Origin of the sequence: Sphingomonas paucimobilis NBRC 13935, from assembly GCF_000739895.2 — a bacterium.
Classification (GTDB): Bacteria; Pseudomonadota; Alphaproteobacteria; order Sphingomonadales; family Sphingomonadaceae; genus Sphingomonas; species Sphingomonas paucimobilis.
Genome location: NZ_BBJS01000010.1, coordinates 1 through 53,006, shown reverse-complemented (window position 1 = coordinate 53,006; position 53,006 = coordinate 1). Strand labels below are relative to the sequence as shown.

General features: G+C 65.6%; 68 protein-coding genes and 1 tRNA gene. 44 read left to right on the top strand and 25 right to left on the bottom strand.

Annotation, left to right across the window (positions count from 1 at the left end; genetic code table 11):
- Positions 1-182 precede the first annotated feature (182 nt).
- The 4 genes from SP6_RS02855 to SP6_RS02840 form a co-directional block, all read right to left on the bottom strand.
- Positions 183-467 (bottom strand): hypothetical protein, encoded by a 285-nt coding sequence (locus SP6_RS02855; RefSeq protein WP_042468490.1) that lies wholly within the window; start codon positions 465-467, stop codon positions 183-185.
- Positions 467-694 (bottom strand): hypothetical protein, encoded by a 228-nt coding sequence (locus SP6_RS02850; protein WP_053003274.1) that lies wholly within the window; start codon positions 692-694, stop codon positions 467-469. Before SP6_RS02850 ends, SP6_RS02855 begins: the two co-directional genes overlap by 1 nt.
- 106 nt (positions 695-800) lie before the next feature.
- Positions 801-1,721 carry a phage portal protein gene (locus SP6_RS02845; protein ID WP_227876653.1) on the bottom strand — a complete coding sequence of 307 codons (921 nt, stop codon included), beginning with the start codon at positions 1,719-1,721 and terminating at the stop codon, positions 801-803.
- The gene (locus SP6_RS02840) at positions 1,630-3,711 is read right to left on the bottom strand and encodes a terminase large subunit domain-containing protein (protein ID WP_227876654.1); all 2,082 of its coding nucleotides are present in this window, start codon (positions 3,709-3,711) and stop codon (positions 1,630-1,632) included. Before SP6_RS02840 ends, SP6_RS02845 begins: the two co-directional genes overlap by 92 nt.
- A 159-nt stretch (positions 3,712-3,870) precedes the next feature.
- Between SP6_RS02840 and SP6_RS02835 the strand changes: the two genes are divergently transcribed.
- From SP6_RS02835 to SP6_RS02695, 29 genes are all read left to right on the top strand, one after another.
- On the top strand, positions 3,871-4,698 hold the full coding sequence (locus SP6_RS02835; protein ID WP_042468485.1) for a GPO family capsid scaffolding protein: 828 nt from the start codon (positions 3,871-3,873) through the stop codon (positions 4,696-4,698).
- A gap of 47 nt (positions 4,699-4,745) precedes the next feature.
- The gene (locus SP6_RS02830) at positions 4,746-5,849 is read left to right on the top strand and encodes a phage major capsid protein, P2 family (RefSeq protein ID WP_042468483.1); all 1,104 of its coding nucleotides are present in this window, start codon (positions 4,746-4,748) and stop codon (positions 5,847-5,849) included.
- Positions 5,850-5,895: 46 nt separating this feature from the next.
- Positions 5,896-6,792: a phage terminase small subunit gene (gene gpM, locus SP6_RS02825; protein ID WP_082052407.1), complete on the top strand. Its 897-nt coding sequence runs from the start codon at positions 5,896-5,898 to the stop codon at positions 6,790-6,792.
- A gap of 1 nt (position 6,793) precedes the next feature.
- Positions 6,794-7,174: a hypothetical protein gene (locus tag SP6_RS02820; RefSeq protein WP_045078031.1), complete on the top strand. Its 381-nt coding sequence runs from the start codon at positions 6,794-6,796 to the stop codon at positions 7,172-7,174.
- 110 nt (positions 7,175-7,284) lie between these two features.
- Positions 7,285-7,521, top strand: coding sequence for a hypothetical protein (locus SP6_RS02815; protein WP_042468479.1), 237 nt, complete (start codon positions 7,285-7,287; stop codon positions 7,519-7,521).
- Positions 7,518-8,009 carry a head completion/stabilization protein gene (locus SP6_RS02810; RefSeq protein ID WP_053003270.1) on the top strand — a complete coding sequence of 164 codons (492 nt, stop codon included), beginning with the start codon at positions 7,518-7,520 and terminating at the stop codon, positions 8,007-8,009. Before SP6_RS02815 ends, SP6_RS02810 begins: the two co-directional genes overlap by 4 nt.
- A complete protein-coding gene (locus SP6_RS02805) occupies positions 8,009-8,218 on the top strand; it encodes a tail protein X (RefSeq protein ID WP_042468476.1) in 210 nt (69 codons plus the stop codon). The genes SP6_RS02810 and SP6_RS02805 overlap by 1 nt, the downstream gene beginning before the upstream one ends.
- Positions 8,219-8,223: 5 nt before the next feature.
- Entirely contained in the window at positions 8,224-8,565 is a 342-nt protein-coding gene (locus SP6_RS02800) for a hypothetical protein (protein ID WP_042468474.1), read from the top strand.
- Positions 8,562-9,080: a glycoside hydrolase family protein gene (locus tag SP6_RS02795; RefSeq protein ID WP_042468472.1), complete on the top strand. Its 519-nt coding sequence runs from the start codon at positions 8,562-8,564 to the stop codon at positions 9,078-9,080. Before SP6_RS02800 ends, SP6_RS02795 begins: the two co-directional genes overlap by 4 nt.
- The gene (locus SP6_RS02790; protein WP_042468471.1) at positions 9,077-9,550 is read left to right on the top strand and encodes a hypothetical protein; all 474 of its coding nucleotides are present in this window, start codon (positions 9,077-9,079) and stop codon (positions 9,548-9,550) included. The genes SP6_RS02795 and SP6_RS02790 overlap by 4 nt, the downstream gene beginning before the upstream one ends.
- Positions 9,486-9,794, top strand: coding sequence for a hypothetical protein (locus SP6_RS02785; protein ID WP_227876655.1), 309 nt, complete (start codon positions 9,486-9,488; stop codon positions 9,792-9,794). The genes SP6_RS02790 and SP6_RS02785 overlap by 65 nt, the downstream gene beginning before the upstream one ends.
- The gene (locus SP6_RS02780) at positions 9,791-10,126 is read left to right on the top strand and encodes a hypothetical protein (protein WP_053003269.1); all 336 of its coding nucleotides are present in this window, start codon (positions 9,791-9,793) and stop codon (positions 10,124-10,126) included. Before SP6_RS02785 ends, SP6_RS02780 begins: the two co-directional genes overlap by 4 nt.
- Positions 10,119-11,513: a polysaccharide deacetylase family protein gene (locus SP6_RS02775; protein WP_042468467.1), complete on the top strand. Its 1,395-nt coding sequence runs from the start codon at positions 10,119-10,121 to the stop codon at positions 11,511-11,513. The genes SP6_RS02780 and SP6_RS02775 overlap by 8 nt, the downstream gene beginning before the upstream one ends.
- Positions 11,510-11,998, top strand: coding sequence for a phage tail protein (locus SP6_RS02770; protein ID WP_042468466.1), 489 nt, complete (start codon positions 11,510-11,512; stop codon positions 11,996-11,998). The genes SP6_RS02775 and SP6_RS02770 overlap by 4 nt, the downstream gene beginning before the upstream one ends.
- Entirely contained in the window at positions 11,995-12,660 is a 666-nt protein-coding gene (locus tag SP6_RS02765; protein WP_042468464.1) for a phage virion morphogenesis protein, read from the top strand. The genes SP6_RS02770 and SP6_RS02765 overlap by 4 nt, the downstream gene beginning before the upstream one ends.
- Positions 12,661-12,730: 70 nt before the next feature.
- The gene (locus tag SP6_RS02760) at positions 12,731-13,627 is read left to right on the top strand and encodes a baseplate assembly protein (RefSeq protein WP_042468463.1); all 897 of its coding nucleotides are present in this window, start codon (positions 12,731-12,733) and stop codon (positions 13,625-13,627) included.
- Complete coding sequence (locus SP6_RS02755; RefSeq protein WP_042468461.1) at positions 13,617-14,276, top strand: phage tail protein I; 660 nt, start codon at positions 13,617-13,619, stop codon at positions 14,274-14,276. Before SP6_RS02760 ends, SP6_RS02755 begins: the two co-directional genes overlap by 11 nt.
- Entirely contained in the window at positions 14,273-15,289 is a 1,017-nt protein-coding gene (locus tag SP6_RS19950; protein ID WP_053003268.1) for a gp53-like domain-containing protein, read from the top strand. Before SP6_RS02755 ends, SP6_RS19950 begins: the two co-directional genes overlap by 4 nt.
- A 9-nt stretch (positions 15,290-15,298) precedes the next feature.
- Positions 15,299-17,146 carry an SGNH/GDSL hydrolase family protein gene (locus SP6_RS02745; RefSeq protein WP_042468459.1) on the top strand — a complete coding sequence of 616 codons (1,848 nt, stop codon included), beginning with the start codon at positions 15,299-15,301 and terminating at the stop codon, positions 17,144-17,146.
- A gap of 9 nt (positions 17,147-17,155) precedes the next feature.
- Positions 17,156-18,013 (top strand): hypothetical protein, encoded by an 858-nt coding sequence (locus tag SP6_RS02740; protein WP_042468457.1) that lies wholly within the window; start codon positions 17,156-17,158, stop codon positions 18,011-18,013.
- Positions 18,014-18,080: 67 nt separating this feature from the next.
- The gene (locus SP6_RS02735) at positions 18,081-18,647 is read left to right on the top strand and encodes a phage baseplate assembly protein V (protein ID WP_227876657.1); all 567 of its coding nucleotides are present in this window, start codon (positions 18,081-18,083) and stop codon (positions 18,645-18,647) included.
- Positions 18,648-18,652: 5 nt separating this feature from the next.
- Positions 18,653-19,021: a GPW/gp25 family protein gene (locus SP6_RS02730; protein WP_045078029.1), complete on the top strand. Its 369-nt coding sequence runs from the start codon at positions 18,653-18,655 to the stop codon at positions 19,019-19,021.
- Positions 19,018-20,190, top strand: a complete 1,173-nt coding sequence (locus tag SP6_RS02725; protein ID WP_042468456.1) for a phage tail sheath subtilisin-like domain-containing protein — start codon at positions 19,018-19,020, stop codon at positions 20,188-20,190. Before SP6_RS02730 ends, SP6_RS02725 begins: the two co-directional genes overlap by 4 nt.
- Before the next feature lie 32 nt (positions 20,191-20,222).
- The gene (locus SP6_RS02720) at positions 20,223-20,738 is read left to right on the top strand and encodes a phage major tail tube protein (protein WP_042468454.1); all 516 of its coding nucleotides are present in this window, start codon (positions 20,223-20,225) and stop codon (positions 20,736-20,738) included.
- A 65-nt stretch (positions 20,739-20,803) separates the two neighbouring features.
- Positions 20,804-21,124 (top strand): phage tail assembly protein, encoded by a 321-nt coding sequence (locus tag SP6_RS02715; RefSeq protein ID WP_042468451.1) that lies wholly within the window; start codon positions 20,804-20,806, stop codon positions 21,122-21,124.
- 8 nt (positions 21,125-21,132) lie between these two features.
- Positions 21,133-21,258 (top strand): GpE family phage tail protein, encoded by a 126-nt coding sequence (locus tag SP6_RS02710; protein WP_042468449.1) that lies wholly within the window; start codon positions 21,133-21,135, stop codon positions 21,256-21,258.
- Positions 21,248-23,659: a phage tail tape measure protein gene (locus SP6_RS02705; RefSeq protein ID WP_042468447.1), complete on the top strand. Its 2,412-nt coding sequence runs from the start codon at positions 21,248-21,250 to the stop codon at positions 23,657-23,659. Before SP6_RS02710 ends, SP6_RS02705 begins: the two co-directional genes overlap by 11 nt.
- A 6-nt stretch (positions 23,660-23,665) precedes the next feature.
- A complete protein-coding gene (locus tag SP6_RS02700; RefSeq protein ID WP_042468446.1) occupies positions 23,666-24,052 on the top strand; it encodes a phage tail protein in 387 nt (128 codons plus the stop codon).
- Positions 24,049-25,077 (top strand): contractile injection system protein, VgrG/Pvc8 family, encoded by a 1,029-nt coding sequence (locus tag SP6_RS02695; RefSeq protein WP_042468440.1) that lies wholly within the window; start codon positions 24,049-24,051, stop codon positions 25,075-25,077. The genes SP6_RS02700 and SP6_RS02695 overlap by 4 nt, the downstream gene beginning before the upstream one ends.
- A 9-nt stretch (positions 25,078-25,086) precedes the next feature.
- Here SP6_RS02695 and SP6_RS20750 read toward each other — a convergent pair whose 3' ends face one another.
- The 10 genes from SP6_RS20750 to SP6_RS20740 all read right to left on the bottom strand — a co-directional run bounded on the left by SP6_RS20750 (position 25,087) and on the right by SP6_RS20740 (position 29,910).
- Positions 25,087-25,422, bottom strand: a complete 336-nt coding sequence (locus SP6_RS20750) for a hypothetical protein (RefSeq protein ID WP_128130628.1) — start codon at positions 25,420-25,422, stop codon at positions 25,087-25,089.
- Complete coding sequence (locus SP6_RS20745; protein ID WP_128130629.1) at positions 25,412-25,780, bottom strand: hypothetical protein; 369 nt, start codon at positions 25,778-25,780, stop codon at positions 25,412-25,414. Before SP6_RS20745 ends, SP6_RS20750 begins: the two co-directional genes overlap by 11 nt.
- 66 nt (positions 25,781-25,846) lie before the next feature.
- Entirely contained in the window at positions 25,847-26,209 is a 363-nt protein-coding gene (locus tag SP6_RS02685; protein WP_128130630.1) for a hypothetical protein, read from the bottom strand.
- Entirely contained in the window at positions 26,206-26,724 is a 519-nt protein-coding gene (locus SP6_RS02680) for a hypothetical protein (RefSeq protein WP_042468434.1), read from the bottom strand. Before SP6_RS02680 ends, SP6_RS02685 begins: the two co-directional genes overlap by 4 nt.
- A 40-nt stretch (positions 26,725-26,764) precedes the next feature.
- Positions 26,765-27,376, bottom strand: a complete 612-nt coding sequence (locus SP6_RS02675; RefSeq protein ID WP_128130631.1) for a hypothetical protein — start codon at positions 27,374-27,376, stop codon at positions 26,765-26,767.
- Between the two features lie 191 nt (positions 27,377-27,567).
- Positions 27,568-27,924 (bottom strand): hypothetical protein, encoded by a 357-nt coding sequence (locus SP6_RS02670; RefSeq protein ID WP_128130632.1) that lies wholly within the window; start codon positions 27,922-27,924, stop codon positions 27,568-27,570.
- A gap of 13 nt (positions 27,925-27,937) precedes the next feature.
- Complete coding sequence (locus tag SP6_RS02665; protein WP_042468430.1) at positions 27,938-28,402, bottom strand: hypothetical protein; 465 nt, start codon at positions 28,400-28,402, stop codon at positions 27,938-27,940.
- A 47-nt stretch (positions 28,403-28,449) separates the two neighbouring features.
- Positions 28,450-28,827, bottom strand: coding sequence for a hypothetical protein (locus tag SP6_RS02660; protein WP_042468429.1), 378 nt, complete (start codon positions 28,825-28,827; stop codon positions 28,450-28,452).
- Between the two features lie 32 nt (positions 28,828-28,859).
- Complete coding sequence (locus SP6_RS02655) at positions 28,860-29,375, bottom strand: helix-turn-helix domain-containing protein (RefSeq protein WP_042468426.1); 516 nt, start codon at positions 29,373-29,375, stop codon at positions 28,860-28,862.
- An 88-nt stretch (positions 29,376-29,463) separates the two neighbouring features.
- The gene (locus SP6_RS20740; RefSeq protein ID WP_042468423.1) at positions 29,464-29,910 is read right to left on the bottom strand and encodes a helix-turn-helix domain-containing protein; all 447 of its coding nucleotides are present in this window, start codon (positions 29,908-29,910) and stop codon (positions 29,464-29,466) included.
- Between the two features lie 125 nt (positions 29,911-30,035).
- Here SP6_RS20740 and SP6_RS20225 point away from each other — a divergent pair, with 125 nt between their 5' ends.
- From SP6_RS20225 to SP6_RS02585, 12 genes are all read left to right on the top strand, one after another.
- A complete protein-coding gene (locus tag SP6_RS20225; protein ID WP_165384322.1) occupies positions 30,036-30,338 on the top strand; it encodes a YdaS family helix-turn-helix protein in 303 nt (100 codons plus the stop codon).
- A 196-nt stretch (positions 30,339-30,534) separates the two neighbouring features.
- Positions 30,535-31,029, top strand: coding sequence for a hypothetical protein (locus tag SP6_RS02635; protein ID WP_042468417.1), 495 nt, complete (start codon positions 30,535-30,537; stop codon positions 31,027-31,029).
- Positions 31,026-31,334 (top strand): Ogr/Delta-like zinc finger protein, encoded by a 309-nt coding sequence (locus tag SP6_RS02630; protein ID WP_113668063.1) that lies wholly within the window; start codon positions 31,026-31,028, stop codon positions 31,332-31,334. The genes SP6_RS02635 and SP6_RS02630 overlap by 4 nt, the downstream gene beginning before the upstream one ends.
- Positions 31,335-31,446: 112 nt before the next feature.
- Positions 31,447-31,854: a hypothetical protein gene (locus tag SP6_RS02625; protein ID WP_053003266.1), complete on the top strand. Its 408-nt coding sequence runs from the start codon at positions 31,447-31,449 to the stop codon at positions 31,852-31,854.
- Positions 31,855-31,974: 120 nt separating this feature from the next.
- Positions 31,975-32,166, top strand: a complete 192-nt coding sequence (locus SP6_RS02620; RefSeq protein ID WP_042468416.1) for a hypothetical protein — start codon at positions 31,975-31,977, stop codon at positions 32,164-32,166.
- A 91-nt stretch (positions 32,167-32,257) separates the two neighbouring features.
- On the top strand, positions 32,258-32,521 hold the full coding sequence (locus SP6_RS02615) for a DUF2312 domain-containing protein (protein ID WP_042468414.1): 264 nt from the start codon (positions 32,258-32,260) through the stop codon (positions 32,519-32,521).
- Entirely contained in the window at positions 32,521-32,982 is a 462-nt protein-coding gene (locus SP6_RS02610; RefSeq protein ID WP_042468413.1) for a hypothetical protein, read from the top strand. The genes SP6_RS02615 and SP6_RS02610 overlap by 1 nt, the downstream gene beginning before the upstream one ends.
- Positions 32,982-33,221 carry a hypothetical protein gene (locus SP6_RS02605; protein WP_042468412.1) on the top strand — a complete coding sequence of 80 codons (240 nt, stop codon included), beginning with the start codon at positions 32,982-32,984 and terminating at the stop codon, positions 33,219-33,221. Before SP6_RS02610 ends, SP6_RS02605 begins: the two co-directional genes overlap by 1 nt.
- A complete protein-coding gene (locus SP6_RS02600) occupies positions 33,218-33,496 on the top strand; it encodes a hypothetical protein (protein WP_045078026.1) in 279 nt (92 codons plus the stop codon). The genes SP6_RS02605 and SP6_RS02600 overlap by 4 nt, the downstream gene beginning before the upstream one ends.
- Positions 33,496-33,729: a hypothetical protein gene (locus tag SP6_RS02595; RefSeq protein ID WP_042468408.1), complete on the top strand. Its 234-nt coding sequence runs from the start codon at positions 33,496-33,498 to the stop codon at positions 33,727-33,729. Before SP6_RS02600 ends, SP6_RS02595 begins: the two co-directional genes overlap by 1 nt.
- A complete protein-coding gene (locus tag SP6_RS02590; RefSeq protein WP_042468406.1) occupies positions 33,722-33,919 on the top strand; it encodes a hypothetical protein in 198 nt (65 codons plus the stop codon). The genes SP6_RS02595 and SP6_RS02590 overlap by 8 nt, the downstream gene beginning before the upstream one ends.
- Positions 33,909-34,988 (top strand): site-specific integrase, encoded by a 1,080-nt coding sequence (locus tag SP6_RS02585; RefSeq protein ID WP_042468404.1) that lies wholly within the window; start codon positions 33,909-33,911, stop codon positions 34,986-34,988. Before SP6_RS02590 ends, SP6_RS02585 begins: the two co-directional genes overlap by 11 nt.
- A gap of 115 nt (positions 34,989-35,103) precedes the next feature.
- On the opposite strand, the gene SP6_RS02580 is transcribed toward SP6_RS02585, so the two are convergent.
- From SP6_RS02580 to SP6_RS02570, 3 genes are all read right to left on the bottom strand, one after another.
- Positions 35,104-35,180 (bottom strand) — tRNA-Met (locus tag SP6_RS02580).
- Between the two features lie 56 nt (positions 35,181-35,236).
- Entirely contained in the window at positions 35,237-35,749 is a 513-nt protein-coding gene (locus SP6_RS02575; RefSeq protein WP_037568120.1) for a 2'-5' RNA ligase family protein, read from the bottom strand.
- Positions 35,746-37,665: a potassium transporter Kup gene (locus SP6_RS02570; RefSeq protein WP_037568034.1), complete on the bottom strand. Its 1,920-nt coding sequence runs from the start codon at positions 37,663-37,665 to the stop codon at positions 35,746-35,748. The genes SP6_RS02575 and SP6_RS02570 overlap by 4 nt, the downstream gene beginning before the upstream one ends.
- A gap of 298 nt (positions 37,666-37,963) precedes the next feature.
- On the opposite strand from SP6_RS02570, the gene SP6_RS02565 reads away from it, so the two are divergent.
- Entirely contained in the window at positions 37,964-39,241 is a 1,278-nt protein-coding gene (locus tag SP6_RS02565) for a threonine ammonia-lyase (protein ID WP_007403956.1), read from the top strand.
- 147 nt (positions 39,242-39,388) lie between these two features.
- Positions 39,389-40,186, top strand: coding sequence for an arginyltransferase (locus tag SP6_RS02560; RefSeq protein WP_007404005.1), 798 nt, complete (start codon positions 39,389-39,391; stop codon positions 40,184-40,186).
- Positions 40,187-40,249: 63 nt separating this feature from the next.
- Here the strand turns inward: SP6_RS02560 and SP6_RS02555 are convergent, their stop codons facing one another.
- From SP6_RS02555 to SP6_RS02540, 4 genes are all read right to left on the bottom strand, one after another.
- The gene (locus tag SP6_RS02555; RefSeq protein WP_007404241.1) at positions 40,250-41,020 is read right to left on the bottom strand and encodes a transglutaminase family protein; all 771 of its coding nucleotides are present in this window, start codon (positions 41,018-41,020) and stop codon (positions 40,250-40,252) included.
- Positions 41,020-41,955: an alpha-E domain-containing protein gene (locus tag SP6_RS02550; RefSeq protein WP_007404195.1), complete on the bottom strand. Its 936-nt coding sequence runs from the start codon at positions 41,953-41,955 to the stop codon at positions 41,020-41,022. The genes SP6_RS02555 and SP6_RS02550 overlap by 1 nt, the downstream gene beginning before the upstream one ends.
- Positions 41,955-43,448, bottom strand: coding sequence for a circularly permuted type 2 ATP-grasp protein (locus SP6_RS02545; protein WP_007404118.1), 1,494 nt, complete (start codon positions 43,446-43,448; stop codon positions 41,955-41,957). The genes SP6_RS02550 and SP6_RS02545 overlap by 1 nt, the downstream gene beginning before the upstream one ends.
- A gap of 208 nt (positions 43,449-43,656) precedes the next feature.
- The gene (locus tag SP6_RS02540) at positions 43,657-45,684 is read right to left on the bottom strand and encodes a protein-disulfide reductase DsbD family protein (protein WP_007405875.1); all 2,028 of its coding nucleotides are present in this window, start codon (positions 45,682-45,684) and stop codon (positions 43,657-43,659) included.
- A 67-nt stretch (positions 45,685-45,751) separates the two neighbouring features.
- Here SP6_RS02540 and SP6_RS02535 point away from each other — a divergent pair, with 67 nt between their 5' ends.
- Positions 45,752-47,458 (top strand): alkaline phosphatase family protein, encoded by a 1,707-nt coding sequence (locus SP6_RS02535; RefSeq protein WP_007405903.1) that lies wholly within the window; start codon positions 45,752-45,754, stop codon positions 47,456-47,458.
- A gap of 111 nt (positions 47,459-47,569) precedes the next feature.
- On the opposite strand, the gene SP6_RS02530 is transcribed toward SP6_RS02535, so the two are convergent.
- The 4 genes from SP6_RS02530 to metH all read right to left on the bottom strand — a co-directional run bounded on the left by SP6_RS02530 (position 47,570) and on the right by metH (position 52,976).
- On the bottom strand, positions 47,570-48,187 hold the full coding sequence (locus tag SP6_RS02530) for a DUF1989 domain-containing protein (protein ID WP_007405898.1): 618 nt from the start codon (positions 48,185-48,187) through the stop codon (positions 47,570-47,572).
- Positions 48,184-48,903 (bottom strand): guanitoxin biosynthesis heme-dependent pre-guanitoxin N-hydroxylase GntA, encoded by a 720-nt coding sequence (gntA, locus tag SP6_RS02525; protein ID WP_037569280.1) that lies wholly within the window; start codon positions 48,901-48,903, stop codon positions 48,184-48,186. The genes SP6_RS02530 and gntA overlap by 4 nt, the downstream gene beginning before the upstream one ends.
- 122 nt (positions 48,904-49,025) lie before the next feature.
- Positions 49,026-50,174 (bottom strand): EAL domain-containing protein, encoded by a 1,149-nt coding sequence (locus SP6_RS02520; protein WP_007405914.1) that lies wholly within the window; start codon positions 50,172-50,174, stop codon positions 49,026-49,028.
- Positions 50,175-50,375: 201 nt separating this feature from the next.
- Positions 50,376-52,976, bottom strand: a complete 2,601-nt coding sequence (gene metH, locus SP6_RS02515; protein ID WP_007405873.1) for a methionine synthase — start codon at positions 52,974-52,976, stop codon at positions 50,376-50,378.
- Between the last annotated feature and the right edge of the window lie 30 nt (positions 52,977-53,006).

Sequence of the window (53,006 nt, the reverse complement as noted above, 5' to 3'; positions counted from 1 at the left end):
GCCCCGGAAAACCGGCCTGCATCAAAGGTCCACTTTGCATCAAAAGCGACCTAAAAAGCCTGCGGGCGAGGCGGGGGGTCTTGCGCGGAAATCGGGGTCGCGACAGATTTGACCGATTTTGTGTAACAATATTACATTAAATAAAATTTCACAAATTTTGAAAAAAATTGCGCGTAATAATGTTACAAGACGTTGGTAATCGTCCCGGCCGGCAAAGCGTCCTGCGGATGCGGCTCGTCCTCTCCCCAGCGTCCTTCGCGCTCGCCGATCTGACGGATGATCCGGCTGGGACGAAGGATCACGGCTTCGTTTTCAGGCCTGCCCATGACGCGCGTCAGGATATCCTCGACCATCTTGTTCAGGACTGTTTCGCTCTCGATACCGAACGCCTTCTTTTCGGACCGGCGATAGAGCTTGAGCGCAATGCTCAGCACGAGGCGCAAATGGTCGCGCGATACCCGCTCCATCAGAACGACATCCAATCGATCTCGGCATCATCGAGCGCCGCGAAGGCATCGCCATCGGCCCCCATGTCGCGCAGCCGCGCCCGCACCTGGTCGGGCGTCCCGTTGCGGGGAAAGCCGCGATCCGCGCGGGCGGCGGCCGCGATCGGATCAATCCAGTCCCCCCGGTCCTTCTGCGCCATCAGCCATGCGCCGAACGGCTCGCGGGCCTGTCCATATTCAGCAAGCATCGTTACCTCCATCGACTCGATAGAGGTGGAATATAGCATGTTCCTTATTTGTTCCAGAAGATGGGGCGATCCGGCCCGCCCGGCCGCGATCGGCCGGGCGATGCGATCACGCGGCCGGTAGCAGCCGCTGGGGCGTCTCCTCGATCGGCTGCCTGGTCCGCACCGCCTGGACCTGCACCGCCTCATTGATTCGGAGGAACCGGGCCAGGAGCGGCACGATCTCCAGCATCCAGAACATCCCGGTCGCGTCCTTCGGGTTTCCGAACGCCGATCCCTGCGCCGGCACGATCCCGAGCAACTGGGGCGGCACCCGGTGCGCCGCCAGGACATCGTCCCGTGTCGCGTTCTTGATGTCGAGGAACACGTCCTTGGCGCCCTGCTCGGCGACGGGGAGGATCTTCAGGCTTCCCTCCTTGCCCGCCGGCGCGTGGACGAACAGGTTGCGGAAATTGCCCGGCCCCTTCGACGCGCGCAGTGCCGCGCGCAGCTTGGTCGTGTCCTTCTCGTCGATATCGCCGGTGGCATAGAGGATGTAACCGGCGTGGCTTCCGTTGAGGTAATAGCGGCGCCGGAACAGCGTCGCCGCCTCGTTGAGCAGCGCGGCCTGGATCGCCGAGATATACTCAGGCGCGCCATAGATCTCCTGGTTGATATCCGGCTGCATGATCTGCACCACGGCACCGGCGGGATAGGCCACCTCGGGGGAGCTGCCCGGCACATACCAGAACACCCCCGGCTCAACGCCCCGCCGCATATATTTGGCGGGCAGATAGTCGAGGCGGACCAGGCCGCCGAAGCGATTGGCGATCTGGAGCAGATAGCATTCGCCAAACACCAGGAAGTCCTGGACCAGGCGCTCGAACACGGCGCTGGAAAGGTAGGGCGTCGCCACCACCTCCGACACGACGATATTGCGCTTGAGCAGGATCGCGCTGCTATGATGCGGCGATGCGTTGAACGACCGCGCCAGGCCCTCGCGCGACAGGGGCGGCTCGTACCAGCGATCGTTGCGATAGACCTGCAACATATCGAGCAGGCTCCGCCGGTCGAGGACCGATTCCGGCTCTCCGAACGTGAACGCCTCCACGCCCCCCTGATCCGCGACCGCAACCGCGTTCGTGTCGCCGGAGATAGCCATACTGGCCGCCGAACTCGTCTCCGATGCCGTCATACGCCGGATCTTGGTCTTCTTCGTCACCGATGATCTCCATCCGCGTCTTGGGTCGGGTCTGACCGTCGAGCGGCTCGTTGATGAAAATATGCATGGCGGCCCACGCCATGTCGGCATGGCCGGTCTCGTCCGCCCTGCTGGCCTTCCAGGTGATCGCCTTGCCGGAGCGGGTCAGCGCCTTCTTGATCGACAGGAAGGCCGATTGCAGGTCGGTCCACCCACCGTCGAACTCGACTCGGCCGCGCGCGATCGTGTGCTGCGCCTTCATGACCATCTGCGCCTTGGCCTCCAGCGAATACTGGATCTTGACCACGCCGCGATGCCGGTCGCGGATGAGCTGATAGACGCTGGCACCCACGCCCGACGCGTCGACGCCGATATAGGTGCAATTGTAGCGCTTGAGCCGCGACAGGATAAACTCCGCCTGTTCCTGGAAGTCCGCACCGCGAAGCTGATGCTTTTCGATCAGGCGGAACTTGCCGTTCGGACCATCGGGCGGGATCGCGATGACCAGCGCCGCATTGTCGCCGTCCTCGCTCTCCTGCGGGTCGTAACCGGCCCACACCTCCCGATCGCCCACCGGCCGATCGGACAACAGGTTGATGTCGCGCCAGTCGACATCCGCGTCGACCGTGCAGCGTTGCAGCTCGTTGAACTTGAAAGCGGACAGGCTGTCGTCGACGAACTGGCACCCATAGAGGTTCGCATATTCGTCGGGCGCGTTCTCGTCGCGCACCTCAGCCAAGTCGAACAGGTCACACCCCTGCTCCGCCGCATCCTCCAGCGTCAGCATGTGGCGCCAGATCCGATCGGCGCCGAGCTGACCGCCCTTCAGAGCGTCATAGCTGACATCGATGGCGACCTGAGCGTCCTTCTTGCGCCGGCGATTGAAGCGCGACCCGGTCCACAGTGAATAGGCCTGGTGTGCGACGGTCGACGGCGTCGACAGATAGGTCTTCCGCCAATGCTTGTGGCTGGCCATCGCCTTGGCGACCTTGTCCAGCTCCTCAAACCCATAGACCCAGAAAAATTCGTCAAAATAGAAGTTGCCAGAATAGGCCTGCGCCGTCCGGGCATTGGTGCCGAGGAAGATCAGCTCGGCGGTCGGCTTGTCCTCGGGCAGTCCCTCCGCCGATACGACGATCGGATCGCCCTTCAGTTTTACGCCAACCCGCGCCGCAAACTGAATGATGTACTTTTTAAAGACATGCGCCTGATTTTTCGATGCCGATAGGAATATCTGGTTGCCGCCACCTTTCAGCGCATCGAGCAACGCTTCCCGCGCGAAATAGAAGGTCGCGCCGATCTGACGCGACTTAAGGACCATGCGGGTGCGCTGATGGCGGTTATCCCACCACAATTCATTATATTCGAAATTCTCGGCGTGGAAGATTTCTTCCAGCCGCGCGATCTGCTCGGCAGTGAAGTAGTTGGCGGGCGCCCGTTCCTTACGCTCCCCGGCGTTGCGATTGGCGACCTTCTCGTTGAGATCGCCTTCATGACCGCCCGGTGCCTGGTATCGCCGCACTCGTGCGCCCGCCACGACCTGGCGCATCAGGAGATCGATCTCCTTGAAATCGCCGCCCGTCTTCTGCTCCTTGGCGATAAGGGTATTGAGGCGGCACTCGAGCGCGTCTTCGATCTTGGTCAGCGACGGCGCTTCGTCCCACCGGTCCCGTTGTTTCCAACTCTCGACCGTCGCGCGCTTGAGCCCCAGCTCGTCCGCGATCTGGGTAACGCCCCACCCCCGCCAATACAGGCTTCGCGCCTGGCGCTTCGCGTCGACCGGGATCGGCATCGTCGACGCGGGCAGCGGCATGTCATGATCGGGCGGGAGCTTGTCCATCGCCGGCGACGGTAACCACCGTCGATCGCCGCCCGCGCCGTCCCGCTCCTGTAGAGAGCCTCTCTACAAGAGCGCCGCGTTGCGCGCACGCGCCCCTTGCGCCCTGTTCAGCCGGTCAAATCGGCCCGTCGAGGGCGGCTATCAGGGATCGCAACAGCGATGGGCACCAAGAGCAAGTTTTTCCGCGCTTTCGTCGAAGGCAACACGATCAGCGACGGCCGGACGATCACCGCCGGCATGATCGATGAGATCGTCGCGACCTTCAATCGCGAGACGTACAGCCCGCGCATCAATGTCGAGCATATCGCCGGCTATAGCCCGGAACCGCCCTTCAACGGCTATGGCGATGTCTATGCGGTCAAGGCGCAGGACGATCAGATCACGATCGACGGAAAGCAGGAAAAGCGCCGCGCCCTCTACCTCCAGGTCGACGCCAATGACCAGCTCCTCAACCTCGCGGCGACCGACCAGAAGCCCTACCCCTCGGTCGAACTGACCCCCTCATATGCCGGATGCGGCAAGACCGGGATCGTGGGCTTGGCCTTCACCGACAACCCCGCCTCGATCGCGACCCAGCGCCTGCAATTTTCGCGCTCGGCGCCCGGCACCTTCCATGCGCACGGCGCCGAGGCGGTGACGCTGGAGTTCGACGCGCCCCCGCTGGACGCCAGCAAGGCGGACGGCGCCATCGCCAACTTCTTCAACACGCTGGCGTCGAAGTTCGGTCGCACCGAGCAGGAAAAGCCCAAGGACGAACCGAAACCGAAGCCTGCCAACGACAATTTCGACGCCGGCAATTTCGCGGTCGAGATGGGCAAGACGGTCGCGCAGTCGATCTCGGCGGCCATGGCGCCCCTCGTCCAGGCCAACACCAAGCTGACCGCCGATTTCGCGGCCCTCCAGGCCAAGCTGGAGAAGGAACCCGTCAACACCTTCTCCCGCGATCCCGCGACGGGCGGCAACACCACCGTCCTGACCGATTGCTGATCGGTCGCGCCTCTTAGCCCCGCCCGTAGAAACAGGACCCGCCCACCATGCACAACTCCACCCGCGTCGCCTTCAACGCGATGCTTGGTCAGATCGCCTCCATCAACGGCATCGAGGTCGATGTCGTTCGTGGCGAGAAGCAATTCTCGGTCGCGCCCTCGGTCGAACAGAAGCTGGAGGAGGTGATCCAGCAGTCGAGCGAATTCCTCAACCAGATCAACATCGTGCCGGTCGATGCGCAGGAAGGCGCAAAGGTGGGCCTCGGCGTCAACCGCCCGATCGCCAGCCGCACCCTCACCAACAGCGCGACCGGCGTGAAGCGCAAGCCGATCGATCCCACCGACACCGGCGATCGGGGCCGCTACTTCTGCGCACAGACCAACTCCGACACGGCGATCAGCTATGGCAAGCTGGACATGTGGGCGCACAAGCCCGAGTTCCAGACGCTCTATCGGAACGCGATCGTCGCGCAGCAGGGGCGCGACCGGATCATGATCGGCTGGAACGGCGTCTCGCGCGCTGATACCACCGACATCACCGCCTATCCGCTCCTCCAGGACGTCAATTTCGGCTGGCTGTACAAGATTCGCCAATTCGCGCCGGCGCGCCACCTGGCGGGCGGAACGCTGACCCCCGCGACCCGCGATCCCGTGACCGGCCGCGTGACGGTCGGCGGCAAGATCTACGTCGCGGCCGGCACGCCTGGCGTCGATGTCGACTATGTCAACATCGACGCGCTGGTCTATGACGCGATCGAGTTGATGGACGAATGGCATCGCGACGATACCGATATCGTCGTCATCGTCGGTCGCGACCTGGTCCAGGACCGCTTCCTCAACGTCATCAACGCCGCAGGCGATCGTGCGACCGAGATCGAGGCGCGCAACCGCATCCTGACCCTGCCGAAGCAGATCGGCGGCAAGACCGCCGTGCTGGTCCCGTTCTTCCCGCCGAACGCCATCCTGGTCACCAAGCTCGAAAACCTTTCGATCTACGTCCAGAACGGTTCGCGTCGCCGCACCATCCGCGAAGAGCCCGACTTCAACCAGGTCGCCGATTATCAGTCGGTGAACGAGAGCTATGTCGTCGAGGACTATGGCTGCGCCGCGTTCGTCGAGAACATCCAACAGAGCAAGAAGCCGGCGGCCTAACAACCGCCCCGCTCTTCCCCCGTAGCCCGCCACCCAGGACACGCAAATGAGCCTCGCTCGACAGAATCGCGACCATGTATTGTCGCTAATCGCTGCAAACGGTGCGTCCGCTCCTGGTGGCGGGCTCACCCCCGCCGATCTCCGGCCCGAGACCAATCCCTACACTCCGGCCGCCGAGGTCGCGGCAAAGCAGATCATGCTTCGCCTGACCCACGATCTGCGCCGGCTGAAGGATATAAAGTCGGTCGCCAACAAGATCGCCGCCAAGCGCGAGATGGTCCCCGAATACGCGCCCTGGATCGAAGGCGAACTCGCGGCCGGGGAAGCGATCGAGCCCGGCAAAATCGCGCCATCGCCCGCGACCGAGGTCCTGCCGACCGTCATGGTCTGGTCGATCGACATCGGGGAATGGCCGCTGGCGCTGCGCCTGGCCTCCCATGTCCTGCGCCATGACGTGCCGCTGCCCGCCCGCTACGAACGCGACGCCCCCACCCTGATCCTGGAGGAAGTCGCCGAAGCCGCTTTGCGCGCGCAGAACGCCGGCGGCGCCTTCCCGCTCGACGTCCTGCAACAGGTCGAGGAGCTGGTCGACGGCGTCGACATGCACGACCAGCCCCGCGCCAAGATGCAGAAGGCGATCGGCGCCGAACTGGTCCGCGCCTGCGAAGCGCTGCCCGACGGCTCGACCGATCGGACCAACGTCGCCGCCCGCGCGATCGAGCATTTGCGCCAGGCCTTCGCGCTGGATCCGCGCATCGGCGTCAAGACCGTCATTCAGCGGCTCGAAAAGTCGCTGCCCAAGCTCCCGACCGAGAGCCTCTCCGTCCCGGCCGGCGTCGACGGGACCGAAGCCCATCCTGCCGCCCCGGCGGTCAACGCGGACTCGGTCGTGGCCACGACCGCGAAGGATGGGAACGACGCCACCCCACCCCTGGAGAAGTAAGATGCGCCTGACCAAATTTGCCCTTTGCCTTGCCGCCCTTGCAGCGCTCCCTTTGACCGCCTGCGGACCGACCGCGCAGGAGCGATGCGCCGGCACCAAGGACACAGTGACGTGCATGGCCGTCGCCAATTCGGGCGGTGACGTGCAGGATTACCTGCTCGGCGGCCTGGCGGGCGCCGCGCTGGCATCGCAGATCTCGGGCGGTTCCTCGCGCCCGACCGTGATCCATCAGGTCCCCAGCTACGGCGATCGCCGCCCCGCCTACCACGGCCCGCTGCGCACCAAGACGGTGACCACGACCACCCGCAACAGCCTTTTCGGCGGTCGCAGCATCACGCGCACGACCACCACTTATCGACCGAGCTACCGCTCGCGTCGCTGACCCGCTCGCCCCCCGGCGCCGGGGGCGGATCGCGCGTGGCGGGAGGGGCCTTCGGGCCTGCGGGCCGCCGCGGACCCGATCCCCACCCCTGGATTGATGAAAGCCCGCTTATGCTCCCCACCGCCCTGATCCTCATCGCCGCGATTTGCCAGGGCCTGGGAGCATGGGCGGCCCTTGCCGGCGCGCTGGCGCTGGCCTGCCGGCTCGATCCCGCCAGCATCGGCTTGCCGGCGATCACCGCCCTCCCCGCCCGCTGCGGGCTATGGGCGCTGCTCTTCGCGATCGGGATCACCCTGACCATCGCCGGATCCGCGCTGGCGGTTCATGTCATCGGCGCCGGCGCATGACCGCGACCTTTATCCCCACCGTTCTGCCCGGCGATCCCGCCCCCGTCGTGACGGCGCCCGCGCCGATCGATACCGGCGGCTGGTTTCCGCAGATCGATCCCACCCTGTTCCGCGACGAACAGCGCGTCGACGCGAACGCGATCACCGACGCCCGCGTCCGCCAGGCGCTGGTCAATGCGATCATCCGCGTCGGTCGCGACCTGAAGGACTGGCGCCTGGACCAGGTCGCGGCGGGCTTCGCGACGCTCGACCTGGTTCCCGCTGACAAGGTCGACGGCGTGTCGGAGCTGACCACACTCTATCGCCGCGCCGTCTTCACCGCCGCCAAGGCGGAGATCGTCGAGCGCTTCGTCGATGTCGACCTGACTGGTCGCGGTGAACGTTCCGCCGATCAGCTCGACCCGACCGTCGCCGAGTTGCGCCGCGATTCGGTCCATGCGGTGCGCGAGATCCTCGGCGTCGGTCGCATGACCGTCGAACTGATCTGATGGACACGGTTCGCGCCCGCGCCGGCGACACGCTCGACGCGCTGATCTGGCGCGAACGCGGCCTCGGTCCCGACGATCTCCCCGCCGTGCTTCAGGCCAATCCCGGCCTGGCCAGGCTGGGGCCCGTCCTGCCGATCGGAACCCCCGTCATCCTCCCCGACACCCCGCCCGCCAACCGCGTGCGCGATGTCGTGCAACTCTGGACCTGATCCCGATGCCCAAATTTCTCCACGATCTCCTGGACGCGGTCCTCGCCTTCCTGATCGCGCTGGTCCCCGGCGCGCTCGGCGCGGCGGTCAGCCTGGTCTATGAAGAGGGGCTGACCTGGTCGCGGCGCATCACGCAAATGATGGTCGGCATCACCGTCAGCTATTTCGCGCGCAACCTGGCGCACAGCCTGACCGGCTGGGACGATTATCTCCTCCAGGCGGTCGGCTTCGTCGTTGGCATGACCGCCTTCAAGGCCACGCCCGCCCTGATCGCCGGTATCGTCGAGCGCGCGCCGCTCCTCCTGGTCCTGATCGACCGCCTGCTCGGCAAGAAGGAGGCGAAATGACCTACGACCGCGCCCGCCTGGCGCGCGAGATCGCGCGCGATGAAGGTGACAAGCTGATCGCTTACCACTGCTCGCAAGGGTTCCTGACGATCGGCAAGGGCCGCAACCTGGAAACGGTCGGCATCACGGCGGAGGAAACCGCCGCGCTCGGCATCACCGTGTCGAGCTGCATCGCGCGCGGCATCACCCAGGCGCAGTCCGACGCCCTGTTCGCCAATGACATTGTCCGCAGCGAAGCGGATCTCGATCGCCATCTCCCCTGGTGGCGCCGGCTCGACCCCGTCCGCCAGCGCGTCATGCTGAATATGTGTTTCAACATGGGGATCGGCTGGCCTCCGTCGAAAACGCGGAAGGGCAAGGGTCTGCGCGCCTTCGTCAATACGCTGCCGAAGATCCAGCGCGGCGACTGGCAGGGTGCCGTCGCCGGGATGCGGTCCTCACTCTGGCACCGCCAGGTGGGGGACCGTGCGGTCCGGCTGGAGGCGATGATGCTGACCGGAAAGGAACCCCGATGATCTGGCTCCGCAAGCTCTTTGGCGGCCTCAAAGCCGAAGCGAGCTTCATCCTGCTCTTGGCTGTCGTCTGCGTCGGGGCCTGGCAATATGTCCAGGCCCGCCATGCCGAGCGCGACCGCGACGACGCGGTCCGCCGCGCCGAGCTGGTGTGTAGCGCCGTTGGTGTCGACTGGACCGAGAAGCATATGCGCGGCCCCGGCACGGCCTGCGCGCAGCGCGCCCGCCAGCTCCGGACCGATCGCGAGGCGATCGATCGCGAAACAGCCCGCCTCCTGTCCGACGCGATCGAGAAACAGGCCGCGCGCGCCGAGGCGGACGCCCGCGCGGCGCGCGATGCCATCGCCCGCGCGCGGGCCGCTGAAACCCGAATGGAGAAAGCCAATGCGGATGCCGACGCGACCAACCATGTTGGTCCTGACTGGATCGCTGCTCTTAACGATCTTGCCGGCCTGCGCCGCCCGGCACACTGACCTGGTCCCACCGGCGCCGGTCGCGGTCGCCGTCGAACCGCCCCGCCCGTCCGCCGATCTGCTCGCCTGCGCCGAACGCCCCACCGCCCTTGTCGAGGATCCCGCGCTGCTCGCGACCATCCCCGCCCCCTGGCGCCGGGGCCTGATCGGTTTGGCGCGCGCGGCCGGCGTCAATGCTGACCGGCTCGACCGCCTGGCCAACTGGGTCGCGCCGGGGTCCTGCCCGGCAAAGGAGAAACCATGACCGCGTCCACCATCGAACGACGCCGCGCGATCTTCGACGCGACCGGCGATCGTCGCCAGGAGCAGTTCGCGCTGGCCAGCAACAACGTTGCCAGTGCCCCCGTCACGCTCTTCGGCGGCAATTATGTGCTGGCGCAGGCCTGCGCCAGCTATGGCCAGATCGCACTGCGCTACCGCGATCCCGCCGGTAACATGATCCAGCTCCTCACCAAGGGCGGTGCCGATGCGGGCGGCGGTACGTCCCTCCAATTCGCGGCCGGAACGTTGGTCGATGTCGTCCTCACCAACACCACCGGCGCCAATGTCATTTTGTCGAGGGTCCCCAATGCGTAAGGTGATCGCCGCGCTGACCGCGCTCCTGATGGCCGTCCCGGCCGATGCTCAGATCATCGTCCCGCCCCCCGCGCCCGGCGCCGCGCTGCCGAGCCCCGAATGGCCAGGCCAGCCGGCGGACGGCGACAAGGGCCCCGCCGTGGGCGGTCGGGCCTATCAGCGCTACCGCGTCGCGGCCCCGATCGCGGTGCTGGCGTCGTTCGACCAGGTCGCGCGGCTCAACGGCGCACCGTCCGAAGCCAGCGATGTGGCAGCGGATCCGCTCTATGGCGATACACGGCTGACCATTACCCTCGCATCGTTCAACGCACGCCAGCTCCGCCCGATCGCGACGCTCGCTAACCCGGTAATCGCGACGGGGCAGAATGTCCGCATCTGGACGAAGCCGATCGCGTCCGTCGACCCTCGCCTCGATAGCTACAAGGTCCGCCTCTATTCGGAGGGGAACCCGTCTTCCCCTGGCGCCAATTACCACGAGTACAACTTCTCCGGCCTGATCCGAGAGGGGCAGAAGGACAAGGAACAGCGCTGGGGCTCCTTCACCGTCCCGGTCAGCCAGTTCGTGGCGGTCGGCAACGGCGCCAACCTGTCCGCCGTCACCTGGGCGATGGTGACGATGCAGGCCAACACATCCTCTCCCATCACGATCGCGGTCGGCAATATCGAGCTGGTCGCCAATACGCTCAACAAAGCCAAGTTCATTATCGGCTTCGACGATCAGTATCCGGCGACGATCAACTACGCGTCGCGCGCCATGGCGCGTTATGGTTTCCGGGGCGTCCTTTACCTGTCGCCAGCGATCGACGCCAACCGCACCGGCAAGCTGCCTACCTCGCAGATCAAGACGCTGCACGACAATCTTGGGTGGCAGATCGCCAGCCAGGCCTACAGCACGGAAAATAACACCGGGCCCGGCGGCCTGGAGCTGATGAGTGCCGATCAGCGAACCGCCGAGACCGCCAAGCTGCGCAACTGGCAAAATGGCCTGGGGCTCAGCGGCGGGTCGCATGGCTCCTATTTCGGCAATGTTGGCGCGACCAACATGCTGACCTATCCGATGTTTCGCAATTACCGGTCGGTCCGCGCCTATTATTTCGGTGAATTCTCCATCATCGAAACCTATCCCTGGGGCGATCCGATGCGGATCCGTGCCATGGGAGCCGGGGAATTCCAATGGGGCAATAGCGCCGCGATCTATACCACCTATTGGAAAAACCATGTCGATCGCGCGATGGCGCAAAAGGGCGTCGGCTTCCTGGTGTTCCACGACGGACTGAGCGGTTCCATGTCGAACTGGCGCCCCGCCTTCGACCAGCTCCTCGCCTATCTCGACGCGAACCGCAGCGCGATCGATGTCGTCACTGTCGACGATCTGGAGGTCCCATGAGGAAGGTCGACTCGCTGCGCGATCTGCTCGTCCGCGCCGTGCCGGCGCTGGCGGCGGATCCGTCCAAGCTCGCGATCTTCGTCGATCGCGGGCAGATCATCGCCCGCGCCGGTAATCTCTCCTTCGAATATCGCTGCTCGGTCAACCTGGTGGTCGAGGACTATGCCGGCGACCAGGACGAGGTGATCGTCCCCATCCTGGCCTGGATCGCGGACAACCAGCCCGAGCTGCTCCAGCGCCAGGACAGCCAGCCCTTCGCCTTCGAAAGCGAATGGCTGGCCAAGGATCTCCACGACCTGTCGATCACGATCGAGCTGACCGAGCGCGTCAAGGTCGAACGGGTCGAGGGCGGCGTCACCACCGAACATCTCGCGGATCTGCTCCCGCCCGACATCTTTGCCGGCGCCGAGGGCGCCCGGCTATGGGAAGGACTGGCGGAGGACCTGGTCGCCGGCACGACGACGATCGCCGCCTCCCGCCCATGAGCGACGATTTCGCGCCGATCGAACAACTGGCGGGTAATCTCCTGCGCAGCCTGTCGAGCGCCGAACGTCGCTCGCTCCTGCGCAAGATGGCCCGCGCCCTGCGCGCGACTCAGTCGGAGCGGATCGGCCGTCAGGAGAACCCCGACGGATCGCGCTACACGCCCCGCCGTCCGCGCCGCGAACAGCGTCCCGGCAATTATGCGGTGAAGTTTCTCTATCCCAAGGGGGACGCCAATCCCCGCCTGGTCTTCATGAAATCATGGGTCCGCCAGGGCCCCCTCATCACCGGTTTCGATGCCGAGGCCGGCGCGATCCGCTCCTTTTTCTGGGACAAGGTGGATCGCTGGCTCCCCGTCGAACCCGAGGATCAGAACAAGGGCGCCGGCAAATTCCGCCGGCGCGGCAATATCCGCCGCCAGGCGATGTTCCGCAAGCTGCGCTCGGGCCGCTTCCTGCGCGCCGATGCGACCGATAGCGAGGCATGGATCGGTTTCACCGGCCGCGCCTCGCTGGTCGCCGAGGTTCACCAGCTCGGCAAGATGGATGCACCGAAACAGGGGGGACGCCAGATCCGCTACGCACAGCGCGGGCTCGTCGGACTGACCGAACGCGAACGCGCGATGGCGATCGACATGCTGCTCGATCACGTCGCGGGCGGCTGATCTTGTAGAGAGGGTCTCTACAAGAGCGCGGGCTCGCCACCCCATGGCGGCGCACCCGACATGGGCGGCGATGGCCGCCAACTCCTCCACCACCGTCGATCTGTCGCGCCTGGACCGCCCGATCATCATCGCGCCCGTCGACTATGACACGATCCTCGCCAGGATGATCGCGCGTGTCCAGGCGATCCTGCCCAGCTTCGACGCGACCGTGGACAGCGACCCGGCGGTCAAGGTCCTTCAGGTCGCCGCCTATGTCCAGATGCTCGACCAACAGGATTTCAACGAACGCCTGGTCGCACGCCTGGTCGCCTATGCGACCGGTGCGACGCTCGATCATATCGGCGCGGCGATCGGCGTGGCGCGTCTGACGTTGATCGCCGCCAACGACGCAACCGGTGCCCCCGCCGTCATGGAAGCCGACGATGATCTGCGCGCCCGCATCGTTCTGGGTCCGGAGAAGTTCGCGGCGGCCGGGCCCGAACTGGCTTACGTCGCGCACGCCAAGGATGCGAGCGCGCAGGTGCTGGACGCCAGCGCGACTTCCCCGGCGCCGGGGGAAGTGCTGATCTCCATTCTTTCTCGTGACGGCGACGGCTCCGCCTCGGCGGATCTCCTGGCGGCCGTTCGCGCGATCGTCACGGATCCGCAGATCCGGCCGCTTGGTGACCTGGTCACCGTCGCCAGCGCCGGCTTGGTCCCCTTCGTCGTGACGGCCCGGATCTGGACCTTTGCGGGCCCCGATGCGGCACTGGTCCTCGCTACCGCCCTGGCCAGCCTGAATGCCTATCTGTCGCGCTCGCGAAAGCTGGGGCGCAACATCACCCTATCGGGTCTGTCCGCCGCGCTGACGGTGGAGGGCGTGCAACGGGTCGTGCTCGACGCGCCCATTGCCGAAATCGTGTGCGGTCCGACCCAGGCCGCGCGCTGCACCGCCATCTCCGTGACCCATGCCGGCTATGACGAATAGCCTCCTACCTCCGAACGCGACGCCGCTGGAGCGGGCGTTGGAGGCGGGCGTTACGATGCCACCTCCGGTCGATGCGGCCGCACTGGCGGACGCCGTCGCCGATCCGATGACCGCGCCGGCATTCCTGCTCCCATGGCTCGCTTACGGAGAATCGGTCGACGCCTGGGATGCCGACTGGTCGGAGGCGGACAAGCGGACGGCCATAGCCGGATCGATCGCCATGCATCGTAAAAAGGGGACCCGTGCCTCGGTCGAAGATGTTCTGTCCCGCTTCGACCAGCTCGCGCGCCTGATCGAATGGCATCAGGCCAATCCGCGGCGCCCGGCCCATACCTTTGACGTGATCGTGCCGATGGTGTTGCCCGATGGCACCGCCCCCGGCGGGCGCCGCACATCGGCGGCCTTCGCGGATGCGATCATTCGGGAGATCGCGCGCGTGAAGCCGCTGCGCGAACATATGCGGCTGGTCCAGGAGATCCGAACGTCCGGCGCGATCGGGATCACCGGCGTCGCCCGTGCCGTCGCTTACACCCGCAACGATGCCGACCTGGTGATCGACCAGTCGCCCGACTGGATCGCCTATCTTCAGACCGAGGATGGCGAACCGCTCCAGTCCAACGACGGCACCTTTCTGGACACCCGCCTATGACCGCGCTCAAACTCACCATGACCACGGCCGGGCTCGGTCGCTTCACCGCCGCGCAAGCGAGCGACGATATCGATCTGACCATCGCCCGCGTCGGGCTGACCGCGACCAACTTCGTCGCCGCCCCGACGCTCACCGCACTGCCCGGTGAATTCAAGCGGCTGGCGACCGTGTCGGGCTCGGTCGAGGCGCAGAACATCGTTCACATGACCGTCACCGATGATGAGGCGGTGACCTATTCGGTGCGCGGGTTCGGGCTGTTCCTGGCGGACGGGACCCTGTTTGCGGTCTATGCGCAGCCGACGCCGATCGCGGAGAAGTCGGTCGGCTCGATGCTGGCGCTGGCGATCGATATCGCGTTCCCGGTCGCCGGCGTCGAAAACATTACCTTCGGCTCGACCAACTTCCTCAACCCGCCGGGCACCGAGGCACGGAAAGGCGTCGTCGAGCTGGCCACGCTGGCGGAAGCCGACGCCGGCGATACGACCCGCGTGACCACTGGCGCGGTGGTCAAGGCGATGATCACCGCCGCGATCGACGCCGTTAGCCAGGCGCTGGCAGGACTCACCGCGCGAACCATCTATGGTTCCGGCCTGGTCAAGGGCGGTGGCGACCTGACCGCCAATCGCACCTTGACGGTCGACGCCGCCAGCGGTGCCGAGGTGCGGGCGGGAACGCGCGGCGATGTCGCGATCACCCCGGCCGGGCTGGCGGCGCTGGCGGGGACGATCGCGACCAATGGCGAATTCCAGATGACGCCCGGCGTCTTCGTCAAGACCGGCGTGACCCAGGGGCCGCACGGGGAAGGCTCCGTCGCCATCAATTTCGCGACCCCATTTCCCAATGCTTGCCTGATCGCGGTCGGGATCGCGATCAACACCAGTGGCCGGATTGAGTGCGACAGCTACGTCCAGGAGCGCGCCCTCTCCGCCGCCACCTTCACCGCCTTCGTTCAGAAACAGGCGAGCGACAGCGCCAATATCGACGCGATCCGCTGGATCGCGGTCGGTCGATAAGGATCCGCGATGGCCAAGATCTCCGAACTCCCCCAACTCGCCAACCCCGCAGGGACCGAACTCGTCCCGGTGGTCGGGGCCGATGGCGCGACCAAGGCGGCCCGCATCGGGGGCTTGGTCGATGGCGCCGTGGCGCGCCTGGTGGTGGCGATCGGCATCGAACCGGTTCGTGCCGGCTGGCAGGAAGTGGTGGTCGACAGCAACAACCGCGTCGTGTCGGGCTATCACCCGGTCCTCAGCAATTATGACGGCGGGCGCTCTGCTCTGGAAAGGCGCATTCTCGTGCTGGAGGGCGGAGGCGAAGGCGTCGAGACGATCGCGCGCAAGGGCGGCTGGATCACCTGCACCGTCGACGTCAACGGCCGCGTCGTGCGCGGCAAGCATGTGCTGTTCGGCAACTACCCTGCGCAGGATGTCGAAACGGGTGGCGGCAATGCCGCTTGGGCAGCGAAGATCGCCGAGCTGCGTGGACTTCGTCTGCGCGATGCGGCCGCCCTCCACCCCAATCCGCCGAAGGTGGTTCGGCGGACATTAACCAAACCGCTGACCCCCGCCGCGTCCGCCGAGATCCTGCGCTATGACGATCCCCGCCTGACCGCATCCCTTCCGCTGGTCCATCGCAACAGCGACTATCCCAACAACGAAATGGTGGCGGGCGGGTGGATCAAGGCGGCGGACGGGTCGATCTACGCGCCCCACTTTTCCATCCGCTTCGTCACCGACGCCCCGCGTATCGATGTGCGGTACGGCTACACGGGACAGGCCCGGGTGCTGGTCGATGGCCAACCCGTGTCCCTATCGCGAACCCTCGACCTCGGCGATGGCGAGGACGATTGGCCGATCATGTGCATCGACTTCGGTGCAGACACCCGCACCATCCGCCCGACCTACACGGTGACGGCGGGGGGATCGGGCTATGCGGAAGGCGACGTTCTGACCGTCGCGGGCACCGCGGGCGATCCGCTGCGCTTGGAAGTCACCTCGGTCAACGCCGATGGCGCGCTCCGCGCCTCGGGCCTGCGGGTGAAAGCCTGGGGAACGCTGACCGCGCTTTCGTCCGACGCGGTCGCCGCCACGGGGGGCACCGGTACGGGTGCGACCATCAAGCTCAGCGGTGCCGATGGTTTCATCGGTCATACAACCCGCCGCATGCGTCGCATCGAGATCTGCATGGGCGCCGGCCTGGTCCAGTTTGCCGACCTGCGGGTCCCGAAGGGCAGCACCGTGCGGCCCTGGCCAGTCGCCGGGCCGCGCCTCATGGTCATGCAGGACAGCTATGGCCAGGTCTTTCCCGATTACCCGCAAGGGGTGTGGGCCCACCGCATGGCGGACATGCTCGGCATCGAGGACGTGTGGCTCAACACGATGGGCGGAACTGGCTTCATCAACGGCGATGTCCGGTATGGTCAGCGCCTTGGCGAGATCGCCGCGAACCTGCCCCCGGCGCATCAGCCGCTGATCTTTTTGACCCAGGCCAGCATCAATGATGCGGGTCGGAGCGAGGCGGAGATCCAGGCCGCCGTTACCGCCTATTGGACCGAAGCTTTCGCACGCCTGCCCGGCGATGCCGTGATGGTGCAGACCGGTATCCTGCGCGCGCCTGGCAACGCGCCATCCGATGCACAATCGGCCGCCGTGCGCGCTGGTTTCGACGCCGTGTGTGCGGCCGAGGACCCGCAGGGTAAGCGATCCTTCTTCGTCGAAACGCGGGCCCCGACCGCGATGATGGTCGTGCCCGATGCGACAGTGGAATGGATCGCCGGCGATCAGGCCCACCCGCCCCAGGTCGGTCACGACTATATCGGCGCGGCCTTCGCTCCCCTCGTGCTTCGCGGCCTCCAGTCGCTCTCGCTGTAAGGAACCATCATGGCAGACACCACCCAAGTCACCCGCCTCGCCTATGCGGCGGCCGATAACCTCGCCCCCCTTTTCTGCGACGATCCCGCCGCTCAGGCGAAAGGAACGACCGATTTCTGTCACGACTGGCGCACGTCCGTCCAATGGGGCGGAGCGCTCCCCGTCGCGGGCGCGGCGCAACCGGTCCTGAGTTTCGCCAATCTGGCGCTCAACAAATCCCCGGTCCTGGGGCGCGACCTGGCGGTATCGCTGCGCCTGGTCGAGGGCGGCGGTGACCCGTGGCCCGCCGATGCACGCGGCTATCGCGGCGGGTCGCGCAACGGTGCGACGGTCTATGTCCTGGCCAAAGCCGGCATCGACGACGGCAAGGTCATGAACCCCAAGAGCGAAGCGTTCCGCGACTTCTATATCGACCTCTGGTTCTTCATGGCGGCCGAGCCGGTCCAGTATCAGCAAGGGTTGCTCGGTCGGGGTTCGGGCATCGACATCGACTATGGACTCGCCATCGATCACGCCACGCGCGAGGTGGTCGAATGGACAACCGGCGTCCGCGCCCCGGCCCGCGCGGTGGGGACGCTGGTGCACATCGGTCATCACCTAGCGTTCGACACGACCGCCGATACCGCCACCTCGCGCCTGTTCTGCGACGGGGTCGAGATCGGCGCGGCCGTCGCGCATCGCAAGCCCAGCGCCTGGGTGGAAAATAACCGTCCGATGTATTTCAACGGCATGGCGGGATATGGCGCAGCCAACGCGATATTCCCGCGCTTCAGCCGCACCTTCACCAAATGGCCCGGACAGACGGCGCTCGATCCGCTCAAGCTGCATCAGGACGAAGAGCGCTACAACCGCGCCCGCCTGGCCTGAATCCGTCCGCCTCTTGTAGAGACCCTCTCTACAAGAGGCGGGGCTCGCCAACATTGGCGCGGGGCGCATGGTCGCGGTCATGGCCGATCCCGCCGATATCCAACGCCTCGTGGGCGATCTCCTGCGCGAAGGGCTGGTCGCGTCGGTCGACCATGACGCGGGCACCTGCACCGTCGCCTTCGCGGACGATCTGACCACCGGCGATATCCCCTTCCTCTCCCCCCGCATGGGCGCCGCGCGGATCTGGCTTCCGCCCGCGATCGGGGAACAGGTCCTGGTCCTCGCGCCTGAGGGCGATGCGGCGCGCGGCCTGGTCATCGGTGGCCTGGCCAGCGACGCACGGCCGCATATCGGTCGCGGCCCTGGCGCGGCGATCGAATTCGATGACGGCGCGCGCCTGGCCTATGACCCGCAAACCCATCGCCTGACCATCGCCCTCCCCGCCGGCGGGGCCGCCGCGATCGTCGCGGACGGCGGGCTGTCGCTCAAAGGGCCGCTGTCGGTCGAGGGCCCCGTCGACATCACCGGCAAGCTGACCGCCAGCGAGGATGTCGTGGGCGGCGGCAAGAGCCTGAAAAGCCACCTCCATACGAAGGTGCAGGCCGGCACCGCGATTTCGGGTCCGCCGCAGTGAACGGCATGGATCGCCACACCGGCCGCCCGATCGCCGGCGCCGATCATCTGCTCCAGTCGATCGACGATATCCTGTCGACGCCCCTCGGCACCCGCATCGGCCGGCGCGACTATGGCAGTCTGGTCCCCGAGCAGCTCGACCAGCCGAACAACGATCTGGGGCGATTGCGCGTCATAGCCGCCGCTGCGCTGGCGCTGATGCGCCAGGAGGGGCGCGCCCGCGTGCGTCGCATCACCCTGTCGCCGGGCGCCTCCGCCCATTCGGCGGTGCTGACCATCACCGGCACCCGCACCGATGTGCCCGGCCGCCCCGGCTTCTCTGTCATCTCGACCATCCGCGCGCTGTCCGCGCTTTCGCAAAGGGCCCCCTCATGAGCTTTCTCCACGGCATCAACGTTCGCGAGGTGACGCGCCAGGCGCGCGGGATCGCCACCGTCTCGACCGCCGTCATCGGCCTGGTCGCGACCGCGCCGGCCGCCGATGCCACTGCCTTCCCGCTCGACACCGTGGTCAAGGTGACCAACCTTCAGGACGCGATGGCAAAGGCCGGCGCGACCGGCACGCTCCAGGCCGCGCTGCGCGCCATCGCCGGGCAGGCGGACACGACCGTCGTCGTCGTGCGCGTCGCGCCTGGTGCCGATGCCGCCGCCACCACCGCCGCGATCATCGGCGCCGATGTCGCCGGCGTGAAGAGCGGGATGCAGGCGCTATTGACCGCACCGGCGCAGCTCAACGTCCAGCCGCGCATTCTCGGCGCCCCCGGCCTCGAATCGCAGGCGGTGACCACCGCCCTGATCGCGGTCGCCAAGAAGCTGCGCGCCCGCGTCTATGCCAAGGCGCTTGGCCTCGATCGTGGCGCCGCCATCGCCCACCGGGCGCTGTTCCCCGATGCGCGCGAGCTGACCCTGTTGTGGCCTGGCGTCACCGCCCCTTACGGCGCGGCCGGCGCCTCGATCGCCGTCCCGGTCGCGGCCGTTGCCATGGGGGCCCGCGCCGCCATCGATGCCGCGCAGGGCTGGCACAAGACCCTGTCCAATGTCGCGCTCAACGATCTCGACGGCCTGACCGACGATGTGACCTTCGACCTCCAGGACGAAACCTGCGACGCCAACGTCCTCAACGCCTCCGAGCTGGTCACGGTGGTGCGCATCGGTGGCGCCCTGCGCTTCTGGGGCAACCGCACCTGCGCGGTGACGGATAGCGACTTCGCCTTCGAGAGCGCGGTCCGCACCGCACAGATCCTGGCGGACAGCATCGCGACCGGCCTGGTATGGGCGCTCGACAAGCCGCTCCTACCGAGCCTGGTGAAGGACATTGTCGAGCAGATCAACGAACTGTTCCGCGCGGAGAAGCGCGCCGGACGGATCCTTGGCGCGGTCGCCAGCTTCGATCCCGCCAAGAACCCGGCGGCAAACCTGAAGGCCGGCAAGCTGCTGATCGGCTTCCGCTACACCCCCGTCCCGCCGCTCGAAAATCTCGGGATCGAGCAGGAGATCACCGACGAATTCCTGCTCGACTTCGCGGCCCTCTCGGTCGCGGCCTGATCGCATCCCCACGGTCCCTTGAAGGATAGCCCATGTCTTTCCCCCGCAAACTGAAACAGATGATGATGTTCATCGACGGCGTTGGTTATGCCGCCGATACCGAAAGCGTGACCCTGCCCAAGCTGGAGCGTAAGCTCGAAAAGTGGCGCGGCGGGGCGCTCAATCGCCCGGCTCCGATCGATCTGGGTGGCGGTGACGATCTGACGGTCGAGCACAGCTATGGCGGTCCGATCCGTGAAATCATCCGCCAATATGGCCTGCCGAGCATGAGCGGCGTCCAGATCCGCTTTGCCGGCTCCTATCAGGACGACAGCACCGGTCAGATCCATAGTTGCGAGATCACGCTGCGCGGCCGGCATCGCGAGATCGACCGTGGCGAGCAGAAGCCGGGTGAAAGCGGCAGCTTCAAGGTCATCTCCGACTGCGTCTACTACAAGGAGGAGTGGGACGGCGTCACCGATGTCGAGATCGACATCCTCGGGATGGTCGAGATCGTGGGCGGCGTCGACCTGATGGCCGGCCATCGCGACGCCCTGGGCCTTTCCTGATCTGACGATCGCCTTCCGGGGCCGGCAACGCCAGCGGCCGGCCCCATAGCAACCGGACCCATCTCATGACCGAAGCGAAGAACACCGAAACCATCACGCTTGAGGAAGACGCCGCGACCGAGGACGGTCAAGTCCTCTTGCCAAAGGGCACCGTTATCACGCTGCGCCGCCCGCGTGGCGGGGCATTGCGAGGAGCCAATCTCGGCGGCCTGGTTCGTATGGAATATGACCAGATCGCGATGGTCGCGCCGCGCATCACCACCCCGCCGCTTGTCCCGCATATCTTTGCTGCGCTCGATCCCGCCGATGTGACCCAGATCGCCGGGGAGATCGCCAATTTTTTGCTGACGAGTGCAGCACGGGAGGCGCTCTTCCAGCGCGGGTAGAAGACCCCATGGGCGATATCGCTTTCGTCTTCGGCTGGACGCTCGACAAGCTCGAACGGATGTCGGTGGCGGACCTGATGATCTGGCGTGGCGAGGCCGCCCGCCGTCACGACCCGGAACGTCATGGATCGTAACCTCCGCCTCCGCCTGTTGATCGAGGCCGGCGACCGCGCCACCCGCCCGCTGCGCGATATCGCCGGCGGGTCGAGCGCGGCGTCGCGCGCATTGAAGACCACCCGCGATCGGCTGGCGGAGCTGCAACGCGCCCAGGGCGATATCGCAGGCTTCCGCGCGCTGAAGATCGGCCTGCGCTCGACCGAGGCGGAGTTGCAGACCGCGCGCCAGCGCGTGACCGAGCTGGGTCGCGCCATGGGGCAGACCCAGAACCCGACCCGCGCCATGACCCGCGATTTCCAGCGCGCGAAGCAGGAGGCAGAGCGGCTGGAACGCCAGCATGCGCAGGAGACGCGCCAGCTCGGCGACCTGCGCACCCGCCTGCGCGATGCCGGGATCGCGACCACCGATCTGGCCCGCCACGAACGCGAACTGCGCCGCCAGGTCGAGGGGACCAACCAGGAACTGAACGACCAGGAACGCCGCCTGGCGCGCACTGCGGACCGCGAACGCCGCATGGCCGCCGGCCGCGCCCGCTTTTCGCGGGCGCAGGGCATGGCCACCGGCCTGGCGGCGGGCGGTGCCGCCTCGATCGGCACCGGGATGGCGATGGCCGCGCCGATCATCGCCGGCGTGAGGGCCGCGCAGGACTACGAATCGACCATGACCGATATCGGTCAGAAGGCGGATCTGTCCCGGCCTAAGACCGAGGCGCTCGGCAAGGGCCTGTTGATCGCCGCCCGCGCCGCCAACCAGATGCCCGCCGACATGCAGGCCGGCGTCGACGCGCTGGCGGGCATGGGCGCCAGCGTCCCCGACGCGGTGGCGATGATGACGCCGATCGGCCGCGCCGCGACCGCGTACAAAGCGGAGATCGCGGATCTGTCGAACGCCAGCTTTGCCGCGACCGACAACCTCAAGGTCCCGATCGCGCAGACCCAGCGCGTGATCGACATCATGGCGGCGGCCGGAAAGGCGGGCGCATTCGAAATCAAGGACATGGCGGGCGTCTTTCCCTCGCTGACCGCCTCCTACCAGGCGCTGGGTCAAAAGGGCGCCGGCGCCGTCGCGGATCTCGCGGCCGGGCTCCAGATCGCGCGCAAGGGCGCCGGGGATAGCGCCAGCGCCGGGACCAACCTGGCCAATGTCCTGCAAAAGATCGCATCGCCGGCGACCAACAAGGCGTTCGAAAAGATGGGCGTCAACCTGCCCAATGCCCTGAAGAAGGCCTACCAGGAGGGCAAGACGCCACTGGAGGCCATCGCCGAGATCACCAACAAGACGCTGAAAGGCGACCTGTCGAAGCTCGGCTATCTGTTCGAGGATAGCCAGGTCCAGCAGGGCCTGCGCCCGCTGATCCAGAACATGGCGCTGTTCCGCAAGATCCGCAGCGACGCGATGAAGTCGGACGGGACCACCGATCGCGACTTTGCCGAGCGGATGAAGGACTCGGCGGCACAGAGTAATGCGCTCAAGACGAACGCCGCCACCCTGGCGATCACGCTGGGGTCTCAGCTTCTACCCACGGTCAATTCCGGCCTGGCCACGCTCAACAATTTCGCCACCTGGATCGGCGACGCCGCCCGCCGCCATCCCACCCTGACCAGGGCTATCGCCCTCGGCGCCGCGACCTTCGCCACCCTGTTCCTGATCCTCGGGGGCGGCGCCATCGTCGTCGCGGGTCTCATCGCCCCCTTTGCCGCGCTCAGCTTCGCGGCCGGGGCCCTCGGCATCGGCCTGTGGCCGGTGGTCGGGATAGCCGCCCTGGTGGTGGGCGGGATCGTCGCGCTCGGCGCGGCGGCCTATCTCATCTATGCGAAATGGGGCGCCATCTCCGGCTGGTTCGGTGCGCAGTGGACTGCGATCAAGGGGCACGCTTTGTCCGCGATCAACTGGTTTGCCACCCTGCCCGATCGCTTCTCGACCATCGGGCGCCAGATGATCGCCGGCCTGGTCAACGGCATCCTGTCCAGCGTCCCCGGCCTGCGCGGCGTCGTCAACGCCGTCGCCGTCATGATGCCGGCCGCCACCCGCAAGAAACTCGACATCCATTCGCCAAGCCGCGTCTTCGCGGCGATCGGCGGCCATATCGTTGGCGGCCTGTCCGCCGGCATCGCCGCGCAGGAATCGGAGCCGGTCAAGCGCATGGACAGCCTGTCCCGCCGCTTGTCCGCCGCGATCGTCACCGGCTCCGCCCTGCCGGCGATGGCCATGGCCGCGCCCGGAACTGGCGGCGCCGGTGGTCGCGGCGCCACGCCGATCGCGGCCGGCCTGCCACCCATCACCTTCGTGATCAACGCTGCGCCTGGTCAAAGCGAGGAAGCCATCGCCGAAATGGTGGCGCGCAAGCTACGCGAGCTGGGGATCGCCGCGCCTGGCGCCGGCTCCCCCAGCTTCGGCGACCGGCCCGATTGGGAGTAACCGCCGATGCTGCTATCCCTCGGGCTCTTCGCCTTCGGCATCGATACGCTGGCGTTCGATGAGATCCAGCGGAAGTCGAGCTGGCGCCACGCAACCGCCACCCGCATCGGCGCGCGCGACGCCAGCCAGTTCACCGGCCCCGGTGACGAAACCATCTCCCTTCCCGGTGCGGTCTTTACCGAGATCGCCGATGGCGAGATCTCGCTCAACGAGATTCGCCGCATGGCGGGCACCGGCGACGCATGGCCGCTGGTCGACGGGCGCGGCTATGTCTACGGCGCCTTCGTCATCACCGGCCTGACCGAGACGCTCAAGCATTTCTGGCCAGATGGCACCCCGCGCCAGATCGACTTCGCGATCGAGCTGCTCCGCGTCGACCAGGACGCCGCATGATCCAGCCCATCCCCGATTTCCGCGTCACCGTCGACGGCCGCGACATTACCCAGATCCTGCGCGGCCGCGTCGCGTTGCCCGGTGGTCGCACCCGCCCCCGCCTGATCTCCATGGGGATCTCCGAAAAGCGAGGCGAGGAAGCCGACACCTTCGACCTGGTCCTCGACGATAGCGACGATGCGCTCGACCTGCCCCCGACCGGCGCCAAGATCCGCGTCTCGCTCGGCTGGCGTCAGGGAACCGGCGTCACCCCCGGCCTGGTCGACAAGGGGGAGTTTCACGTCGAGACGATCGACCATGGCGGATCGCCCCCCGCGCTGACCATCCGCGCCAAGGCCGCGGACTTCACCGCCGGCCTGAAACAACGGCGGGAAAAGGGACACAATGCCACCACCATCGGCGCGATCATTACCGAGATCGCACAGCGCCACGGCTATCAGGCCCGCTGCGCGGCCGTTCTGGCGTCGATCGCGGTCCAGGCCAAGGCACAAAGCCGGGAAAGCGATCTGGCCTTCCTACGCCGCCTGGGGCGCGAATATGACGCGGTCGCGACCGTGAAGGCCGGCGCGCTGATCTTCAAGCCGGTCGGCGATGGCCTGTCCCCCTCGGGCAAGACCCTGCCCTCGATCACCATCGTCAAAGCCTCCGGCGATGCCCACCAGTTCAGCCGCCAGAAGCGCGACGATGCCGAGGGGGTCCAGGCCACCTGGCACAACCGCGCGACCGGCAAGCGCGAGACCTTCGTCAGCGGCAAGAAGGACGGCGCCCGCCGCCTGTCCCGCGTCTATGCGACCGAGGAGGCCGCACAACAGGCCGCCAAGGCGGCCCAGGGCCGCGCCGCGCGCGAACCGGTCAGCTTCTCCATCAACCTGGCGCTGGGTCGCGCCGATCTGGGGCCGGAGCAGAAGGCCAAGGTCAGTGGCTTCAAGACCCAGATCGATGCGGTGGATTGGCTTGTGACCGAAGTGTCACACAGCTTGGGTGATGGCGGCTTCCGAACGCAAGTTAAATTAGAACAAGGATGATATCTGGGCTCAGTGGCCTGGCACCAGCCGTGTTATCACCGTCACGATCGCGGCAAGGGCGGTCAGCATGGCCGCCAATGTCGTGAACATCCACGTTTTACCGGGAAGATGGCGGACATTCTCTTTGATCGTCGCAAGATCGATACGAACCTCGCCTACGTCCTTAACAAGCTGGTCGACGTGTTTTTCCAGACGGGTAACGCGTTCCTGCATGGCATCGAATGTGCCATCCCCGCCGCCCCCTTTCAAGGGCGGTTGATCAGTCTGTTGGTCCACAACGCGAGACCGAGCTTGGAAATCAAACCGCACTACGCTGTCATAGGATGGGCGATTTTCATTCTCCATTGCTATCACCCCGCTCAATGACCCGACCGTTATTATCAAGAGGTGTATTGGTTGCAGTTGCCATTATGATGGTTTGAAAATGTTTTAGACTGTTAAGGCCATTATTGACCTCTGCTTGAAGATCAACGAATGCCGCATCGATTTCTAGCTGATCCCCAGCCCTCTGCGCATTCATAGCTCTTACGAGTGCGGCTAAGGCAAAATATGGCTTTTCGATAGCTACATAAAGCATATCAAGTGAAACCCGAGGGAGCTCGATTTCAACCGCCTGGTCTGCAGGGATTTCAAACCACTTTTCGATGAGAGCCGTGTCAATATGAAACTGACCTGAGCCGTCTTTCCAACTTTCATCAGTCATAAAAAAAGCCGGAAACGTGAGACACAATCGAGGCGGATGAGATATTCGACATAGCTACATGGCTTGTCATTTTAGGAAGTCCAGTATGTCGTCAACGGCGGTATCAGCACCAACCGCCTGACGAAAAGCCATTTCACGTAGTTTAGACATTAGGGAATAATAGCTTTCGTACCCAAAGGGTGCGGTTGAAACTTCATCCAAAGACTCGTCAGTTAAATGCTCAATCAACTCCCCCTGCAAGCTAAATATGTACAGGTTTTCGACCATACCGCTACCACTGAAAGAGGTATCAAGAGTTATTCTGTACGCGCCAAGCTCCGCCATGGGGTCTCTGTTCCCATTGAGCAACCAAGCTACGCTTTTTTCTTGGGTCTTCTTAAAAAGCCTAGCGACTAGAAGCCGATTTTTTCCTGATTGCTCTTCGCTCATTGAACCAACTCCTTGAAAACGCGCAGAGATTTCCCGACTATCTCGCGTCCAGACCGGATTGTTTTTTGAACATACGCTTTATCAGGCAAAACGCCATTTCCGGTTACCGAGTTTTCGATACCAGATATTATCTTTTCCAGCTTGATTGAATTTTTTCGAACCTCCTCTCCAAGATCGACTTTGTCAGCCTCTTTGAGAGTTAGTTCTATGCCTACACTATCAATTTTAATCGAAGTCATGATGCTCGCGATCATTTTCCAATCGACATCAGCCTCATCTAGCTTACCCATCATTTCTTGATATTTTGCGGCCATTCCGTTCGACTCGAAGATAGCGTCATAATGTGCAATCCGAGACTTTACCGCTTTAACCTCAGATTGAACTTTGGTTAGCTTATACCAGCCAAGGAAAAACGTGACGGCGGTTATTAAGAACCCAACTGCCCCAACCCAAAAGTCAGCGGCTTTGAGCAACCAAAAGCTTGTAGGGTCCGATAGCAATTGCCCGACGCTCATTATATGCGCCCTTCGGTGAGTATCGAAAACCACATGATGTTTAAATCTTCATCTGATCCAGCTTAACGCCTGCCGGTTCGCTCGCCTCGATATACTGCGCCACGCACATCATGACGGCGGCCTGGCCATCGCGCATATCCTCCTGAAAGGTCGACAGCTTCGACGGCTTGGCATCACCGTCCGCGATCTCCATCGCCGTCTCCATGGCGCGTTGGCGCAGGAAATAGGCGCCGCTGCACGTCTTTAGCGCGGCCTTCTCCTTATCCGCCGCAGCGTCCGGCAGATCCGCCGGTTCGATCGCTCTGATTTTTGTCCAACTGCCCTCGCACGCTTCCTGGCCCGCCTTCGCGGCCTGATAAAGGGTCAGCGGAGATCCCGACTTGGCGGCCTCCTCTATGCCGCCCATCATCGCATCGCAGGGCTTCGCGGCGGCGATGACAGCCTTGTAATTGGCGACGAAGGCCTGTCGCGCTTCGGCAGTTGCATCGGCCTTCGCTGGAGCTGTCGTGCCCGACGAGGCGGAGCTATTCCCCGCCCCCGCATCGCCGTCCGCCAGCGCCCCGATCACCCCGATCAGCACCATGACGCCAAGCGCCACACCGCATCCCAGACGACCGAGCTTGCGCCCGCCCTTCTTCGCCTCTGTTTCCATCCCCACCCCCAAGAATTGTTGCCGATCGACATACGATTTCCGGCCGATCCCATTCAGATCAAAGACAACTATCACCATTATGGGTGCATCGCCGCGACGACGCGCAAAAACGGCGGAAAACCGTCACCCCTGCAAAATCATACAGTACTTAATTGGGATGGCGGCCGCCGCCCTGCCCCGACAAGTGCCGGTTAATGCATGAATTTCTTGTCATGGCCGCGCATACCGCGCCGATCGAGATAGGCGTCCATCATCGTCCGACCGGCATCGAGCAAACGGACGGTCCCCTCCTCGTCACCGAACCCCGCCAGCCCCTTGGAAATCAGCCAGCCGATATAGGGCTCGGCGATCTCGCGCTCGACATGGGCCGCGACCAGCAACTCCTGGCGCGTCGCCACCTTGCCCTCCGCATCGACGATGTAGAGGATCAGCAGCATGTCCCAGGCCGGTTCGCCAAAGCCGCCCTCGACCTCGACGAACACCGCGTCCCGGTCGCGCCGCTCGATGAAGATCTCCGCCGCCATCCGCTTGCGCTCCGCCCGGATCACGGGCGGCACCCGGTCAGGCGACGATCGGCCGCCCGTCCAGCGTCTTCCAGTCCGGCTCGATCAGCCCGGCCGATCGCCGCGTCTGATACCGCCAGGCACCGGCCGCCGTCGCCAGCAGCATGGGATAGGCCCAGATCTGCAACTGGATCGCGTACCCCGTCGCCTGCATCGCTGGATCCAGCAGCTTGGCCAGGTGCGCGACGATCGCCGCCAACTGCCAACCCGCGACCCACAAAGGCCAATGCCGCGTCGACCGCGACGCCAGCACGGTCAGCGCCACCAGCAACGACAGGTCGACCAGCGCCGATCCCGCCGCCAGCGCCGTGTACGCGCGCCCGTCGACCAGCCGATGCACCGCTTCGTCCGACGCGAAGGCGCCGAGCTGCAACAGCGCCGAGGCCCGCTCGGGCGGTCCGCCCCGTGCCAGCGCATAGGCGCAGCACAGGGTCATCACCCCGAGAAAGAGGAAGAGGCTCATACGCCACCCCATCGGGCTCCGGACGGCACCGCGTCAACCCGGCCGGGTCAGGCCACATCCTGAACGATCGCCAGATGCGCGCCGGCATTGCCCGGCACCACCGGAATGACGTTCTCGCGCGGCGTGTCGCCATGGTCGCCATACGCGCGCGCCGGCACCGCCATGCCATCGGCGATGTCGCGGAAGCCATAATGCGCCGTGTGGACAGCCTTGCGCGCCACCATCAGCGTCTGTTGCGCCGCAACTACCTGGTCGATGGCATCATGCCCGGCGTGCAACGGCAGGCGCGCCGAGCGGCGACCCTCAACCGCGGCGGCCGATGCCTGCGCCAGCAGGACGAACGCCTCGTCCAGCAGCTTTTCCGCCCGCATCAGCGGCAGGCCCACGGCCTGCGCCACGCCGATCCTCGTTTCCATGCTCGCCATATCGACCTCCCGTGCGGGGGAGGCCCCCGCGATTATCCCGTGAGTCGATCGAAGGCGCGAAGCACCGGCTTTGCGACGGAGGGAAGTCCGCTACCCAGCGCCATAGCCAGCGCCAGGGCAGCGAGCGATGCCACCGCGATCAGTCCGATCCGACCCAGCGTCTGCAACAGCGAAAGCGTGTTGAGGCGCCGCCTTTCTCCCGAAGATGGCCAGAACGGGACCCCTTCGATCGACCGGTCATGGGTTAGGGTGGCGGCGGCCGGCGCCGATACCCATGCAGAATGGGAGTGCGATTCTGCAGGGGGTGTTTCGACGGGGGCGATCTCCCGCCCTTCCCCCTGCAAAATCGGGGTTTCGCCAAAGACCATCGCGGCCGCCTGGCGCCGATCGCGCGCGCCGGTCAGCTCGATCGCCTCGGCGATATACTTGTCCACCGTCGACTTGCTGATCCCCAGCTCCGCCGCGATCTCCTTCGACGTGGCGCGCCGCGACCAGATCAGTCGCAGGCATTCGCGCTGGCGCGGCGACAGCGTGACCGGCTCGCTCATGCGGGGTGCCCGGTGATGGGCGGGCGGCTGGTCCGCGCGACCCCGGCGTGCGAGCAGCGCTGCTCGCCATGCGAGATCGCCTGTTCGGTCACGGTCGAGGTTCGGAATTCGCTGTGGCGAGATCTGCGTCGGCTTCTGATGACGCCGGATCATGATCCGGCACGGTCCGCAAAGATCGCAGAGATGACAGCGCAATGGGAAGCTTACGTGCAAGCAGCCGAGCGTGCGATGCCCGCGACGCGTTCGGATCCAGCCCCGCCAACAGCCCCTCGAACATCAGGGCTAGAGCCTCCTCCGATCCAAGTGTGACCTCCAAACGGACCGTCACCGGAGAAGGAGGTGGTGGGGGCGGCGCGCCCTCACTCGGATCGTCTGTCTCCCCGGTCAGATACGCCGGCGTCGTCTCCAACACCTGTGCAATCTTATGCAGATAAGAAGAACCGTTCGGATTGTTCTTGGCGATTTTAGCTATGGCACCCTGGGTCACGCCAACGCGCCGAGCCAACCCGGACTGGGTCAGCCCAACGGCGTCCATGCGGGACCTCACTCGATCGCTTCTAATCACGGCCGGAAAATATAACCGCAGGAATATAAAACCATCGCACTTTGGTATTGACTCACCTATTCCGCGCGGAATACATCGGGGTCATGGAACAGCCCATGACCCCGGAAAATGCGTTCAAGGAAGCGCTGCGGATCGCTGGATCGCAGGCGGCCTTGGCGGAGATCGTCGGAAAACGGCAGCCTGCCATATCCAAGCGACTCCGGGGAAACTGTCGTGCTGAACCTTCGGAGGCGATAGCCATCGAGCATAGCACCGGTGTACCCCGTCACCTGCTGTGTCCTGACATTTTCGATCCCGAACCCATCTCCTCCGTACTCCCAGGCAACGAGGTGGTAGAGGGCGGCGCGCCGACTGTCCCCGGCAATCGGCGCGCCATTATGCAGTGTGTTAAGTCATGAATACGGCATTGTTCATGCACTGCCTGGGGCTCGCCAGCCTGACTGTAATGGGCGGGGCGGGGGCAATCGCCATCGCGACCATTTTCTCGGAATTGGACGAGAACTGGCATCGTATCACCGCTGCTCTCCGCGGTGAGGGCGGCTTTGCGCTAATGGACGAATGCCCTTCCGATAGCACGACGTCTCAGGGCGTGGCGTGACCCAGCTCCGCGCGCCCCGTACCTATCCAGACGCAATCACCCGTATCGCCGGTGCGATCGGGTGGGAAGAGGTGTGCCGCATCACCGGCCGGGCGCTGCGCTCCGCGCGCTACTGGTCGCAGACGAATTGCAAGACCGTCCCCTCGATCGCGCAGGCGCAGGCGCTCGACGCCGCCTATATCGCGGCCGGCGGGCAGGGATCACCCTTCTTCGACGCCTTCGAGTTCCAGCTCGGCATTCAGATCGAGCGGCAGGAAGCCTGCACGCGCGAACTGCTTGGCGAAATCGCCGTCGCCAGCAAGGAATTTGGCGAGGCCATGGCCGCCGCCATCCGTATCACCCAGTCCAACGCCTCTCCGCTGGATGTGCATCGCGCGCTCGCAGAGGTGGAACAGTCGGCCGGCGCGATCGACGCGCTGATGCGCCGCCTGACCAGTTTCCTCCCGTCCATGGCAACCGACGCGGGGAAAGACGGGGGTAACCACCAGTGAAGAAGAAGCTTGTCCGAATTCCCGGCATCGCCTGCCCGCATTGCGGATCGCGGGCGATCACGCGCGACAGCGTCCATATCGACCTGCTGACGCGCGAATTGCGGTGCGTCTGCGACAATGACCTGTGCGGCCACACGATGGTCGTGCAGCTCGCGGTGATCCGCTCGATCCGCCCCAGCGACGTGCCGAATCCCGCCGTCCGCCTCCCCTTTGGTCAGTGGCGCGCCAAGCCCGCCAATGATGACGAGAAGGAGCCGGTCAACGACAACCGGCCTGCGGCCGCCGAAAGCGCGCCACCCGGATGACGCCGCCCTGATCCGGGCGGCCTGACCGCCCCACCCCTGCCCCGTCTTTCCCCCGCCCGCGACCACCCCGTCGCGGGAAACGCCCCCGCTTTGCCACGAAAGGATCGCCGCCATGCTCCATTTCGCGCTCCCCTCCACCGCCGCGTGTAAGCCGCTCACCCCGGATGCCTATCTGATGCTCCGCCGCCAGGCCGCCCGCCTGTCGCACGACGATGTGGCGCGCCGCATCGCACGCGGGCCGGAAGGGGTCAGCATCGCCGCGCAGCTCCTCCGGTCGCTGGAGACGCCCGGCGTCCGCGCCAAGCTGCGCGCGACGCTCGACCAGTTGCGCGCCGTCTTCCCCTTCGACCCGGATGTCTATCATCAGCTCTACAACGCACCGGCCGGCGCGCATCCGCGCATCTGTCGCGGGTGCGGGGTCAGCGCCTGGGACATGGAGACATCGCCGGGCGTCGACGCCGGCGGCTGGCACGATGATGCGACCTGCCTGGCCTGCGCCACGCTGGCGGGGGACCGGTGATGGACCGCAAACCGGTTCCCGCCTGGGTTCGCCTACTCGGCGTCATCGTCGTCGCGATCGTCGCCATTCCCTTCGTGATCGTCACCATCGCCGCGCAGGCGAAGGACACGCGGCGGTGACATGGTCGCGACCGGCATCTGTCATGGCGACCGCGCCGTCTATCTCGGGCTCGGTCAGGCGCGTGGCAAGCATTGCGACGTGCTGGCGGTACGGGGCGCGCTCGCCTCGGTCCGCTTCGACAGCGGCGCGGCCTGCCTGGCGCTGGCCAAGGACTGCCACCCCATCCCGCGCCGCCCGCCCCCCGATTTCTGACCCGCCCGGCTCCTGTTGAGCGCCTCTCTACAAGAGTCGGCTCTGGCCAGAGCTGCAGACCCCACCCCACCAAGCACCACGGGAGACTGACATGATAACCGAAACCGACCTGTCCAAGATCGATCAGCAAACGGCGGATGAACTGCGCCTGCTGATCGAGCGCGCCGAGCGCCTGGAGGAAGAGAAGAAGGGTATCTCCGACGACATCAAGGATGTTTTCGCCGAGGCCAAGGCGCGCGGTTTCGACAAGAAGGCTGTCCGCACGATCATGAACATCCGCAAGAAGAAGCGGGAGGATTACCAGCAGGAAGAAGCGATCCTTGAGGTCTACATGCGGGCCCTGGGGATGATCTGATGTCGATCGCCACCACCTTTACACTTCGTTGCGATCGTTGCGGCACCGAACACAGCGTTGCCGATGACCAGGCGCGCCCGGACGGTTGGGGCGGCATCGCGGCGCGGCGTCACAGTGGTGGCGCTCGCGTCGGCAAGGACGGGATGGATGATCTCTGCCCGTCCTGCATCACCGATTTCCTTGCCTGGTTTGCCCAGGCGCCCGCCACCACGACGCCGATCGTCGAACCGGCCGTTCCGCCCCGCCCGATCTTCACCATCGAGGATCGGAGAAAGGCGGTCTGCTCGGTATCCGCCGCGCTCGAATCTGGCCTGAAGGATCTGCGTCAGCATCTGCGCGACGATCCGACCGCCATTCTTGCCGATGAACTCCCCACCACCCTGACCGACCCGATCGCCTTCCAGGCACAGGCAATAGTCGGGTGGGTCGTGCGACGCCTCAAACTCGAAGAACCCGCGTGATGTACGCCACCCTCACCCAAAGCCTGCGCGCGCTGGAGGTGGTCCGCGACGGCGATGTCCGCCGCGCCGCCCCCCTGACCCTGCGCGAAGCCCACGCCCGCGCCGCCATCATGACCCATGCGATCGGCGTGACCCTGCAACTCGCGGCGGCCGTCAAAGCGGCCGCTGCCGGCGACACCGCCCCGGCCATCGCGGCCATGGCGGCGCTCCGCCTGGACGAAGTGGAGGTGAAGTCATGATCTTGACCGCCGACCAGCGCGTCATGCTGGCCCGCCGCATCGCCGAAGATCGGCTGATCGCCTTAGAGCCCCCTTTTACCCCACCCGATTGGGCATGTGAGCTTCAGGCATACTCCTACACCCCGATCGCCTTCGTGATGACGGCAAACGGCGTCGTGGGGCCATGGCGCTATGCGGACGAGATCGATTGGCTCGATGCCGTGGCCGTTCGCTTCGAGACCCCATGGGGCTGCCCGATCGACCCCCGTGCGAATAGCGATTGGGACGATTACTGATGGCCCGCGTCAAGAGCACCACCAGCTCGGCTACTGCGGGCTGCGTCACCTGCCATGGCGAAGGGACTGGCTGGACCGGCCCAAACGCTTTGGCGCTGGCTGCGCGTCACCACGACGCGACCGGGCACTCGACATGGTGCGATACGCACCTGTCGGTCCGCTATGGCAAAGCGCAAGCGGACGCCCGCCAGATCGATATCGAGGACGCGATCCGGGGGGCCGCCCATGGGTAGCGCCCGCGTCACGTGGCATCAGACCGATCTGACCCGCGCGCTCAAGGCCGCGAAGAACGCCGATCAGCCGGTCGTGCGGACGGAGATCGCGCCGGACGGCACCATCAGCCTGTTCCACCTCGACGCCACGCCGGCGCCGGTCCCTTCCGATCCCTTCGACGCATGGAGAGCGCGCCGCGATGGACGTTAATTTGAAGGGGATCAACCGCGTCAAAGCCATTCTGAGCGACGGTACCAAGGTCACCTATTACTATGCATGGAAGGGCGGCCCGCGCCTGAAAGGCGAGCCCGGCTCGCCGGAGTTTCTCGATAGCTTTGCGGAAGCCACCCGCACGCGCCAGCTCGCCACCGACGATGTCGTTCGCGGCCTGCTCGACAAGTTCCAGGACTCGGTCGACTTCAAGGACCTCGCACCGCGAACCCGCGCCGATTACAAGAAGAAGATCGCCGTCATCGACGGCGAATATCATGATTTCCCCTTGGCGGCTTTGGAAGATAAGCGCACGCGCGGGGAACTGTTGGCCTGGCGTGACCGCCTGGCGGCTGTATCGCGCCGGCAAGCGGACTATGCTTTTGCGGTCTTCGCGCGAATCCTGTCCTGGGGACTCGATCGCGGCCATATCACCGCCCACCCCCTGCGCGCCGGCGGCCGCACCTATCGTTCATCGCGCTCAACTCGCGTCTGGACCACGGCCGATGAAGAGGCGTTCTATGCAAAGGCTCCGGAACATCTGCGGCTGGCCTTGTGCCTGGCGCTGTGGACCGGACAGCGCCAAGGCGATCTGATCGCGATGCGCTGGGGCCAGTATGATGGCTCGCATATCCGGCTGGTCCAGGCCAAGACCGTGTCCAAGGTTCGCCAGTCGGATGGGAAGCGCGTCGTCATACCAGTCGGGGCGCCGCTGAAAGCACGTCTGGACGCCTGCGATTCGCGACCGGCCGGGCAGCATATTCTCCTGACCCAACGGGGTACGCCCTGGACCGAGAGCGGCTTTCGCGCCTCCTGGCGCAAAGCCTGCGCGGCGGCCGGCGTCGCGGGCGTCACCTTCCACGATCTGCGCGGCACGGCGGTAACCCGCCTGGCGCTGGCGGGCGCCACAGCGCCGGAGATCGCGACCGTCACGGGGCATTCGCTCAAGGACGTGAACGAGATCCTCGACGCCCATTATCTCAATCGAGATCCGCGTCTCGGAGAGGCCGCCATTCGCAAGCTGGAAAAGCAAGCCGGGAGCCAGCGGGAACCGAAACCTCCCAAATAGGCCCCCAAACGCCTGCCACGCTTCCAGAAATCAACGACAAAAACCGAAGAAATCCGAAACCGACAGAGCCGGAAAAACCTAGCGATTGCGATGGTTTAGGGGATAATACACCGGGTGGTAGCGAAGGAGGGACTTGAACCCCCGACACGCGGATTATGATTCCGCTGCTCTAACCAGCTGAGCTACTTCGCCATGCCGTGGCGTTCCACCCGGTGGAGGCGCGCCTATAGACAGGCCTTTTTCGGCCGTCAAGCGAACAAATGACGCGACAGCATTTCCCAGGGGCCGCCCCGATACCACCAGGCACCCAGGCCGATCAGCTCGACGGTTTTCGGGCGGAAATCGCGTTCCATCTGCTGAAGAAGCAGCTTGGCGGTGGCCGGCGTCACCTTGTTCTGGATCGTCACATGCGGTCGCCAGCCGCCCGCATCCTGCGGGGTCAGCATGCCGGCAAAGGCGTCGACCAGTTCGCGACGGATCGCGACGAGACCCGGCGATTCGATGCGAATCGCGACGCCCCGGCCCAGCGACATCAACCCCGCCGCCTTCACGTCCGGCGCCCGGACACCGCGCGTGATACCGTTGAGCCGGTGCTTCAGCTCCGCCTCGACACTGGGCGGCAGGTGATGGAACAATGTGCAGTGCGCGTCGAGGACATTGCGCTCGGGCGGAAAATGTTCGCGGCGCAGCCCGTCGAACCAGCCTTGGTCGGCGCGGCCGAACAGGGCGGTGACGATGATGGGAGCAGGTTGCGGGCTCAGATTTCCACCTGACTGCCGAGCTCCACCACGCGATTGGTCGGAAGGCGGAAGAATTCCATCGCGCTCTCCGCGTTGCGAAGCATCCAGGAGAACAGCTTTTCGCGCCACAGTGACATGCCCGGCCGCTCCGCCGCGAGCAGGGTCTGGCGTGACAGGAAGAAGCTGGTGTCCATCATCTTGAACGCCCCGCCCTCCATCTCGACGCGCTTGAGCGCCGCCGGCACGTCGGCCTCCTCCATGAAGCCGAAGCGCAGGATCAGACGATGGAAGCCATGGCCGAGATCGTCCAGCTTCGCACGCTCCCCATCGGGCCAGTAAGGCTGGCTGACGATCTTGACGGTCAACAGGATGATCCGCTCGTGCAGCACCTTGTTGTGCTTCAGATTGTGGAGCAGCGCGTGTGGGACACCGTCGGGGGACGAGGTCATGAAGATCGCCGTGCCCGACACGCGACTGGCCGCGCCCGCCGCCGAATCGATGAAGATATGGATCGGCATCGTCCCCTCGCGCAGCCGCTGGATCATCAGCTTGCGCCCGGTCGACCAGGTGGTGAGGAAGGTGAAGATGATGAAACCGACCAGCAGCGGAAACCAGCCACCCGCCGGCACCTTGGTCAGATTGGCCAGGAAATAGGCGCCATCGACCAGGAAGAAGAGCGCGAGGAGCGGCACGGCGGCGAAGAGCGGCCATTTCCACAGCCGCGTCAGCGCCACGCCCAGCAGACAGGTATCGATCAGCATCGCCCCCGTCACTGCGATGCCATAGGCCGAGGTCAGGTTGGACGAGGAACGGAAGAACAGCACCAGCAGGATCACCATCACCATCAACATCCAGTTGATGAGCGGGATGTAGATCTGGCCGGCGGTCGCGGCGGACGTATGCTCGATGCGCAGGCGGGGCATGAAACCGAGCTGGATCGCCTGTTGCGTGACCGAGAAGGCGCCGGTGATGACCGCCTGGCTGGCGATGACGGCCGCGGCGGTCGCCAGTATGACCAGCGGTAACTGCAGTCCTTCGGGCGCCAGCATGTAGAAGGGGCTTTCCAGCGCCGCCGCACCCTCGCGGAACAGCAACGCCCCCTGCCCCATATAGTTGAGCATCAGCGCGGGCAGTACGAAGCATAGCCAGGACAGGCCGATCGGCCGCCGCCCGAAATGGCCCATGTCCGCATAAAGCGCCTCGGCCCCCGTCACCGCCAACACTACCGAGCCGAGCGCCAGGAACCCGCGCACCGGATCGATAAAGAAGAACTGCACCGCATAATGCGGCGACAGCGCGCGCAGGATGCCGGGCGTCTCGACGAAGCTGATCACGCCCAGTACCGCGATGGTCGCGAAATAGAGGAGCATGATGGGGCCGAAGAACAGGCCCACCCGCTCGGTCCCCGAACGCTGGATCTTGAACAATATGATCAGGATGGTGACCGCGATTGGCAGTACGAAACTGCCAAAGGCCGGCGCGGCGACGGCGAGCCCCTCCACCGCGCTGAGCACGGTGACGGCGGGCGTGATCATGCTGTCGCCATAGAAAAGCGCGGTGGCGAATACGCCGAGCAGAACGATGCCGCGCGACCAGCGCCGCGTCTTGGTCTGTCCCGACACCAGCGCGAGCAACGCCAGGCTGCCCCCCTCACCCTTATTGTCCGCGCGCATGATGATCGCGACATATTTCACCGACACCACGATCATCATCGACCAGAAGATCAGGCTGACGACGCCCAGGATATGCGCGGTGTCGAGCGGCAAGGGGTGATGCGGATTGGCGAAGGTTTCGCGAAAGGCGTAGATCGGGCTGGTGCCGATATCGCCGAACACGACCCCGATCGCGCCCAGCGCAAGCCGGGCGACGCCATTCTGGTGGTGATGCGGCTGGTCCTCGGTCGCGGTCGTCGCGATTCCGGTGGGAGCTATGCTCATCGTGATGCGGTCGAGCCGATGATGGGCGGTCCGGCGACTGGCGGGAACATCGGCACTATCCGTGGCAACCCTTCGATCATCGCCGCCCCCTAGCATGGCCCCCATGGGCCAGCAACGCGGACGCATTGCGCTTGTTTCGCGGCGAGGAGATTTGGCCGAACGAGCGATGCCATGTTGCAACAGTCCGTCCGGGCGAACGTCATTCCCCTCGCAGGGCAGAAATGAAGAGCCGCCGGGCTTCGTGCCAAAGCCCCCCCCCGAAACGGTTCACCTCCCGCCCGCGATCGGCTAGGGCTGGATGATGGTTAGTCGTTCCGCCCAAGAGGCAGCTCCGGAAGTTCCATTCGCCAGCGCACAGGCTGCGCCCATCGTCACGATCGACGATGTCCGCGCCGCGCATGCGCGAATTTCGGACCGGATCGTCCGCACGCCGACCATGATCAGCCGGACGCTGTCGCAACTGACCCGCGCCACCGTCTATCTCAAGTTCGAAAATCTCCAATTCACCGCCGCTTATAAGGAACGCGGTGCGCTCAATACGCTGCTCCAGCTCTCCGACGCTGCGCGCGCCAAGGGCGTGATCGCCGCCTCGGCGGGCAATCATGCGCAGGGTCTGGCCTATCACGCCAACCGGCTGGGCGTGCCTGCCACCATCGTGATGCCGCGCACCACACCGATCGTGAAGGTCGTCCAGACCGAGGGCCATGGCGCGACCGTGGTCCTGGAGGGCGATACGTTCGACGCGGCCTATGCTCATGCCCGCGTGCTGGAGGCCGAGCGCGGCTATACCTTCGTCCACCCCTTTGACGATCCGCGCGTGATCGCGGGCCAGGGCACGGTCGCGCTGGAAATGCTGGAGGACGCGCCCGACATCGACACGCTGATCGTGCCGATCGGCGGCGGCGGCCTGATCTCAGGGATCGCCACCGTCGCGGCGGCGGCGCCGCGCCCGGTCGAGGTGGTCGGCGTACAGGCCGAGCTCTTCCCGTCCATGTATAACCGGCTGAACGGCACCACGCTCCCTTGCGCCGGCGATACGCTGGCCGAGGGCATTGCGGTCAAGGAGCCGGGCGGCCTGACGTCGCAGATGGTCGCCGCGCTCATCCGCGAGATCCTGCTGGTCGACGAACGCCATCTGGAGGAAGCGGTCAGCGCGCTGCTCCAGATCGAGAAGACGGTGGTCGAGGGCGCGGGCGCGGCGGGGCTGGCCGCGCTGATGTCGCACCCCGAGCGGTTCCGCGGCAAGACGGTGGGTGTCGTGCTCTGCGGCGGCAATATCGACACGCGGCTGCTCGCCAATGTCCTGCTGCGCGACCTTGCCCGTTCGGGACGGCTGGCGCGCCTGCGCATCCGGTTGCAGGATCAGCCCGGCGCGCTGTTCAACGTCGCGCGCATCTTCGATCGCGAGCGGGTGAACATCATCGAGGTCTATCACCAGCGCGTCTTCACCACCCTGCCCGCCAAGGGGCTGATCACCGATATCGAGTGCGAGACGCGTGACGCGCTTCATCTCCACCGCTTGATCGAGGCGCTGCGCGCCGCCGGATATGAGACGACCCAGGTCGAATTGGCCTGAGCTCGGGCGGGGATCGGGCCCGATGCTGATCCCCGCCGGACAGGGCCTGATGACCGTCCCGTTTCCGAACAACTTCAGGCCATCCCCTCGGCCAGCAAATTCGTTAAGAAAGCCTTGTTCTCGAATCCCTGAAGGAAGTTCCAGGCGGTGACTGCGCCTTTCCGTTTTCCGCGCTTTTTCGTCACCAGCCCCGCCCCCTGCCCCTATCTGGCGGGTCGTGAGGAGCGGAAGGTGTTCACCGAACTCAATGGCGAACATGCCGGCGAACTCAACGAGGCGCTGAGCCGCATCGGTTTCCGCCGCAGCCAGGGGGTCGCCTATCGCCCGTCCTGCGCGGGCTGCACCGCCTGCGTCTCGGTGCGCGTCGTCGCCGACGGGTTCCGCGCCAACAACACCCAGCGCCGGCTGCTGCGCCGCCATGCCGATCTGGAGGTCACCGCCTGCCAGCCCTGGGCGACCGCCGAACAGTTCGAGCTGCTGCGCCGCTATCTCGGCCAGCGCCACCCCGGTGGCGGGATGGCGGCGATGGACGAGAGCGACTATGCCGACATGGTCGAACTATCCCCCGTCCAATCGGTCGTCGTCGAATATCGCGAACCAACCGGCCCCGATGGCGAGCGCGGCCGTTTGCTGGGTGCCTGCCTGACCGATCGGCAGGGTGACGGCCTGTCGATGATCTACAGCTTTTTCGAGACCCAGGATGAAAGCCGGCCGGGACTGGGCAATTTCATCATCATGGACCACATCCTGCGCGCCCGCGCCGCGGGACTGCCTTATGTCTATCTCGGCTATTGGGTGAAGGGGTCGCCGCGCATGGCGTACAAGACCCGCTATCAACCGCTGGAGGCACTGGGCCCGCGCGGCTGGTCATTGCTCTGCCCCGACGCCCCGGATGTCGGTGGTCCGCCCGCCGTCGAAACCGCGATCGAGGCAGGCGAGGAATAGTCACCCCGCAGATAGGGCGCCTGCCGCCAAGCCTCAGCCCCTAAGGGGCGGAGACTGCCCGCTCTATTGGGTCGCGTCCGTCAACGAAACCATGTCGCTCCATGCCTCACCGGCGATCGGCACCGCGCCTGCCGCATCCAGCGCGACGGCGACCCGGACATGCGTGTCGGTCGGCGATAACCCGATCGCCGGGTCGAAGCCGAGCCAGCCGATCCCCTCGACATAGGCCTCCGCCCAGCAATGCGGCCGCGCCGCGTCCTCCTGCGCGACGAAGCCCGACACGAACCGCGCCGGCAGCCCGAGCGACCGCGCGCCGGTGCAGAAGAGATGCGCAAGATCACACGGCCCCGATTTAGCCTCACCCAGCAGGGCCGCCGCGTCGACCCCGGAGTCATGGTCGATCGCGAAGCGGCGGTGAATCGCGGCGTTCAGGCTATGCAGCACCGCCAGGGGGCCATCGCAGTCCCGGACCGCCTCGGCGGAAAAAGCGCTGATCGCCCCGGTAGCCGGTGTGGCGGAGGTGCCGCGCAGATAGAGCGCGGGCGGCAGCGTCTCGTGGGTGCCGCGTACGATGCCATGTGCGTCGCTGGTCAGGATATCGCCCGTCGCGGTGATCGTCACCGTCTCAACCGGCTCCTCAATGTACAGCATCGTCACCGCATTGCCGAACCCGTCACGGCCCGCACGCATCCGGGCATCGCAATCGACGTCGATCCGCCAATGCGCGACGGTCTGTTCATCGCTATTGTCCGGGGTCAGCCGCAGCATCTGGGCCACGCCGCTACCCCGCGCTCGCGGCCGATGGACGATCTGGTGCTCGATGGCGATCCGCATCAGGCGAACTTGAACTGGCGGCCGATAGCGCCGTGCAGTTGGGCATTCTCCAATATGAAGGCTTCGAGATATTGGTGGAGCCCGCCCGCGATCACATCGCCTGAACGTGTCTTGCTCATCCGGCTCGCGCGTAGTCTCGCCATTCGATCCGCCTCCCCATGCTGCCCCGTGCGCCGGGCAAGCTGCCCCAGCACGTCCACCGTTTCCTCGACCGACGCCGCCAAGCTGCGCGGCAATTCGGTGCGCGCAATCAGCAGGTCGATCACGTTCGAAGGCTTGAGCCCGTCCGAATAGAGCCAACGATAGGCGGTGACGGCGGAAACGGTCTGAAGGATCGTCGTCCACTGGTCGCGGTCGACGACGCCGCCGATCCGCTCGCCCGCCGGCAGCAGGATGTGATATTTGACGTCGAGCAGCCGTGCGGTGTTGTCCGCCCGCTCGACCGCTTGGCCCAGCCGGATGAACCAGGTCGTCTGGTTGCGCAGCATCCGGTGGACCGCGCCCTCGAAACCGCGCGTCTCGTTCTTCACCGCCTCGACCAAGCTCAGCACCGCGCCGGGTTCGTCCGCCACCGGCTTGGCCTCGAAATGCAGCCAGGCGCGGTTGATCGCACTCCACGCCTCGCGGGTGAGCGCGGTGCGGACCGCGCGGGCGTTGGTCCGCGCCATATCGACGCAGCGGACGATTGACCCGGGATGGCAGGACTCGACCGTCAGGAAGCGCGCCACCTCACGCCGCCGCAACTCGCGCCCGCCCTCGGCAAAGGCGCTGGCGGTGTCGGTGACGGCGAGTGCCGATCCCCAGGCCGCAAGCCCCGCCGAGCGCGGCGACAGGACGTCCAGCCGCACCGTCGCCTCGACCAGCCGGGCGATGAAGTCGGCTCGCTCGAAATAACGCCCGAGCCAATAGAGCGAGGAGGCGGTCCGCGAGAGCATCAGCGGTCCCCCTGCATCTGGATTTGCGACACCTGGGTCTGGGTCTGCACCCAGTGATCCTGTTCGGGCGGCATCAGCACGAAACTGTCCTTGGTGCCGCCGCCCTGGCTGGAATTGACGACCAGCGAGCCCTCGCGCAGCGCGACGCGGGTCAGCCCCCCGGGAGTAACCTCAACACCCTCGCGCCCGGTCAGGACGAAGGGCCGGAAATCGACATGCCGCGGCGCGACGCCGCTTTCGACCAGGGTCGGCACCGTCGACAGGGCCAGGGTCGGCTGCGCGATGTAGCGATGTGGCTCGGCGATCAGCGCGGCGCGGAAATGCTCGATCTGCACCTTCGTCGCGGTCGGGCCGACCAGCATGCCATAGCCCCCCGATCCATCGACCAGCTTGACCACCAGTTCGTCCAGATGATCAAGCACATAGGCCAGCGATTCCGGCTCGCGGCAGCGCCAGGTGTCGACATTCTTCAGCTTGGGCTCGGCGCCCGAATAATAGCGGACGATATCGGGCATATAGCTGTAGATCGCCTTGTCGTCCGCTATGCCGTTGCCCGGCGCGTTGAGGATGGCGACATTGCCCGCCGCATAGGCCGCGATCAGGCCGGGCACGCCCAGCATCGAGTCCGGGCGGAAGACCAGCGGATCGAGGAAGTCGTCATCCACGCGGCGATAGATGACGTCGACCTTCACCCGCCCCGCGATCGTACGCATCCAGACGATGTCGTCATCGACCACCAGATCGGCCGCTTCGACCAGCTCGACCCCCATGGAGTCGGCCAGGAAGCTGTGTTCATAATAGGCCGAGTTGTAATGGCCCGGCGTCAGCACGACGCAGGTCGGCTCGGCGACGCCGTGCGGTGCCACCGACTTCATCGTCGCGAGGAGGCGATCGGGATAGCTGTCGACCGCCGCCACGCGGAACTGTCGGAACAGCTCGGGGCAGAGGCGCAGCATCGCCTCACGATTTTCCAGCATATAGCTGACGCCCGATGGCGTGCGGGCATTGTCCTCCAGCACGAAGAAATCATCGGGTCCGGTACGAACGAGATCGATGCCGCAGATATGCGCCCAGACGCCGTGCGGCGGACGCATGCCCGCAATCTCGGGGCGGAATTGCGGATTACCGAAGATCAGGTCGGGCGGCAGGATGCCGTCGCGCAGGATCTTCCGCTCGCCATAAATGTCGTCGAGAAACGCGTTGATCGCCTCGACCCGCTGGACCAGTCCTTCGGACAGGCGCGCCCATTCGTCATGCAGAAAGACGCGCGGCACGATGTCGAACGGGATGATCCGCTCGGCCGCGTCGCTCTCGCCGTAAACCGCGAAGGTGATGCCCAGCTGGCGGAAGGTCGCCTCGGCCGATTGCTGGCGACGGCGTAGTTCGGTGTCGGATGTGTGATCGAGCCAGCGTTGCAAAGCGGCCAGTTCGGGGCGCGGCGCCGATGCGTCCAGTCCCCCCATGATTTCGTCGAACGCGGCGATAGTCCCCATCCGGTAGCTACGCTCCCCCTGCTGCCTGGGTTCCATGCTGCACCGCATGGTGGCGGGGCACAAGGGGGTCTTCCATCTATTCCTCCCCTTAAAGGGGAGGTGGCAGGCCGCCAGGCCTGACGGAGGGGTGTCCCACTATCGAGAGGGCGACACCCCTCCGTCGCGCTCCGCGCGCCACCTCCCCTTGCAGAGGAGGAATTACAGAGACTTACGCCCCGAGCTTCTCCAGCATCGACGGCGTCAGCACCTGGGGCAGCACTTGCGGCTCCTTCGCTCCCGGCGCGTAATAGAGGTAGAGCGGCACCCCCGCGCGATTATGCTGTTCGATAAAACGTCCCAGCACGGGATCGCCATCGGTCCAATCGCCGACCAGTACCGCCACCTTGTTGCGGCCGAACGCCTCGCGCACCGAGGAGCGCTCGATCGCGGCGGCCTCGTTGACCTTGCAGCTCAGGCACCAGTCGGCGGTGAAATAGGCGAAGACCGGCCGCCCCTCCTTGCGCAAGGATTCCAGCTTGGCTTCGGTGAAGGCGGTGTCGGCGGAGGCCTTGGCAATGGCGGCGGCGGGACGGACGGTCACGACGATCCCCACCGCCAGCACCAGCGCGACGATAGCGGGCCAGCCCGCGCGCCCCTTGCCGCCATGCTGACGCAGTCCCGTCCACCACAGCCCGAGCGCGATCAGCAAGGTCGCGGCAAGGCCCAGCGTCATGCCGCCGACCCCGGCCTCCTGCCCCAGCACCCAGGCAAGCGCGAGCGCGGTCAGGAACATCGGCACCGACAGGATGTGGCGCAGCCGGACCATCCACATCCCCGGCTTGGGCAGGCGACGCCGTAGCGCGGGGATGAAGCCGATCGCCAGGAAGGGCAGCGCGATCCCCAGCCCCAGCCCGGCGAACACCGCCAGCGCCGCCGCCGCCGGCAACACCAACGCCGCGCCCAGCGCCCCGGCCATGAACGGCCCCGAACACGGCGTGGCGACGAACGCCGCCAGCGCGCCGGTGGCAAAAGCGCCCATCGCCCCCGACCGCCCGGCAAAGGCCGGCGTCGGCAGCTCGAACAGCCCTGCCAGATTGAAGGCGATACCGACGACCAGCAGCAGCAGCACGCCGATCACGCGCGGGTCCTGCAACTGGAACGCCCAGCCCGCGCTCTGCCCACCGGCGCGGAGCGCCAGCAGGATGACGCCCAGGCCGACACAGACCAGCACCACCCCCGCCGTATAAGCCAGCGCCTCGGCGCGGGCATGACGTTCGTCACCGCCGCCCCGCGCCAGGCTCAGCGCCTTCAGGCTGAGGATCGGGAAGACGCAGGGCATGATGTTCAGCACCAAGCCCCCCAACACTGCGCCCAGAAAGGCCAGCGCGATCGCGCCGAACCCATGCTCGGCACTACTCGTACTAGCGATCGCGCCCGGCTTGGCGGCGAAGGCCAGGCCGTTGCCGTCGCCGATCGACAGCACGCCCGATACCGGCCCCGCTGTCGGGACCGCAGCAGCGGGAATCGACAGGATCGCCTGATCGCCCTGGCGCGTCAGCAGCTGATCGGCGGCATGGTCGATCACCCCGCTGCGATCCGGGAAGAAATAGACGTCCTTGACCGCGACCCCGGCGGGCAATGGCACGGCGATCCGTACCGTCTTGCCCTGCGTCTCGATCACGCCCTCGCCCCCCAAGGGCTTGGGCAGCGCGGCACGCCAGCGGTCGAACTGGCTACGCGTCGCCGGATCGACCGCGCCGTCACCCACCTTCAGTTGGGTCGACAGCGTCTGGGTCTCGGGAACGCAGATCGTGTCGGTACAGACCAGATAGTCGAGCTTCACCGAGACGGGCAGCGGCGTGCCCGGCGCCATCCCCGCCGGCACCGACAGGTCGACGAGCAGCGCGAAGGGCCGCTCATAGACATAGTTCATCAGCCCCGCGATCTTCAGCCGACCGGGCACCGGATAGCGCAGTTCGCCCGCCGTCACGCCGGAGGGCAAGGTCCAATGCGCCTCGGTCGGCAGGCCGGCATCGCCGCCATTCTTCCAATAGCCGTGCCAGCCCCTTTCCGGCGTGGCGACGATCGCCAGCGTCACCGTGCTGCCGGCCCGGGGCACGGCGCTTTCGGCCACCAGACGCATCGGCAGATGGATCGCACCGGGCTCCGCCGAGGGCGCGGTATCGGCCTGGGCCGGGACGGCGGCGGCGATCCACATGAATATCGCCGTCATCAGGATGTAAAACCAACCGCGCATCGACCTTGCCCTATACCCGTTTGGCGTTCCATAGCGCCGCCGTTCACGCTTTGCATCAAGGATGCCCATGACGTCGCTCCCCGTCGCGCTTCGCACCGCGCTCCTCGCCTCCGCTACCCTCTTCGCGGCGCCCCTCGCCGCCCAGCAAGCAAGCCCGGAGCCCGGCCCCGCGCCGACCAGCCTGACCAACCGTCCGGCGACGACGCCGCTCGCCCCCTTCCCCGCCACGCCGCCCAAGCTGATCGTCGCGATCTCGGTCGACCAGTTCTCGGCCGATCTGTTCGCGCAATATCGCAACCGCTTCACCGGCGGCATGGCGCGGTTGTTGACCGGCGCGGTCTTCCCCTCGGGCTATCAGAGCCATGCCGCGACCGAGACCTGCCCGGGCCACTCGACCATCCTGACCGGCTATCGCCCAGCGCATACCGGGATCATCGCCAACAACTGGGTCGACCAGACGGTGAACCGCGCCGACAAGATCGTCTATTGCTCGGAGGACGAAAGCGTCGCGGGCAACGACCATAATAACTACACCGTCTCGGACATGCATCTGAAGGTGCCGACGCTGGGCGAGCGGATGAAGACCGCCGATCCCCGCGTGCGCACCGTCTCGGTCGCGGGCAAGGACCGAGCCGCCGTGATGATGGGCGGCCACAAGATGGACGAGATCTGGTGGTGGGACGGCAAGACCTATGTCTCCTATGCCGGCCGTGCGGTGCCGCCGGTGGTCGAGCGGACGCGCAAGGCGGTGGCCGACCTGATCGCCCGTCCGCAGGAGCCGCTGCCGCTGCCCGGCTTCTGCAAGGCGGTCGATCGCCCGATCACCGTCGGTGGCCAGACGATCGGCACCGGCCGTTTCCAGCGTGCGGCGGGCGACTTGAAGGCGTTCCGCGTCTCGCCCGCTTCCGACGCGGCGGTGCTGGCGATGGCGGCGGGCTTCGTCCAGGATATGCAGCTTGGCAAGGGGCCGGCGACCGACATCCTGTCGGTGGGTCTGTCGGCGACCGATTATATCGGCCATGCGCTGGGCACCCAGGGTGCCGAGATGTGCATCCAGATGGCCGAGCTCGACCGCTCCCTGGCCGGCTTCTTCGAGGTGCTCGACCAAACCGGCGTCGATTATGAGGTGGTGCTGACCGCCGATCACGGCGCGCATGACATGACCGAGCGGCAGCAGATCCGCGCCATGCCGATGGAAAGCCATGTCACGCAAGAAGCGAGCACCAAGGACATGTCCGCCGCGATCGCGCGCGACCTGGGCCTGTCCAACACGTCGCCCGTGCTGATGAGCGCGGAGAGCGATGTCTATATCAACCGCGCGCTATCCCCCGCCGTGCGTGCGAAGGTGCTGACCGACGCCAAGCGCCGCTACGAGGCGCTGCCCCAGGTCGCCGCCGCGCTGACCCGCGACGAAATCGCCGCCACGCCTTGGCCGACCACCCCGCCCGAAACCTGGACGCTGCGCGAGCGGGCCCGTTCCTCCTTTGATCCCCAGCGATCGGGCGACCTGCTCGTGCTGCTGAAGCCGCGCGTCACAACCATCGAGGAGCCGCGTCCCGGCTATGTCGAGACCCATGGCTCGCCCTGGGACTATGACCGCCGCGTGCCGATCCTGTTCTGGCGCAAGGGGATGACGGGCTTCGAACAGCCCTTGTCGGTCGAAACGGTCGATATCGCGCCGACCCTGGCCGCGACGATCGGCCTGCCGATGACCGGCGTCGATGGCCGTTGCCTGGACCTCGATCCGGGCCCTGCGGATACGTGCAAGCGCTGAACGGATATTCCTCCCCTGCAAGGGGAGGGGGACCACCGCATAGCGGTGGTGGAGGGGTGTCACCGTCAGCGTGGACACCCCTCCGTCAGTCCTTCGGACTGCCGCCCCCCCTTACAGGGGAGGAATACCCTCGGGACGATCCACGCGGTACTGGATCGGCTTGAACGACCCGCCGTTCGAGGCCGGCGCCGAACACGCCGTCAGCCCGATCACCAAATCCATATGCGCGACGAAGCGGATATGGTCCCCCGGCCCACTCAGCGGCGGCAGGACCTCCAGCTTGCCCGTCTCGCCATTCACCGGCACGTTCATGAAGCAGTTGAACGCCACCGGTATCCGGTCAGGCAGGACGCCATGAGGCTCCAGCGCGGCGGCAAGATTGCCGAAACAGCCCCGGTGGCGCGGCAGATCGGGATAGAAATGGTCGAAGGTATCGACCGAACAGGGCGTCAGCAGGAAGTCGTGCATCCCCACCGTATCCGCGACGATCTCCAGCATCACCCGCGATCGGTTGGAATAGAGCTTGTGGCCGGTGGTCAGCCGGATCGTCTCGGCATAATCGAGCGTGCGCCCCGATGAGATGACCTCATCCAGATCGTCGGCGTTGAAGGCGAGCAGATCGGCGACCTGACGGCCGCGCGGATCGATCACCGTCAGACTATCGCCCTTGGCCATGCGAAAGGCATCGCCGCTGCGCGGGGGGATTTCGACCGGGGCGGACGCGGTCATGGCTCCACGCCGTCCGACTGCCCGGCATAGTGGAACGGGCAACGCCACCCCGCCTCAACCACGCGTCCGCTATATTGCCGTGCTTCGCTCATCTCGCCGTGACGGGCGAGCATGGGATTGCGAGATCCCGCCAGCGCCTCGTCGCGAACCATGATCTTCTCGCGCATCGTCTCATATTTTCCCTGCGCGCGCAGTATCTCGAACTGGTCGTGCAAATTGAAGATCATCGCCGGCCGGGGAAAGCGGCGGGCCGGGCGGCTAGCATGGGGATGGAGCCCGACAACAAAGAAGGCCTCCCCACCGAATGAAAGCGAAAAGTGCGGGTCGTCGGGGTCAGAGCTGACCCGCGAATCCCAGTCCTGACCCAACCAGACGTCCTTGTCCGACAGCGACTGGATACGCGCCCACACCGCCCGCTCGAACGCCGCTTCGTCCAATTCGGTCGGGCCGGCGAAGACCACGGCCAGGCTGCGAAACAATTGCGGCTCGGCGCGATACTGTTCGGCGAAACGGCGCAGCACGTCGTGGATGCGAAGATCATCCCAGGCGCTGGCGATATCCCGCGCGCCCAAAATCTCCAGCGTCCCGCGCGCCATGGCCGACTTGGCGCCGACACAGGGAAAATCGGCGGCGGCAATATGCGCGCGGAGAAGATCGGCGGACTCTCCCCCGCTGGGGTCGGTCACGGGAAAAAGGCTGCTTCGGGTTTCTGACATGGGTTGGGCAAACGCGGCGAGCATAAGCCGCGTTCCCGAAAAACCGATCAAAGACAGAGGATTGGCTAACTCTCTTGACAAAGTTGATAAAGATCAAGGTGGGAACTTGGGGCTACCCGATCTTAGCCATGCCCATTCTGGGGAATCGCTATACCGTGCAGCGGGTGGGTCACTCCGACGCGCTCCACCGCCGGGCGCCCATAGTGATAGCCCTGGTGCCAAGTCGCCCCGCTGAAGAAAGCGATATCGGCCATGGCCTGCGTCTCCACCCCCTCGACAATGACCGTGCCGCCCAGTTCGCGGATCAGGCCGATCAGATAGGGCAGGCTGTGGCAGGGACTTTCGGTCCGTGCCGCCCGCTGAAGGAACAGCCCGTCGATCTTCACCAGCGCGGGCATGAGGTCCATCAACTGTCGGATCGAGGTATAGCCCGCTCCGAAATCGTCGAGCGCCAAGGTCACGCCGATTGCACGCAGGCGCTGCGCGAAGGCTATGGTCTGACCGATATGGGTGATCTGCTCGGTCTCGGTGATCTCCACCACCAAACGGCGCGACAGGTCGGGGTCTTCGGCCAGATCAGCCAGCACGCCGCCCCACCAGCCGTTCAGATGCGCCGATGTCGCCGAGATGTTGACGCCCAGCGTGGCGGACGGATCGGCGCGAAGATGCTCGAGCACCAGATCGACCATCAGCCGGTCGAAGCTGGATGCAAGCCCCGTTCGCGCCAAGGCGGGAAAGACCAAAGCCGGCGACAGCAGATGCGCCGGCCCGGCAAAGCGCGCCAGCCCTTCATGATAGAGGACGTGATCGGGATGGCGGTAATCGCACACCCTCTGCCAATGCACGGCGACACGCCCCTCGCGCATGCAACGAAAGGCCTCGACCGCGATGTGCATGTCGCTTTCATACAAGACCGGCCAGCGCTCGCCATGGTCACGGCGGATTTCCCGCGCCCGGCGGTAACAGGGCACATTATCCCCTCGCCAGGAGATGATGGCATGGACCATGACCTCCTGACCATCGTCGGGCATCAGAATGGAAATGGGATCGGCACTCAGCCGATAGCATAGATCGGCCAGACGCGGATCGGAGTCCCCATCACCCGATGCCAGCCGAAACGCGCCGCGACGACGCGCAGGCTCAAAGGCGAGCCCGGCCTCGGCCAGACGATCGCGAACACAGGCGACGACCTGATCGACGACGGAAAGACCCCAACAAGCTTCGATCAGCGCAAGATTGCTGATCTCAATGTCATAATAGCCATCCGACATAGCAAGGCACCCCCGCACAGGCGGCGCGTCACAGTCCCACCCCCGGTGAACGTGCCGATAATATTGCGGGTAGTTAGCAAGCGCGCCTACTGTTGCAAAGAGACAACATTTTCATTAACCATAAATATTACGGCACCGTACCGATGACTTCGATCCTGCTCGGCGACGCTTTAACTTATGTAATCAAACTGAAATCCCAGTTTAGTCGAGATTGGGCCGCAACCATCGCGTTGCCAGTGCCATATCGACGCCACGCCGCGTCGCATAATCGGCCACCTGATCCTCGCCGATCCGCGCCACGCCGAAATACTCCGCCTGGGCATGACCGAAGTAGAAGCCGCTGACCGCCGCCGTTGGCAGCATCGCGAAGCTGTCGGTCAATTCCAGTCCGACGGCCTGTTCGGCACCGAGCAGATCGAACAAGGTGCGCTTGATGCTGTGTTCCGGGCACGCGGGATATCCCGGCGCGGGGCGGATGCCGCGATACTGTTCGCGGATCAGCGCTTCGTTGGTCAGTTGCTCGTCCGGCGCATAGCCCCAGAGCGTGGTGCGGACATGTGCGTGCAGCCGCTCGGCAAACGCTTCGGCCAAGCGATCGGCGAGCGCCTTCAGCAAGATGTCGTTGTAATCGTCATGCTGGCTGCGGAAGCGTTCGATATGCGCATCGATACCATGGATGCCGACCGCGAAGCCGCCGATCCAATCTCCCGCCGGATCGATGAAGTCAGCCAGGCACATATTGGCACGGCCTTCGCGCTTGGCGATCTGCTGGCGGAGGAAGGGGATGCGGGTCTCCCTGCCATCCGCCGTCAGGATTACATCGTCGCCGTCGCGGCGGCAGGGCCAGAGCGCGGCGACACCGCGCGCGGTCAGCCATTTCTCGGCGACGATCCTGTCGAGCATGGCCTGCGCATCAGCATAAAGGCCACTGGCGCTCTCGCCGACCACTTCGTCGGTCAGGATGGCGGGGAAATTGCCCGCCAGTTCCCAGGCGCGGAAGAAGGGCGTCCAGTCGATATAGTCGCGCAGGTCGGACAGGTCCCAATCCTGATAGACATGGACGCCCGGCTGCTTCGGATCGCCCGCCTTCAACGCCATGTCCGCCACGAACCCACGCGCGCGCGCTTCCTCCAGCGGCAGGAGGGCATTGGCCCCCTTGCCTTCGCGCGCCTTGCGGACGGCTTCGTAATCGGCGGCGACCTGCGCGACATAAGGATCGCGCTGGGTATCGGACACGAGCGTGGTGGCCACGCCGACCGCGCGGGATGCGTCGAGGACATGCACCACCGGCCCCGAATAAGCGGGCGCGATGCGCAGCGCGGTGTGGACCTTGGACGTGGTCGCGCCGCCGATCAGCAGCGGCATGGTCATGCCCGCGCGCTGCATCTCCTCGCCCACCGTCACCATCTCGTCGAGCGATGGGGTGATGAGGCCCGACAGGCCGATCATGTCGGCGTCATTCTCGTTCGCCGCCTCGATGATCTTCGACCAAGGGACCATGACGCCCAGATCGACCACCTCGAAGCCGTTGCACTGGAGCACGACGCCGACGATGTTCTTACCGATATCGTGGACGTCGCCCTTCACGGTCGCCAGCACGATCTTGCCCTTGCCCTTGGCGCCCGGCTCCTTGGCGGCCTCGATGAAGGGGAGCAGGTGGGCGACGGCCTTCTTCATCACCCGCGCGGACTTGACGACCTGCGGCAGGAACATCTTGCCCGATCCGAACAGGTCGCCGACGACGTTCATCCCGTCCATCAGCGGTCCTTCGATCACCTCGATCGGCCGCGCGAATTGCTGGCGGCATTCCTCGGTATCGTCGACGACATGCGCGTCGATGCCCTTGACCAGCGCATACTCCAGCCGCTTGGTCACCGGCAGGCTGCGCCATTCGGCCGCCTGCTTCTCCGCCACCGCATCGGTGCCGCGATAGCGCTCGGCCAGCGCGACCAGCCGCTCGCCTGCCTCGGGATCACGGTTGAGGACGACATCCTCGCACGCCTGGCGCAGTTCGGGATCGATCGTGTCATACACATCGAGCTGGCCCGCATTGACGATCGCCATGTCCATGCCCGCCGGGATGGCGTGATAGAGAAACACCGAGTGCATCGCGCGGCGCACCGGTTCGTTACCGCGGAACGAGAAGGACAGATTCGACAGACCGCCCGAGATATGGACGTGCGGGCAGCGCGCCTTGATCTCGCGGCACGCCTCGATGAAATCGACGCCATAATTGTTATGCTCTTCGATGCCGGTCGCGACCGCGAAGACATTGGGGTCGAAGATGATGTCTTCCGGCGGAAAGCCGATGCCCATCAGCAGGTCATAGGCGCGCGCGCAAATCTCGACCTTGCGGTCCTTGGTGTCCGCCTGCCCGACCTCGTCGAACGCCATCACCACCACCGCCGCGCCATAGGCCATGCAGCGGCGGGCGTAATGGAGGAACGCCTCCTCGCCTTCCTTCATGCTGATCGAGTTGACGATCGGCTTGCCCGAGACGCACTTCAGCCCCGCCTCGATCACGCTCCATTTCGAGCTGTCGATCATGATCGGCACGCGCGCGATATCGGGCTCGGCGGCGATCAGCTTTAGGAAGGTCGTCATGGCGAATTCGGCGTCGAGTAGCCCTTCGTCCATGTTGACGTCGACCACCTGCGCGCCATTCTCGACTTGGCTGCGCGCCACCTCCACCGCGCGGGTGTAATCACCCGCCAGGATCATCTTCTTGAACGCGGCCGAACCGGTGACGTTGGTCCGCTCGCCGACATTGACGAAATTGGTGGAGGAGGCAGTCTGAGTCATATTTCGATCTCTATTCCTCCCCTGCAAGGG

What these genes read in the sequence shown, in the direction of transcription:
- SP6_RS02855 (WP_042468490.1), bottom strand. Translation starts at nt 467, where the DNA reads ATGGAGCGGGTATCGCGCGACCATTTGCGCCTCGTGCTGAGCATTGCG.
- SP6_RS02850 (WP_053003274.1), bottom strand. Translation starts at nt 694, where the DNA reads ATGCTTGCTGAATATGGACAGGCCCGCGAGCCGTTCGGCGCATGGCTG.
- SP6_RS02845 (WP_227876653.1), bottom strand. Translation starts at nt 1,721, where the DNA reads ATGTTGCAGGTCTATCGCAACGATCGCTGGTACGAGCCGCCCCTGTCG.
- SP6_RS02840 (WP_227876654.1), bottom strand. Translation starts at nt 3,711, where the DNA reads ATGGACAAGCTCCCGCCCGATCATGACATGCCGCTGCCCGCGTCGACG.
- SP6_RS02835 (WP_042468485.1), top strand. Translation starts at nt 3,871, where the DNA reads ATGGGCACCAAGAGCAAGTTTTTCCGCGCTTTCGTCGAAGGCAACACG.
- SP6_RS02830 (WP_042468483.1), top strand. Translation starts at nt 4,746, where the DNA reads ATGCACAACTCCACCCGCGTCGCCTTCAACGCGATGCTTGGTCAGATC.
- gpM (WP_082052407.1), top strand. Translation starts at nt 5,896, where the DNA reads ATGAGCCTCGCTCGACAGAATCGCGACCATGTATTGTCGCTAATCGCT.
- SP6_RS02820 (WP_045078031.1), top strand. Translation starts at nt 6,794, where the DNA reads ATGCGCCTGACCAAATTTGCCCTTTGCCTTGCCGCCCTTGCAGCGCTC.
- SP6_RS02815 (WP_042468479.1), top strand. Translation starts at nt 7,285, where the DNA reads ATGCTCCCCACCGCCCTGATCCTCATCGCCGCGATTTGCCAGGGCCTG.
- SP6_RS02810 (WP_053003270.1), top strand. Translation starts at nt 7,518, where the DNA reads ATGACCGCGACCTTTATCCCCACCGTTCTGCCCGGCGATCCCGCCCCC.
- SP6_RS02805 (WP_042468476.1), top strand. Translation starts at nt 8,009, where the DNA reads ATGGACACGGTTCGCGCCCGCGCCGGCGACACGCTCGACGCGCTGATC.
- SP6_RS02800 (WP_042468474.1), top strand. Translation starts at nt 8,224, where the DNA reads ATGCCCAAATTTCTCCACGATCTCCTGGACGCGGTCCTCGCCTTCCTG.
- SP6_RS02795 (WP_042468472.1), top strand. Translation starts at nt 8,562, where the DNA reads ATGACCTACGACCGCGCCCGCCTGGCGCGCGAGATCGCGCGCGATGAA.
- SP6_RS02790 (WP_042468471.1), top strand. Translation starts at nt 9,077, where the DNA reads ATGATCTGGCTCCGCAAGCTCTTTGGCGGCCTCAAAGCCGAAGCGAGC.
- SP6_RS02785 (WP_227876655.1), top strand. Translation starts at nt 9,486, where the DNA reads ATGTTGGTCCTGACTGGATCGCTGCTCTTAACGATCTTGCCGGCCTGC.
- SP6_RS02780 (WP_053003269.1), top strand. Translation starts at nt 9,791, where the DNA reads ATGACCGCGTCCACCATCGAACGACGCCGCGCGATCTTCGACGCGACC.
- SP6_RS02775 (WP_042468467.1), top strand. Translation starts at nt 10,119, where the DNA reads ATGCGTAAGGTGATCGCCGCGCTGACCGCGCTCCTGATGGCCGTCCCG.
- SP6_RS02770 (WP_042468466.1), top strand. Translation starts at nt 11,510, where the DNA reads ATGAGGAAGGTCGACTCGCTGCGCGATCTGCTCGTCCGCGCCGTGCCG.
- SP6_RS02765 (WP_042468464.1), top strand. Translation starts at nt 11,995, where the DNA reads ATGAGCGACGATTTCGCGCCGATCGAACAACTGGCGGGTAATCTCCTG.
- SP6_RS02760 (WP_042468463.1), top strand. Translation starts at nt 12,731, where the DNA reads ATGGCCGCCAACTCCTCCACCACCGTCGATCTGTCGCGCCTGGACCGC.
- SP6_RS02755 (WP_042468461.1), top strand. Translation starts at nt 13,617, where the DNA reads ATGACGAATAGCCTCCTACCTCCGAACGCGACGCCGCTGGAGCGGGCG.
- SP6_RS19950 (WP_053003268.1), top strand. Translation starts at nt 14,273, where the DNA reads ATGACCGCGCTCAAACTCACCATGACCACGGCCGGGCTCGGTCGCTTC.
- SP6_RS02745 (WP_042468459.1), top strand. Translation starts at nt 15,299, where the DNA reads ATGGCCAAGATCTCCGAACTCCCCCAACTCGCCAACCCCGCAGGGACC.
- SP6_RS02740 (WP_042468457.1), top strand. Translation starts at nt 17,156, where the DNA reads ATGGCAGACACCACCCAAGTCACCCGCCTCGCCTATGCGGCGGCCGAT.
- SP6_RS02735 (WP_227876657.1), top strand. Translation starts at nt 18,081, where the DNA reads ATGGTCGCGGTCATGGCCGATCCCGCCGATATCCAACGCCTCGTGGGC.
- SP6_RS02730 (WP_045078029.1), top strand. Translation starts at nt 18,653, where the DNA reads ATGGATCGCCACACCGGCCGCCCGATCGCCGGCGCCGATCATCTGCTC.
- SP6_RS02725 (WP_042468456.1), top strand. Translation starts at nt 19,018, where the DNA reads ATGAGCTTTCTCCACGGCATCAACGTTCGCGAGGTGACGCGCCAGGCG.
- SP6_RS02720 (WP_042468454.1), top strand. Translation starts at nt 20,223, where the DNA reads ATGTCTTTCCCCCGCAAACTGAAACAGATGATGATGTTCATCGACGGC.
- SP6_RS02715 (WP_042468451.1), top strand. Translation starts at nt 20,804, where the DNA reads ATGACCGAAGCGAAGAACACCGAAACCATCACGCTTGAGGAAGACGCC.
- SP6_RS02710 (WP_042468449.1), top strand. Translation starts at nt 21,133, where the DNA reads ATGGGCGATATCGCTTTCGTCTTCGGCTGGACGCTCGACAAGCTCGAA.
- SP6_RS02705 (WP_042468447.1), top strand. Translation starts at nt 21,248, where the DNA reads ATGGATCGTAACCTCCGCCTCCGCCTGTTGATCGAGGCCGGCGACCGC.
- SP6_RS02700 (WP_042468446.1), top strand. Translation starts at nt 23,666, where the DNA reads ATGCTGCTATCCCTCGGGCTCTTCGCCTTCGGCATCGATACGCTGGCG.
- SP6_RS02695 (WP_042468440.1), top strand. Translation starts at nt 24,049, where the DNA reads ATGATCCAGCCCATCCCCGATTTCCGCGTCACCGTCGACGGCCGCGAC.
- SP6_RS20750 (WP_128130628.1), bottom strand. Translation starts at nt 25,422, where the DNA reads ATGGAGAATGAAAATCGCCCATCCTATGACAGCGTAGTGCGGTTTGAT.
- SP6_RS20745 (WP_128130629.1), bottom strand. Translation starts at nt 25,780, where the DNA reads ATGACTGATGAAAGTTGGAAAGACGGCTCAGGTCAGTTTCATATTGAC.
- SP6_RS02685 (WP_128130630.1), bottom strand. Translation starts at nt 26,209, where the DNA reads ATGAGCGAAGAGCAATCAGGAAAAAATCGGCTTCTAGTCGCTAGGCTT.
- SP6_RS02680 (WP_042468434.1), bottom strand. Translation starts at nt 26,724, where the DNA reads ATGAGCGTCGGGCAATTGCTATCGGACCCTACAAGCTTTTGGTTGCTC.
- SP6_RS02675 (WP_128130631.1), bottom strand. Translation starts at nt 27,376, where the DNA reads ATGGAAACAGAGGCGAAGAAGGGCGGGCGCAAGCTCGGTCGTCTGGGA.
- SP6_RS02665 (WP_042468430.1), bottom strand. Translation starts at nt 28,402, where the DNA reads ATGAGCCTCTTCCTCTTTCTCGGGGTGATGACCCTGTGCTGCGCCTAT.
- SP6_RS02660 (WP_042468429.1), bottom strand. Translation starts at nt 28,827, where the DNA reads ATGGCGAGCATGGAAACGAGGATCGGCGTGGCGCAGGCCGTGGGCCTG.
- SP6_RS02655 (WP_042468426.1), bottom strand. Translation starts at nt 29,375, where the DNA reads ATGAGCGAGCCGGTCACGCTGTCGCCGCGCCAGCGCGAATGCCTGCGA.
- SP6_RS20740 (WP_042468423.1), bottom strand. Translation starts at nt 29,910, where the DNA reads ATGGACGCCGTTGGGCTGACCCAGTCCGGGTTGGCTCGGCGCGTTGGC.
- SP6_RS20225 (WP_165384322.1), top strand. Translation starts at nt 30,036, where the DNA reads ATGACCCCGGAAAATGCGTTCAAGGAAGCGCTGCGGATCGCTGGATCG.
- SP6_RS02625 (WP_053003266.1), top strand. Translation starts at nt 31,447, where the DNA reads ATGCTCCATTTCGCGCTCCCCTCCACCGCCGCGTGTAAGCCGCTCACC.
- SP6_RS02620 (WP_042468416.1), top strand. Translation starts at nt 31,975, where the DNA reads ATGGTCGCGACCGGCATCTGTCATGGCGACCGCGCCGTCTATCTCGGG.
- SP6_RS02615 (WP_042468414.1), top strand. Translation starts at nt 32,258, where the DNA reads ATGATAACCGAAACCGACCTGTCCAAGATCGATCAGCAAACGGCGGAT.
- SP6_RS02610 (WP_042468413.1), top strand. Translation starts at nt 32,521, where the DNA reads ATGTCGATCGCCACCACCTTTACACTTCGTTGCGATCGTTGCGGCACC.
- SP6_RS02605 (WP_042468412.1), top strand. Translation starts at nt 32,982, where the DNA reads ATGTACGCCACCCTCACCCAAAGCCTGCGCGCGCTGGAGGTGGTCCGC.
- SP6_RS02600 (WP_045078026.1), top strand. Translation starts at nt 33,218, where the DNA reads ATGATCTTGACCGCCGACCAGCGCGTCATGCTGGCCCGCCGCATCGCC.
- SP6_RS02595 (WP_042468408.1), top strand. Translation starts at nt 33,496, where the DNA reads ATGGCCCGCGTCAAGAGCACCACCAGCTCGGCTACTGCGGGCTGCGTC.
- SP6_RS02590 (WP_042468406.1), top strand. Translation starts at nt 33,722, where the DNA reads ATGGGTAGCGCCCGCGTCACGTGGCATCAGACCGATCTGACCCGCGCG.
- SP6_RS02585 (WP_042468404.1), top strand. Translation starts at nt 33,909, where the DNA reads ATGGACGTTAATTTGAAGGGGATCAACCGCGTCAAAGCCATTCTGAGC.
- SP6_RS02570 (WP_037568034.1), bottom strand. Translation starts at nt 37,665, where the DNA reads ATGAGCATAGCTCCCACCGGAATCGCGACGACCGCGACCGAGGACCAG.
- SP6_RS02565 (WP_007403956.1), top strand. Translation starts at nt 37,964, where the DNA reads ATGATGGTTAGTCGTTCCGCCCAAGAGGCAGCTCCGGAAGTTCCATTC.
- SP6_RS02555 (WP_007404241.1), bottom strand. Translation starts at nt 41,020, where the DNA reads ATGCGGATCGCCATCGAGCACCAGATCGTCCATCGGCCGCGAGCGCGG.
- SP6_RS02550 (WP_007404195.1), bottom strand. Translation starts at nt 41,955, where the DNA reads ATGCTCTCGCGGACCGCCTCCTCGCTCTATTGGCTCGGGCGTTATTTC.
- SP6_RS02545 (WP_007404118.1), bottom strand. Translation starts at nt 43,448, where the DNA reads ATGGGGACTATCGCCGCGTTCGACGAAATCATGGGGGGACTGGACGCA.
- SP6_RS02540 (WP_007405875.1), bottom strand. Translation starts at nt 45,684, where the DNA reads ATGCGCGGTTGGTTTTACATCCTGATGACGGCGATATTCATGTGGATC.
- SP6_RS02535 (WP_007405903.1), top strand. Translation starts at nt 45,752, where the DNA reads ATGACGTCGCTCCCCGTCGCGCTTCGCACCGCGCTCCTCGCCTCCGCT.
- SP6_RS02530 (WP_007405898.1), bottom strand. Translation starts at nt 48,187, where the DNA reads ATGACCGCGTCCGCCCCGGTCGAAATCCCCCCGCGCAGCGGCGATGCC.
- gntA (WP_037569280.1), bottom strand. Translation starts at nt 48,903, where the DNA reads ATGTCAGAAACCCGAAGCAGCCTTTTTCCCGTGACCGACCCCAGCGGG.
- SP6_RS02520 (WP_007405914.1), bottom strand. Translation starts at nt 50,174, where the DNA reads ATGTCGGATGGCTATTATGACATTGAGATCAGCAATCTTGCGCTGATC.
- metH (WP_007405873.1), bottom strand. Translation starts at nt 52,976, where the DNA reads ATGACTCAGACTGCCTCCTCCACCAATTTCGTCAATGTCGGCGAGCGG.